The sequence below is a fragment of the Pedobacter jejuensis genome (genome assembly GCF_003725795.1).
In the GTDB taxonomy this organism is placed as follows: Bacteria; Bacteroidota; Bacteroidia; order Sphingobacteriales; family Sphingobacteriaceae; genus Pedobacter; species Pedobacter jejuensis.
The window spans coordinates 1-57,671 of the sequence record NZ_RBEE01000012.1; the positions used below are offsets into that span (position 1 = coordinate 1).

47 protein-coding genes, 1 tRNA gene and 1 pseudogene (1 of these 49 running past the window's edge) are annotated in these 57,671 nt (G+C 37.1%); 7 read left to right on the forward strand and 42 right to left on the reverse strand.

The window, feature by feature from the left end; genetic code table 11:
- Together D7004_RS07540 and D7004_RS07545 are read left to right on the forward strand one after the other, a co-directional pair.
- A partial coding sequence (locus tag D7004_RS07540; RefSeq protein WP_167459436.1) for an ATP-binding protein occupies positions 1-187 on the forward strand: 187 nt, incomplete at its 5' end.
- Between the two features lie 126 nt (positions 188-313).
- On the forward strand, positions 314-877 hold the full coding sequence (locus tag D7004_RS07545) for a histidine kinase (RefSeq protein ID WP_167459437.1): 564 nt from the start codon (positions 314-316) through the stop codon (positions 875-877).
- A gap of 305 nt (positions 878-1,182) precedes the next feature.
- On the opposite strand, the gene D7004_RS07550 is transcribed toward D7004_RS07545, so the two are convergent.
- Positions 1,183-1,539, reverse strand: a complete 357-nt coding sequence (locus D7004_RS07550; RefSeq protein WP_123205270.1) for a winged helix-turn-helix transcriptional regulator — start codon at positions 1,537-1,539, stop codon at positions 1,183-1,185.
- A 78-nt stretch (positions 1,540-1,617) separates the two neighbouring features.
- Between D7004_RS07550 and D7004_RS07555 the strand changes: the two genes are divergently transcribed.
- Complete coding sequence (locus tag D7004_RS07555; protein ID WP_123205271.1) at positions 1,618-2,481, forward strand: SDR family NAD(P)-dependent oxidoreductase; 864 nt, start codon at positions 1,618-1,620, stop codon at positions 2,479-2,481.
- A 460-nt stretch (positions 2,482-2,941) separates the two neighbouring features.
- Here the strand turns inward: D7004_RS07555 and D7004_RS07560 are convergent, their stop codons facing one another.
- Both D7004_RS07560 and D7004_RS07565 read right to left on the reverse strand, forming a co-directional pair.
- On the reverse strand, positions 2,942-4,027 hold the full coding sequence (locus D7004_RS07560) for an acyltransferase family protein (RefSeq protein WP_123205272.1): 1,086 nt from the start codon (positions 4,025-4,027) through the stop codon (positions 2,942-2,944).
- A gap of 475 nt (positions 4,028-4,502) precedes the next feature.
- A complete protein-coding gene (locus D7004_RS07565; RefSeq protein WP_123205273.1) occupies positions 4,503-5,600 on the reverse strand; it encodes a hypothetical protein in 1,098 nt (365 codons plus the stop codon).
- 190 nt (positions 5,601-5,790) lie between these two features.
- Between D7004_RS07565 and D7004_RS07570 the strand changes: the two genes are divergently transcribed.
- On the forward strand, positions 5,791-6,423 hold the full coding sequence (locus tag D7004_RS07570) for a 4'-phosphopantetheinyl transferase family protein (protein ID WP_123205274.1): 633 nt from the start codon (positions 5,791-5,793) through the stop codon (positions 6,421-6,423).
- A gap of 9 nt (positions 6,424-6,432) precedes the next feature.
- Here D7004_RS07570 and D7004_RS07575 read toward each other — a convergent pair whose 3' ends face one another.
- The 32 genes from D7004_RS07575 to D7004_RS07720 form a co-directional block, all read right to left on the reverse strand.
- Positions 6,433-7,041, reverse strand: coding sequence for a class I SAM-dependent methyltransferase (locus D7004_RS07575; protein WP_123205275.1), 609 nt, complete (start codon positions 7,039-7,041; stop codon positions 6,433-6,435).
- A 67-nt stretch (positions 7,042-7,108) separates the two neighbouring features.
- Positions 7,109-8,242, reverse strand: a complete 1,134-nt coding sequence (locus tag D7004_RS07580) for a glycosyltransferase family 4 protein (protein WP_123205276.1) — start codon at positions 8,240-8,242, stop codon at positions 7,109-7,111.
- Positions 8,235-9,365: a glycosyltransferase family 4 protein gene (locus D7004_RS07585; protein WP_123205277.1), complete on the reverse strand. Its 1,131-nt coding sequence runs from the start codon at positions 9,363-9,365 to the stop codon at positions 8,235-8,237. The genes D7004_RS07580 and D7004_RS07585 overlap by 8 nt, the downstream gene beginning before the upstream one ends.
- Positions 9,366-9,374: 9 nt before the next feature.
- Entirely contained in the window at positions 9,375-10,532 is a 1,158-nt protein-coding gene (locus D7004_RS07590) for a glycosyltransferase (protein ID WP_123205278.1), read from the reverse strand.
- Entirely contained in the window at positions 10,516-11,736 is a 1,221-nt protein-coding gene (locus tag D7004_RS07595) for a glycosyltransferase family 4 protein (protein WP_123205279.1), read from the reverse strand. The genes D7004_RS07590 and D7004_RS07595 overlap by 17 nt, the downstream gene beginning before the upstream one ends.
- A gap of 7 nt (positions 11,737-11,743) precedes the next feature.
- A complete protein-coding gene (gene murJ / locus D7004_RS07600; protein WP_123205280.1) occupies positions 11,744-13,282 on the reverse strand; it encodes a murein biosynthesis integral membrane protein MurJ in 1,539 nt (512 codons plus the stop codon).
- 25 nt (positions 13,283-13,307) lie between these two features.
- Entirely contained in the window at positions 13,308-14,117 is an 810-nt protein-coding gene (locus tag D7004_RS07605) for an ABC transporter permease (protein ID WP_123205281.1), read from the reverse strand.
- Positions 14,107-14,895, reverse strand: coding sequence for an ABC transporter ATP-binding protein (locus D7004_RS07610; RefSeq protein ID WP_123205282.1), 789 nt, complete (start codon positions 14,893-14,895; stop codon positions 14,107-14,109). Before D7004_RS07610 ends, D7004_RS07605 begins: the two co-directional genes overlap by 11 nt.
- Entirely contained in the window at positions 14,882-15,742 is an 861-nt protein-coding gene (locus D7004_RS07615; RefSeq protein WP_123205283.1) for an alpha/beta fold hydrolase, read from the reverse strand. The genes D7004_RS07610 and D7004_RS07615 overlap by 14 nt, the downstream gene beginning before the upstream one ends.
- Positions 15,739-16,521 carry a serine aminopeptidase domain-containing protein gene (locus tag D7004_RS07620; protein ID WP_123205284.1) on the reverse strand — a complete coding sequence of 261 codons (783 nt, stop codon included), beginning with the start codon at positions 16,519-16,521 and terminating at the stop codon, positions 15,739-15,741. The genes D7004_RS07615 and D7004_RS07620 overlap by 4 nt, the downstream gene beginning before the upstream one ends.
- Positions 16,522-16,524: 3 nt before the next feature.
- The gene (locus D7004_RS07625; protein ID WP_167459439.1) at positions 16,525-22,821 is read right to left on the reverse strand and encodes a non-ribosomal peptide synthetase; all 6,297 of its coding nucleotides are present in this window, start codon (positions 22,819-22,821) and stop codon (positions 16,525-16,527) included.
- Between the two features lie 41 nt (positions 22,822-22,862).
- On the reverse strand, positions 22,863-25,283 hold the full coding sequence (locus D7004_RS07630) for an outer membrane beta-barrel family protein (RefSeq protein ID WP_123205286.1): 2,421 nt from the start codon (positions 25,281-25,283) through the stop codon (positions 22,863-22,865).
- A gap of 64 nt (positions 25,284-25,347) precedes the next feature.
- Positions 25,348-26,514: a radical SAM protein gene (locus tag D7004_RS07635; RefSeq protein WP_167459440.1), complete on the reverse strand. Its 1,167-nt coding sequence runs from the start codon at positions 26,512-26,514 to the stop codon at positions 25,348-25,350.
- Positions 26,504-27,610 carry a glycosyltransferase family protein gene (locus D7004_RS20610; protein ID WP_167459441.1) on the reverse strand — a complete coding sequence of 369 codons (1,107 nt, stop codon included), beginning with the start codon at positions 27,608-27,610 and terminating at the stop codon, positions 26,504-26,506. Before D7004_RS20610 ends, D7004_RS07635 begins: the two co-directional genes overlap by 11 nt.
- Positions 27,610-28,956, reverse strand: a complete 1,347-nt coding sequence (locus tag D7004_RS07640; protein ID WP_123205288.1) for a hypothetical protein — start codon at positions 28,954-28,956, stop codon at positions 27,610-27,612. Before D7004_RS07640 ends, D7004_RS20610 begins: the two co-directional genes overlap by 1 nt.
- A gap of 15 nt (positions 28,957-28,971) precedes the next feature.
- A complete protein-coding gene (locus tag D7004_RS07645; protein ID WP_123205289.1) occupies positions 28,972-29,217 on the reverse strand; it encodes an acyl carrier protein in 246 nt (81 codons plus the stop codon).
- 21 nt (positions 29,218-29,238) lie between these two features.
- Positions 29,239-30,327: a radical SAM protein gene (locus D7004_RS07650; RefSeq protein ID WP_148042771.1), complete on the reverse strand. Its 1,089-nt coding sequence runs from the start codon at positions 30,325-30,327 to the stop codon at positions 29,239-29,241.
- A 10-nt stretch (positions 30,328-30,337) separates the two neighbouring features.
- On the reverse strand, positions 30,338-31,123 hold the full coding sequence (locus D7004_RS07655) for a class I SAM-dependent methyltransferase (protein ID WP_123205291.1): 786 nt from the start codon (positions 31,121-31,123) through the stop codon (positions 30,338-30,340).
- Positions 31,124-31,126: 3 nt separating this feature from the next.
- Entirely contained in the window at positions 31,127-32,212 is a 1,086-nt protein-coding gene (locus D7004_RS07660; protein ID WP_123205292.1) for a radical SAM protein, read from the reverse strand.
- A gap of 417 nt (positions 32,213-32,629) precedes the next feature.
- A complete protein-coding gene (locus tag D7004_RS07670) occupies positions 32,630-33,574 on the reverse strand; it encodes a GDP-mannose 4,6-dehydratase (protein WP_123205294.1) in 945 nt (314 codons plus the stop codon).
- Positions 33,575-33,789: 215 nt separating this feature from the next.
- A complete protein-coding gene (locus D7004_RS20615; protein WP_167459442.1) occupies positions 33,790-33,984 on the reverse strand; it encodes a hypothetical protein in 195 nt (64 codons plus the stop codon).
- A gap of 271 nt (positions 33,985-34,255) precedes the next feature.
- Positions 34,256-36,952, reverse strand: a complete 2,697-nt coding sequence (locus tag D7004_RS07675; RefSeq protein ID WP_167459443.1) for an outer membrane beta-barrel protein — start codon at positions 36,950-36,952, stop codon at positions 34,256-34,258.
- A 10-nt stretch (positions 36,953-36,962) separates the two neighbouring features.
- Entirely contained in the window at positions 36,963-37,988 is a 1,026-nt protein-coding gene (locus D7004_RS07680; RefSeq protein WP_123205296.1) for a FecR family protein, read from the reverse strand.
- A 92-nt stretch (positions 37,989-38,080) separates the two neighbouring features.
- On the reverse strand, positions 38,081-38,695 hold the full coding sequence (locus tag D7004_RS07685; protein ID WP_167459444.1) for an RNA polymerase sigma factor: 615 nt from the start codon (positions 38,693-38,695) through the stop codon (positions 38,081-38,083).
- A 672-nt stretch (positions 38,696-39,367) separates the two neighbouring features.
- Positions 39,368-40,540: an alpha/beta fold hydrolase gene (locus tag D7004_RS07690; protein ID WP_123205298.1), complete on the reverse strand. Its 1,173-nt coding sequence runs from the start codon at positions 40,538-40,540 to the stop codon at positions 39,368-39,370.
- 308 nt (positions 40,541-40,848) lie between these two features.
- Complete coding sequence (locus D7004_RS07695) at positions 40,849-41,547, reverse strand: hypothetical protein (protein ID WP_148042772.1); 699 nt, start codon at positions 41,545-41,547, stop codon at positions 40,849-40,851.
- Between the two features lie 347 nt (positions 41,548-41,894).
- Positions 41,895-42,581: a LytR/AlgR family response regulator transcription factor gene (locus D7004_RS07700; protein WP_123205300.1), complete on the reverse strand. Its 687-nt coding sequence runs from the start codon at positions 42,579-42,581 to the stop codon at positions 41,895-41,897.
- 63 nt (positions 42,582-42,644) lie between these two features.
- Positions 42,645-43,682, reverse strand: a complete 1,038-nt coding sequence (locus tag D7004_RS07705) for a sensor histidine kinase (protein ID WP_123205301.1) — start codon at positions 43,680-43,682, stop codon at positions 42,645-42,647.
- Between the two features lie 621 nt (positions 43,683-44,303).
- Positions 44,304-45,722, reverse strand: coding sequence for a DUF4932 domain-containing protein (locus tag D7004_RS07710; protein ID WP_123205302.1), 1,419 nt, complete (start codon positions 45,720-45,722; stop codon positions 44,304-44,306).
- Between the two features lie 180 nt (positions 45,723-45,902).
- A complete protein-coding gene (locus D7004_RS21235) occupies positions 45,903-45,971 on the reverse strand; it encodes an alpha family phenol-soluble modulin (protein WP_407946537.1) in 69 nt (22 codons plus the stop codon).
- A 211-nt stretch (positions 45,972-46,182) separates the two neighbouring features.
- The gene (locus D7004_RS07715; protein WP_123205303.1) at positions 46,183-47,409 is read right to left on the reverse strand and encodes a S41 family peptidase; all 1,227 of its coding nucleotides are present in this window, start codon (positions 47,407-47,409) and stop codon (positions 46,183-46,185) included.
- A complete protein-coding gene (locus tag D7004_RS07720; protein ID WP_123205304.1) occupies positions 47,406-47,990 on the reverse strand; it encodes a hypothetical protein in 585 nt (194 codons plus the stop codon). Before D7004_RS07720 ends, D7004_RS07715 begins: the two co-directional genes overlap by 4 nt.
- A gap of 206 nt (positions 47,991-48,196) precedes the next feature.
- Here D7004_RS07720 and D7004_RS07725 point away from each other — a divergent pair, with 206 nt between their 5' ends.
- Together D7004_RS07725 and D7004_RS07730 are read left to right on the forward strand one after the other, a co-directional pair.
- Positions 48,197-49,240 (forward strand): sensor histidine kinase, encoded by a 1,044-nt coding sequence (locus D7004_RS07725; RefSeq protein ID WP_123205305.1) that lies wholly within the window; start codon positions 48,197-48,199, stop codon positions 49,238-49,240.
- On the forward strand, positions 49,233-49,952 hold the full coding sequence (locus D7004_RS07730) for a LytR/AlgR family response regulator transcription factor (RefSeq protein WP_123205306.1): 720 nt from the start codon (positions 49,233-49,235) through the stop codon (positions 49,950-49,952). The genes D7004_RS07725 and D7004_RS07730 overlap by 8 nt, the downstream gene beginning before the upstream one ends.
- A 535-nt stretch (positions 49,953-50,487) precedes the next feature.
- On the opposite strand, the gene D7004_RS07735 is transcribed toward D7004_RS07730, so the two are convergent.
- The 5 genes from D7004_RS07735 to D7004_RS07755 form a co-directional block, all read right to left on the reverse strand.
- Positions 50,488-51,258 carry a S41 family peptidase gene (locus D7004_RS07735; protein ID WP_123205307.1) on the reverse strand — a complete coding sequence of 257 codons (771 nt, stop codon included), beginning with the start codon at positions 51,256-51,258 and terminating at the stop codon, positions 50,488-50,490.
- Between the two features lie 78 nt (positions 51,259-51,336).
- A complete protein-coding gene (locus D7004_RS07740; protein ID WP_123205308.1) occupies positions 51,337-51,669 on the reverse strand; it encodes a hypothetical protein in 333 nt (110 codons plus the stop codon).
- Between the two features lie 493 nt (positions 51,670-52,162).
- The gene (locus D7004_RS07745; protein ID WP_123205309.1) at positions 52,163-52,591 is read right to left on the reverse strand and encodes a CPBP family intramembrane glutamic endopeptidase; all 429 of its coding nucleotides are present in this window, start codon (positions 52,589-52,591) and stop codon (positions 52,163-52,165) included.
- A gap of 39 nt (positions 52,592-52,630) precedes the next feature.
- Positions 52,631-53,485 carry a nucleotidyl transferase AbiEii/AbiGii toxin family protein gene (locus D7004_RS07750; protein WP_123205310.1) on the reverse strand — a complete coding sequence of 285 codons (855 nt, stop codon included), beginning with the start codon at positions 53,483-53,485 and terminating at the stop codon, positions 52,631-52,633.
- Positions 53,482-54,120 carry a type IV toxin-antitoxin system AbiEi family antitoxin domain-containing protein gene (locus tag D7004_RS07755; protein ID WP_123205311.1) on the reverse strand — a complete coding sequence of 213 codons (639 nt, stop codon included), beginning with the start codon at positions 54,118-54,120 and terminating at the stop codon, positions 53,482-53,484. Before D7004_RS07755 ends, D7004_RS07750 begins: the two co-directional genes overlap by 4 nt.
- 741 nt (positions 54,121-54,861) lie before the next feature.
- Between D7004_RS07755 and D7004_RS21240 the strand changes: the two are divergent.
- A pseudogene (locus tag D7004_RS21240) lies at positions 54,862-55,776 on the forward strand (recombinase family protein); the annotation flags it as partial.
- A gap of 575 nt (positions 55,777-56,351) precedes the next feature.
- Here the strand turns inward: D7004_RS21240 and D7004_RS07770 are convergent.
- Positions 56,352-56,431 (reverse strand) — tRNA-Leu (locus D7004_RS07770).
- Positions 56,432-56,544: 113 nt separating this feature from the next.
- Positions 56,545-57,671: the 3' portion of a sensor histidine kinase gene (locus D7004_RS07775; RefSeq protein ID WP_123205313.1), read on the reverse strand. The gene runs 226 nt beyond the window's last position; only the last 1,127 of its 1,353 coding nucleotides appear in the window; the start codon falls outside the window, past its right edge; its stop codon occupies positions 56,545-56,547.

The following is a 57,671-nucleotide window of genomic DNA, read 5'->3' on the forward strand; positions in this document are numbered from 1 at the left end:
TAGGCAACCGAAGCGTTCAACAAAAATTAACTCAAAAATACCAGTGAAGGAATGGTATGATATAATTGGTGAGAAAACAATAGCAGATGCGGTTCTTGATCGTATCGTTCATCACTCAATAAGAGTTGAATTATTTGGTGAATCTATGAGAAGGAGAAACTCTAAGATTGAAAACGTATTTTTGTAAAATAACAGTTGTTAAACAGGACTTAAAAGATCGATTCTAAAAAGCCTTTTTCCACAACAACTTCTGCTTTTTTCAAGCAACAACTCTGGGGGTCAATTTAAAATTGGCGAAAGGGGGTCAAATTTATTGGTATATGCACTTACCTTTATAAAAAATGCGACCCGGCATAATCCTGAGCAAGCTGATGATGCAATATTGCGTCTTTCGGATATTATGAGTTATGCAATGGAGCGAGATATTGAAGGTCTGGCTCCGTTGAGCAAAGAACTCTTTCAGATGGAAAATATTATTCAGCTGAACCAGCTTAGATATGCAAACAGATTACATATCCGAAAGCAAATAAATATCCACGTTGAAGCGGTTTTAACACTGCCAATCATTTTACTTACCATGATTGAAAATATTTTTAAGCATGGTAACTTGTTGGTTGAAGAACATCCTGCAATAATTGAAATAATTACTAATAAGGATAAAATAAGCTACTACACCCGTAATCTAATTGGGAACCAGGCGCCACCTCAAAGAAACGCTGAAGGATGTGGACTGACGAATGTTAAACAACGGCTGGAAAGCCAATTTCCTGAACATGTTTTCGAGCACAATTCAGATGGATTATTTTTCGAATTAAAAATCGAATTTCCCACTCCATTAGCTGAACAAAGGTATGAATTTGAGAATTATAATTCATAAACAGGACGAGTCAGATTACTGTGGCTGGAATAGCGACTAATGTTGCTATTTCTTATTTTATTTTTCTGATGTGGGGTTTTGGCGAAGGAGTACACTATTTTCCTTCTTTCAACATTCTCGCTTGAGGCGGATTTGGTGAAGTGGCAAAAAAAAATTACTATCAAAAATCAAACAATTGCATTCGCTACTAATATATGGTCACCAGCGGCAGCCAGCTAAAATACGATGCATTTCCTGATATTGTGAAAGGCATTGATACCCCTCTGCTAGATTTAGCAAGAAGCCTACAACCTTTTATTAACCTACTAAGTCTTTTTTTCTGTTATCATCGCTTTATGGTTCCGGCCCCAGTTTTTCATCTCTTCGATTAAAGGCGCTAATGTTTGACTATACGCAGTAAGCTTATACGTTATAAGGATTGATGAATCTTCAGAAACAGTGCGGGTAATAAGCTTGTTTATTTCCAGTTCTTTTAACTCTTTAGAAAGCATTCTTAAAGTAATTTTAGGAATACTGCGGGAAATTTCTCTAAAACGGTTATTCCCATTATTAATCGACATGATAATGGGAAGCTTCCATTTACCGCTTATCACATACAATGTATCTTGAATATGCCGCATATCCCGTAAACATTCTTCGTCACTTAGTTTTTTATCATTCATCTTTATTGATATACTTTAGTATACTGATTGTAAAAGTATATCAATATAATGATAGTTTTGGAAAATAAATAAATAGAAATGGAAAACGAATTTACATTAAAGGATACGATTGTATTAGTAACCGGCGGTAGCAGAGGGATTGGGAGGGGTATTGCGATTGCGCTGGGTAAATTTGGTGCTACGGTTTATATTACCGGCAGACCCCAAAACGCTCCAAATAAATTATCGGGTTCAATTGAAGAGACCGCTAAGGCGGTCACAAATGCCGGAGGAATCGGACACGCTATTTATTGTGATCATGCTATTGACGATGATGTAGCAGCTGTTTTCGAAAGAATAGAGCAAGAAGTGGGTCATATTGATATTCTCGTTAATAACGTCACTAGTTTAGCCAGTGATATTCTTTCGCCGCCGCCGTTTTGGACCAAAAGCATCCAGCTGGCTGACCAAATTACAGTGGGCTTACGTTCCGCCTATATAAGCAGCTTCTATGCAGCCCCATTATTGCTGAAATCAAAAAAGGCTTTGATTGCAAATATATCTTACTATGGAGCGGTATCCTATCATCTTGACCCAGCTTATGGAGCTACAAAAGCTGGTTTAGATAAAATGACCTGGGATATGGCTATTGATTTTAAGCCTTATGGTGTTTCAGTAATTTCTATCTGGCCCGGCCCTACTGCTACTGAATTTGCAGTATCTTTACTTTCTCAAATTGAAGGCGGCGAAAAGATAATGAAAAATTTTGAAACGCCGGAGTTTACTGGCTTGGTGATTAAGCACGTTTATTTGGACCCAGATGTATTAGCGAAATCAGGCTCCGTACTTATTGGTGCTGAAGCCGCTATCAAATATGGATTTAAAGATATCAACGGTAAGTTACCACAAGTATTGAAGTTAGGATTGGGATCTCCGGTAGTTTATTTTGAAGTGAACCATTGACCTAGGGCACAACCATTTGCGGCACCATTAAACCTGAAAATTAGAATTCATTTAAAACTTAGTGACGTAGGTCTAAAGGTTGGTTTTGCTGATTTATTTCATTTTTCATTAGTTTTTAAGAACAAGTTTGGAAAAAGACCAAGTGAAGTGATGGGACTTCACTTGCTGTTAGTTTTTCAAACATTGTAGTCCCCAGATGCTAACAATACTCCTGAAGTATTCTCTTTGAAACCAATAGCATCACAAAAGCTGGGTGTGTTTAAGACATCCATTTTTAACCAGATAATCTATTTCTTAAAGCCCTCTGAATTTTCACATATTAATCTATCAATTGCTACCATGTTGCGATATAGATATACGTAATGCTAGGTTCTAGGTACATAATGTATATTATCTTGATACCACTAGCTAGCATAAGGAAAACGAAGTGAAAATCCAATAATGTGATCAGATGCCCTGATTATAAAAATCTTCTCTTTAACCAATTTCTCAACGGGATATCATAAATAATCAAAACTAAATAGGAGAACGCTATTAAAATAATCACGCCAAGTATTATAATGAGATTAATATATGCAACGGGTTTATTTTGGTTATAAAAATTTAAAAATATCCAGATAACAGAATAGTGCGCCATGTACAGCGGATAAGAGATTTTTCCGGAAAAGTTACATAGCTTTTTTAAATTGGGTGCCAATGATGCCCCCGCACCCAATGCCACCAGTAACGGAAAATAAAACAAAACTACGATCGGTTCAGAAATCCAGTTCCATTCAGAGAATGGCATTATAAAAGCTAAAACAAGTAATGCTGTAATGCCAATAAATCCTAATTTGTTTTTTATGATCCAATTGAAGCGATAGACTAAAATTCCTGCCAGAAAGGAATAGCTGACCCGTATTCCGCCATCCCAAAACGTTTTATTATTCCATCCGCCTGTCAATGAGCCAGATTTATATATCAGCCATCCAATTAAAACTGCTGAAATACCGACCATTGCAATCAAAACGTTCCGTTTGAGCCTGTAAAATATTAATGCATAAAAAAAATTAGCAACGTACTCCCAGAAGAGGGACCATGCAGGTGCATTGAGCGCAAAAAGAGCGAATCCCCTTTCGGCAAGCACCGGAAAAGGAATGAGCAAAATTGAACTAATCACCATGGGTATAATTTCGCCATAGCCTGGCAATTTCCCATGAGCGGTAAATGGGTCAAGCAGCATCCCCAACAATCCCAATAAAGTACCCAAAACGACCAACGGATGCAACCTTATTAACCTTAATTTAAAAAATTGCACCCTACCCAGCTTCTTGATACGTCCGTCATAGCTATAAGCGATTACAAATCCCGATAAACAGAAAAAAAAGTCTACTGCAAGAAAACTATGCCCAATCAGAATTTTACTGTAATCCGAAATCGTCATCTCTATAAAATGAAATGCGACCACAAATACTGCAGCTATACCTCTCAATCCATCCAGGATTTCAAAATGCTGCTTAGAACCTTCATTATTCATTACCATTGATTGTTTAGTGTGCTGATCCATTCTTTATGTTGATATTAAAGATATTGTGTGTACAACTGGATGTCTAATGTTATTGAGTTTACAAATCAATTGATAAAAGATTGTTAGGGTATTTCCATTGATGTGAAAGCTTTCGCATCAGTTTTAGATTTCTGCTTGCGATGCCAGAGAATGGTCCGAGCCTCCTCATAAGCATTATCAATCTTTTAAAAAAAAGGTCATTTGAATCCACGCAATTATTATTTGGTTAGTAATAGCCGACTTGGCCGCCTATTAATATAAAATTAGAAAATCTATTGTTCCGGAAAATGTACAATTTGACAAATCTGATATACTTTATGACTTTTCTACATTAAATTCTAAATTATGTAAAATCAATTCTGTTAATTTTTACCTTAAATCCTGTATAAGTATTAACCGTCTCGAAAGCATTTGGAGGCATGCGTAACCGGGTAATGGTATTTTTAAATTTAATTCCATTTTTTAAGTTATAGATCTATTTTTTTTCTATATCCACGCTATCCCTAATGCTTTTAAATAATGCATCTGCAAACGCCTTATGTCCCTGTTGGCTGGCATGCCCATCAAGTGTCCCGAAATCAAATTCTGTTTTAAAGGCTATTTGCGGCTCAAAATAGGTAAGGTGATTGGCCTCAAATATTTTCTTTATCCTGCCGTCCGTGGGCGCATACTCAAAGGAGTAATAATAAATCTTTGCTTTGTGCGCTGCAAGGCTGTTGGTCAAATCCTTCAACATTTTTATCGTTTCTTCTTCGGTATATTGTACTGGCTGAATATTACAGTCGACATTTCCCTTACACCAGAAAATCTGTTTTCGGGCGTAACCTTGTGCTTTATTTCTGCTTTTGACAATTGGGGTTCCAATTATATCCAGCCAACGCTGGGATTGGTATTTTTTAATGTAATAGTTAACAAAGTATCTGTAGAGGTAAGAGTGATTAAATAAAAAATTACGAAAATCTGTTTTCAAAAGTTCCTGATCTATAAATTTCTTCGCCTGGCTCAGGTCAAGTCTATAATCCTCAAAGTAATTAATCTGAATGTCTTTATAAGTGGTCCGGAACTTTTTCCCATCACTAAAAGGGAACTCTGAGCGGAAAAGAATCAGATCAGGATTTAAACGAAGACATTCGGTATTAATCAATCTTACATTTCTGATTCCGAAGTTCTTCCCGTCAATAGCCATATTGATGACTTCTACAGCGCGCCCCTCGTCTCTGAACTTTTTTTCCAGCAGGCCAACATAATTGAGCGGACCATTGGTGTTTATCCCATTCTCATCTGATGCCCCTACCACAATAATCCGGAAGGTGCCGGGCCGCTTGATGACTTGAAACGGTTTGCCGGTAAACCCGAATCCGTTAATTTGATACCTGTTGCTGAACCCCGCTGTCCTTAGAATACCACTTGAATTGGGTTTATAACGGTAACCTAATATGGAATCGGCCTGGTAGTTACACTGGGACCATATTTGAAGTTTTTCGGTACCCCGTAATCTGATAACAGACTCTCCTATTAATAAAAGAGCTGCAATAACTAGTAATGTCTTAAGTGTTATTTTAAAAATTTTCATATAAATTATTGATGTGGAATTTGTTAAAAATGCTTATCGGTTTTACAAATTAATTAGCTGATAGATAGTGGAGGTTATTACAAATACCACTATTTTCAGGGGCTAAAACTTTATTGTTAAGGTAACGTGTCTGTCGGTTAAAAAAGTTTCATAAAATTAGCACATAGGCTTTCATAAACTTCGTATTACAATGATCAAAATTTACTACTCCTGCTTCACAAAGCAATTTACAGATGAAAAGCTACATCATCTGCTCAGTCTTTTGCCCGTAGAAATCACGGAAAGAATCCTCAAGTTCCGAAAGTGGCAAGATATCCAACGCGCACTTTTGGGTAAACTACTGCTAAAAAAAGCCCTACTTGATTTTCAATCTAACAGTATATTGTCTGCTATAACCTATAATGCCTATGGCCGGCCAAACCTTACGGATCTGGATTTCAACATTAGCCACTCTGGCAATTACGCCATTTGTGCTGTATCTACTCAAGGACAGGTGGGTATCGACCTAGAGATGGTCAGGCCAATTGACCTGGCACATTTTAAATCACAGTTTTCCCTTATCGAATGGCAGGATATAATTAAAGCAGAAGATGCCATTTCAAAATTTTTTTTCTACTGGACCTTAAAGGAGGCAGTGATCAAAGCGGATGGCCGTGGCCTTTCCCTGCCTTTGGATTCTTTCCGCATCAAAGCAACCCATGTAAACATACTGAACGATACCTGGTATTATAAATCCCTGAACTTCTTGGATGGCTACCAGGCCCATATTGCTTTCTCGTCTCCACCTCCAGATGGTATTCTAATAGAACTTGAAACATTTTAGGATCTAAATCTATACTATAATCCCAAGGCCAAGAAACTTTTCGTAATTATAAAATTTCTTATGGGTTTCTTCTGCAAGATGATAACACGCCTTGTTTACTTCCGGATAGCTTTGTGTATCATGAAACACTGTACATTGGCTATGTTTGGATGCCCATATATCACAATCGTAAGTATCGGTGAAATTGTGCACAATATCTATGTAGATCAAGTCGTATTCAGAATCGTTACCAGCTATTAAATACCGGAAATCTGATTTAATAAGCTGAATATTTTCCCAGACGGAAAGGCCTTCCGCGAGCTCATTATAGTTATTGGTGTGTTTACCAGCGTTAACATCACGCTCAAAAGTATCTACGCAGGTTACGCTATAGAAATAATTGGAAAGCGCTACTGCCGAATACCCATATTCAGTCCCGAATTCGAGGCAGTTGTTTCGCGGCACTTCGAAGCGGATCAAAATATTAAGTATGATGGATTCCAGCCCACCCCAGTGTGAATCATAACGAAGTAGGTTCTTAGGATAATTAAGCTGAGCGAGCTGATATGGAAGAGCAGGATATCTCCTGTTTATTTTCTCCTCTACGGATTTGTAATAAATGTTTAAAATATCTCTCATATATATTAATTTAAATGCTATTTATTTCGATTGAGTGCTTGTGGATCCATTTCTATTCATTAGGTGATTATTCTCTAGAAATTGACTGATATATATTCAAAGTTTTTGTTGCAGCAAGCGCCCAGGTAAATTGCCCGCTCCACTTCAATCCATTAGCGATAAGCATATCTCTTACCTGTCCATTAGATAGGATATTTGTCATGGATTCGGCCAATTCGCTAATATCTGAAGGGTCTACTATTAGACAGTTTTTACCTGTAATTTCGGGGAGTGCTCCCCTATTGGAAATAATTACCGGACAACCGCATGCCATTGCTTCAAGAGCTGGCATTCCAAACCCTTCATACCAAGAGGGAAACAGAAAGACCTCACTCATGGAATATAATGCGGGGATGTCGGCATCTCTGACGTAACCAGTAAATATAATATCATCCTTGTGGCTGGTTTTATCTAAAAAATCAAAAACCTCTGAATATTTCCATCCTTTCTTGCCGGCAATAACCAGTTTACAGGGAATGGAAGAACGATTTTTGAAGACATCAAATGCCCGAAAAATTGAGATCAGATTTTTTCTGGGCTCGATATTACCCAAAAAAAGCATATACTTCTCAGGCAGGTGGTATCTTTCCCTAACATTTTCAAGAGTTTCTATATTGGATACCCTCAAAAATTTGCTATGGATTCCATGGTGGACGACGTGAATCTTACTTGCCAAAATATCTGGAAATTTTCTCATGATATCATCTTTTACACAATTGGAAACTGCAATTATTCCGGATGCGGCCTTCAATGAACTGCGGAGGAATAGCTTGTAATATATCACTGTTTCATCCTTACTAAACCTAGGAAAATCAAGCGGGATGATATCATGAACGGTTACAATCGCCGGGATTTTTAGAAGCGGAAGCACATAACCAGGAGAATGGTAAAAACGAAACCCACCTCTTCTGAAATAAATTGGAAGGAACACGTTTTCATAAAAAATTCTTTTCATCCTGCCTGAAGTGTTAAATGAGATTCTTTTCAATGTTAGGTTAGTCCTTTCTTTCAGGCTTCCGGAATAATTATGAGACAATAAAACTGTAAAATGATAGTTCTTTGAATTCTGCGCGCCTAGTGCTTCTATAAAATATTCTATTGAATATTGTACACCGGAGTAATCCTGGTTGAGCAATAGCCCATTTATCAGTACCTTAGTCATTTAATGAAAAAATTATGTCCCGGATTTTCTCCAGGCTGTTCAAATTAAACTTGTCTTCTACCAACCTTCGCGCTTCTTTTCCGAACTTTTCGCGTAAAGAAGGACTGTTCAGCAATAAGCAGATTTTTTTTGCTATATCCTGCGGTTTACTATTGTCCATCAAAAATCCAGATTGCCCTTCAATGACAACTTCTGCAGGGCCGCCACTATTCATCGCAACTATTGGTATTTCCAATGACATGGCTTCAACCAGAATTCTGCCAAAGGGTTCCTGCTCCGCAAGATGCACCAGAACATCAACATCTGCCAGCTTGCACAGGATATTTTCCCGGTGATTCATCATCGTGAGGTGGTTAGTTAAATCAAGTGACTTTATTTTTTTGACCAGTAAAGCCTTATAGCTGGTAGAATCATTAAAGAGATCACTACCAATAATGACACAATGCACATTTGAATTGTGATTGAGAATCTTGCTTGCTACTTCTATAAACAATTCATGCCGTTTCCAAGGAATGAGCTGTCCGATGTGGGCAATAATCAATTTTTTTCTGTCCAGCCCTAATTCTGTTCTAAGTCCTCCTTCAGACCGGACAGGCCTACGCCAGTTCCGGGTATCTATTCCATTATAAACGAGGTAGGCTTTATCCTTGTGGGGAAGTTGCTGCAGGAGATGATCGGATACACATATGATTTTGTCGGCAAAAAAACTTAAAAGCCATGTGAGCCTTGCTCCCGGCAGATTATCCCTCAAGTGCCAGATTAAAGGCCTTCCGGTAATTAGTTTAACAGGTAGAGCATATAAATATGCCTGTGTCGTATTGGCATATATGCATCCAACTTTTTCAGAAACTACAATCCTAGAAATCCGGATGACACCTTTAAAAAGTTGCCACAGTTGAGGTGCAAGGCCAAAAGCCCCATTTCTTTTGAAACGGATTAGTTTTACAAAATACAGTGCTGCCATCATTTGCAGCTTCTGCGCTAATCTTCCATTTCCAGGAAGCGCAACAATGGCCTGAAATGAACCAGTGAGTATACTGACAACATCCAGCAGGCTACTTTCAGCTCCCCCCAAATGTGCTGTATTACTGATGAATAATATTTTGCTGTCTTTAGTCAACATAATTTTAATTTAATACTGTTTTTTTCTACTTGCCGTAACTCCGCTATAAATTGCGGTGTGTTTTTCGATAAAAATATTAAATGAGGCATGCGATGATAAAAATGAATGGCCGTGGGCGCCCATTTTCAGGCTTAAGCATGGATCCGATCGAAGCAGTTTAATTTTTTTGGCTATTAGGCGGTGATCCTTTACGGGAACCAGAAAGGCATTAGCATTTTCGAACAGGAATTCATATCCCAGGTTAGTCGCTATAATGGGTTTTTCAAACCTCAGTGCTTCTAAAATAACATAAGGAAGGCCTTCCCAAAGGGAAGTACTGATGTATATATCGGTTATAGAATAAATTTGCTCTATGCAATGATGCTGACCAACAAATATAATTTTGTGTTGTAAATTGAGCTGTGCCACAAGTTGCTGAAGCTCGGTTGAGAGCTCACCTTCTCCAACGATAAGAAACTGTATTTCTGTGTCTGTTTTAAGGATTTCATTGGCTGCAAAAATATAGGTTAACCAGTCTTTTTGTGCCGTAAGCCTTCCAATCGAAACAACCACTGTGGAATTTTCTGCTATTCCCAGTCTTGCTTTGGCGGGTGCTTTATCTACAGTGTTGTACTCGTGGTATTTAATGGCATTATTGATGTGCAACAGCTTTTTCGATGGAACGATTTCATTCATTAAGGCATTAATTTTTTCAATATTAGAGACGATTATTTGAGAAGTGATCCTACCCATTATCTTCTCAATGAAAACAAAGAATGACTTTTTAATGCCAGATTTTCCCTGGAAATAAAAACAGTGTGGGGTATAAAGAATGAGGGGTACAGTCCAGATCCAGGCCGCAATCCGGAACAGCACACCGGCTTTGGAACTATGCGCATGCACAACATGGTATGGTAAATTATTTCTGAGATGCTTACATATGTGATAAAGAGCAATCCCATCATACCAGGGATTGATCTCTCTTCTCATAGGTATATCTATAACCTCGACGCCCGCTTGCTTCATTTTGATCACGGCATTATTTGCATCCCGGGAACGCTGGGTTGAAAGAATTACTGTAATATCAAAAAGTTCTTTATTAAGGTCTGTGACCAGATATAACAGGTGTTTTAGCGTACCTGAACCTGCCGCTTCCAGCCCAAATAATATTCTAATTCTTTTGTCCATAACTTTTAAAGAGCGCAACGATTTGATCCGTGCTTCTTGCGATATTAAATTCCTTGATTTTATTGAGTCCGTTAGTTATTAGTTGCTCGCAGCAAACCGGATCATTAATCAACCTTTCTACAGCAGCAACGATGCCCATCGTGCTTCTTTCATCGACCAACAATCCTGTTTTTTCATGGTTTATGAGTTCAGGAATTGCAGAAACTGGCGTAGCAATTACCGGAACTCCTGCCGCAAGCGCTTCCAGAAGCACATTAGGCAAACCATCCCTATCCCCATCAGAACATATTACAGAAGGCAGAACGAAAAGATCTGCATTGAGTAAAAAGCCTTTAACCATTTTGCTTTCCATTGCTCCATGTAAACGGATTTCATCATTTAAGTGATAGTCGGTTATATATCTGGCATATTTATCATAATATGGTCCGTCTCCAATGATGTCACAACAAATCCTATAGCCCTTTTGCTTAAGAAAGTACATGGCCTCCAGCAGGTAATAAATACCCTTTTTTTCGACAAGACGCCCAATTGTCAATATTTTAGTAATTTCTGTTATTTTTTTGTGGGCCGTGGGCTTTACTGTCCATTTTTCTAGTTCTATACCGTGGTAAATCTGTACGATTTTAGCTGTTCGATGTCCTTTATACAGATTCCGCAGGAAAGTTTCATTATATTTTGTACAGGTGATCACAAATGTTGCCTGATTAAGCTTTTCTTTTAGTTCCAGAGGTTGTGTCGTATAAATATCATTTGCATGGGCAGTGCAGCTGAACCTCAGGCTTGAGAGTGCTGACATGATAGAGGCGATGGTGCACGGATGGGAAATAAAGTGGGCATGTATGTAATCGGGTGAAAAGCTTCTTAGCCTGTAAAGAAAATATACAGCAGTCGAAAAGTTTTTCAACTGCCTGAGCAGTTGCCATGGAGCAAATAAGGAAACTTTCAAATTTTCCAGAAGCACCTGCAGGTACCTATTTCCATCCTTTTTGATGAGGTAACAGTGCGCATTCAATTTTCCGAATGATAAGGGAGGGCTATCATAAATATCCGCGGTCTCACCGGTGTATGCTCCATTGGTTTGAGTTACGTTTATGAGGGATAGGATTACAATCTTAAAACCCACTTTTCTCAAGTTCTCTATTTCGTTGGAGATAAATGTTTCAGAATAAGAAGGAAACTGACCGAGTATATAGGCTATAATCATAGACAGGCTATAGGATTAAGAGATTATTTTTTCTGATGCCCAATAACCTTAAAATCAAAATATAGGTGATCGCACCAGTTAAGAAAGTTACTGCTATAAATGTTATACGTTGGAAAAAAGTAGGATCGCAAATGTTATTGAAAGCGGATCTTGAAAGGAAGATAACTGCTGCGGTCAATACACAGGCCAGAGATACCTTACTGATGAATGATAAAATCGGCTTATATGGGAAGGTAAATTTTCTTTTAAGCAATAGCAGTAGGATGATTGTCTTGGTCGCTTTTGAAATGCTCAGGGCTAGAGCAATACCTGTGTATCCCATGACTTTGATGAGCATAAATGTCAGGAAAATATTTTCTACAGCACAGATTATTCCGATAAAAATCGGCGTTTTGGTATCAGAATCTGCAAAATAGAAAATAACGAGAATGGTTTCAATTGCAAAAAATACCATTCCAAACCCGTAAAGCTTTAAAGGGGCAGAAGTAAGCATAGTGGAATTATGATCAAAGGCGCCTCTTTGAAATACCAGTGCGACAATATCGAATGAACACATATAGTAAAAAAGTGCCAGCGGTAAAAACAGCAGAAAGATCCAGGATAATGAGTTAAAAAGTAAAGATTTTAGTTCCTCCGTTTTTTTTGCAATCGAAAATTCGGTAAAGTAAGGGAATAGGATTACGCTTATGATATAGGGACAAATGGCAATGGGAAATTCAATAAGTTTTTTAGCATAGCCCAGAGCAGAGAGCGAACCATCTGGTAAATAAGATGCGAGCGCATTATCGATCAAGCTGCTAAGCTGGGAAAAAAGCATACCAATCATTAGCGGCCAGGTCAGTTTCCAGATTTGTGAAGTATAAGGAGATCTAAGCGTAACTTTTCCGAATGAGACATGCCTAATCAGAATTATCCCATGCGACAACAGTTTCAAAAATGAGCCGAGGATAATTCCTGCCGCTATCGCATAGATACCTAATGAGCTGAAGAAAAAAACAATCGATAGCATGATTGAGACCTTATAAAATAACTCTCCCACGGTTGAAACCGCAAATTTCTTCATTCCATTCAGTGCTATCCCAGTTAATGCAGACAAAGCCAGAAATATGATTGCGGGAAATGTAAACCGCAGTAGCTGGGTGGAAAGCATTTTTTTATAGGTGGAGAATCCAGGTGCGAAAAGATCCGCAAGTAGTCCAGGTTTTATGTAAATCAGGGCAACCAACAGTAGCATTACAAAAAAAATTAACCTGGCAAATAGATTAAAAAGGTTCCATGCTCCTTTACTATCCTTCAGGTGCATAGCGCTTAAGAAGCCGCTTAAAAACCCAGGCTCGATGATTTCCCTCACCAGGACAAAGATACTCAGCAAAATACCCACAACGACATTATAAATATCGGTCATACCACTGGTTCCCCAATAATAAGCTACAAGAATCTTTTCAAGGTATCCAAATAGCTTTATTGCCATCGATATGGCAAACACAGCGAATGATGACCGGATAACGGGATTACTCCACGACTGTTTCAGATATTGTGTTAACATTTATCGTTTTCTCAAATATTCATGGTTAATATTGCATAAGGGTACCATCTTGCTTTCCCTTTTCAATTGCCCATTTGAATACCCAAAGGCTTACAGGGAAAAGTGCAAATGCGATGGTTGATATAATAACGAGCTGCCTTGATATCATCAGTATGGACTGATCCTTAAGTAGTGCCAATCTAAGTGCATCCAGAGAATAAGTAAGCGGAAACACTGCGGCGATATCTTTAAGCCAGTCTGGCATAACCGACACGGGAAACATTGCCCCACTAAGAAGTGCGCTAACCACTCCAAACATCCAGCCGATGGGTTCGCCCTGTTTAAAGATAACTGTTCCCGCCGCAGAGAGGATGCCCAAGCTGATAAACATTATGAGCGAAACCAATAGAGTGACCAAAGTGGCAGGGACATTGGTATTAGAGAACTCAAATCCAAGAAAAAGAAAAGCAACTACGAACATTACGATTAACTGGAAACCCGCAGAAATAAAGCTGTAAAATGAGGACATCACCACCATGGATCTTGGGTCGGTCTGTGAACTTAAAATTGCTTCGAGGCAACCTGCCATCTGTGCCCGCTTGATACTACCGGAAAAGGTGTCGACTGCAAGTTGAAAATACCTGACAAAAGCAATCCCGATCAATGCAAATGGAAAATACTTACCACCGTAGTTATCAAGGGCGACAGAGCTGGTTCCTTCTAAGAGTTTACCGATAAAAAAGAAGGAGATAATGGGAAATATGGAGGTGAGCATGGATTGGACGAAACTTAACTTATAGCTCGATTCGATGATAAAGTCTTTTTTTATAAAAATAAATATCTTCCTAAAATTCATCTTGTTCCTCCTTCTTTATAATATGATGATAATATTCCTGTATGGTTCGGTATTCAGATCGTAACTCCACAATAGATCTGTAATCTATCACGCTTCCGTTTTTGACGATACACACTTTATTACACAGTTCTTCTACCTCGTCAAATCTGTGGGTGGCAATGAGCAGGGTTCTTTTCGTTTGGTCATGTATTTTCCCAGATATGAGTGTTTTGATTTCCTCAACTGCTTTTGGATCCAAAGCCCTAGTGGGCTCATCTAAGATTAGTATACGGGGATCGGCTAACAGGCCACGCGCTATAGCGAGCCTTTGCTTCATTCCCGAAGAATATCCGGCGACAAGCCTGTCTCCTGATTCGGTCAGGCCAACCAGTTTTATCAACTCTTTTATACGGTAATGTAGCGCATCGTTTTGCAAGTTGTCGAGGACACCGAAAAACTCCAGGTTTTGTATGCCTGTAAGCCGCCAGAAGAAACTGCGTTCCTCGTTAAGGACGAAGCCAACATCCCTTCTGGCCTTCAGATTTTGCATGCATGTATGGAACCCGTTTACATAAATCGCTCCTTCGCTGGGATATAACAATCCTCCAATAAGTTTCAATAACGTGGTTTTACCCGCTCCATTTACGCCAAGAAAGCCCACACGATCACCCTCATTTATGGACATATTAACCTGTTTCAGAACTGGATAGTATTTTCGTGTTTTTAAGGGCCACATCATATAATCGATATACCGTCTGGGAACAGGGAATTGCATGGATACATTACTAAGTTCTATCATGTTGCATATGAGTTAGGTTTTTTGGTTTGAATATATTGCTAAGCCAAGCTGTAATGTGAATTTTTAATTCTTCCTGGGCCCATAGAGGCGTTATGGTGTGATCTACACCTTTAAGAAAAATATAGTCATTTTTCTTAAAATCGACCCCTGAAAGTGAAAGGATATCATGTACAATACTACCCTCTGAAATGATTAATAGTATTCTTACTTTGTTCTTTGAAAGTTCGGTAAATGGATCAGCGATTTCGGAACTTGGATCAGTTGCCACATGTTTATAAGATTTTACGAATAGCCTGGCTAGAATACCAACAATCTTTTTGAAACTCGGGGTTATTTGGCGCAAAGAAATAAGCTTCAGCCATTTTCGGGGTTGGTATATCGCATTCAGATAGTACCTGCGTCTAATCATATCTTCTGAATGCGGGTAAAGGCTTGATATTTTACCTTTGGAAAGACCAGCCCCGTTGATCATGACTATGCCCCGTATCCGGGTATCATTTAAGGCTGCCTTACAAGCCAGCTCGGCACCTGAGCACATGCCCAGAATAACAAATTCACTGTGCTGCAGTTTTTTCTCTAGATGATCCATCACCTTTTTCATGCACTCCATTTCTGTATCGGCCCCGGTTTTAGTACTGTCTCCGTTTGCTCCTGAATCATACCGGAAAACCCGAAATCCGCAAGATGCAAGTGAACGGGCAAGTTTTACGTATATTCTATTAGGGCCAATTCTATGAATCAGGCCAGCATTCACCATTACAATGGTGGGCAAAGTTTCATGTGGACCGTTGGAAGTTAAAATGCCCACAACTGAATGTTGACCAATGGTAATTATTTCTTCCCTCATTGGATTTTGATTAACCAGTCTATTATTTTATTAATGTCAATTATTGGAACCAATAGTTTATTTTCATCTTCTTCCTGCTTAAGGAAGAATTTCGAGATACGGTTCACATTGAGTTGTGGCGTTTTACCCGAAAATAGCTCAGCAATTTTTTTGTTATTTTTTTCCAGCCAGGATTCATCTGCTGATATTAAGATATCTATAGCTTCTTGAGATCCCATGGGTTGAGGCTGACACTCAGATACTGACTTTACAAACTGGGTAGCGTAAGAAAAGCCAAGACTTTCGAAGCGCGTGGAATGACGTTTTAAGGCAAATGAACCTGACAAAAATGATTCATGTAATTGCGCTATTTCGAGAATATACTCTTTACCGCACAAAACCGGATTCCAGAGAACAAGCGCACTTGGTTTTATTTTATCAAAGGCAGCCAGGCTCAAAAAACTACCATATCTAACACCCAGTAAACAGATCTTTTCAATCTCTGTTCCTTCTCTCATCTCATTTATTACGAGCTGCAGGTCTTCTGTTGTCGAATCCATGTTGAGTTCATCTTCATCCCCGAAAGAATCCCCGGATCCCCAATAATCAAAACGGAATGTCGGAAATCCCATTTTTGATAATTCTGTGGCCAACACTGCCAGAGCCTTGTAAAACCTTACATATTCCTGCCCCAGAGGATTACATATGACGACACCCATTTTTTTTAGGCAGGCTTCATTACCGGGGTAAAAAATGGACAACAGTTTTCGATCGGGCGTACCTATATGAAAAATCTCCATGCTTTAAGGGTTGTTTAAGGAAATTATTTGATTGCATTCTGCGGCAATATCTGCCAGGTTCTTTGTAAAAAAATCGGCAATAGCCACGTGCACACCGATTTCCTGACGCATCTGCGCGATAACTCTGATTACCAGGAGCGAACTGCCTCCGATATTGAAAAAAAGATCTGTCGAACTTATCCTATCGATAGATAGGAATTCTTTCCAAATGGCGGCAATTTTTATCTCAAGCTCCGTACTGGGTTCTCGGTATTCATCTCCCACCAGGGCATGCATTGAAAGTTGTGCCAGGTAGTTTCGGTCGATCTTACCTGAACTTGTTAGTGGAATTTCTGGCAGGTTTATAAATGCAGAAGGCATGTAATATGCAGGTAAGCATTTACTGATGACCTTTCTCAATTTTAAAGTCGATACCGCATCAGCAGCCGTAAAGTAGGCAATGAGCTTATTTCCATAAACGTCTTCACGAACGATTACTACAACTTCGTTGACCAGTTTGCTTTCTATTAGCACACTCTCAATTTCTCCGGTTTCGATGCGGTATCCCCGTATCTTGACCTGATTATCGTTTCTGCCTAAATATTCTATACTGCCATCCGGCAACCATTTGCCGATGTCTCCAGACTTATACATTTTACTTCCTGGGCCCGGTCTGAAAGGATCCGCTAAGAATTTACTGTCTGTCATTTCAGGAAGGTTTAGATATCCTCTGGCCAAACCAGAACCTATGATATAAAGTTCGCCTGGCACTCCGATTGGAACAGGTAGCTGATGTTGGTCCAGGATATATACCCCCAAAGTCGGGATTGGTTTACCTATTATACTTTTTGAACTATTAAGATGAGTAATGGAAATCTCCTGAAAAGTTACGTGTACAGTCGTCTCAGTAATCCCATACATATTTATGAGCCTTGCATAACCAATTGTCTGATGTAATGGTTTTAATTTTACTGGGTTAAGTGCCTCTCCTCCAAAGATTACGTATCTTAATGAAAGCTGCTCAACAATTTCGCCAAGGAAATCCTGTAATAAATAAAAAGCTGAAGGTGTCTGATTCAGAACTGTTACACCCTGCTGAACCAATAATGCAGAAAATCGCGAAACATCTTTCACTATCTCCTCTTCAACGATAACCAACTTGGAACCATTAAACAATGCACCATACATTTCCCACACAGAAAAATCGAACCAAAAAGAATGGAACAGCGTCCAGACATCCTGACCGTTGAAATTAAATAATGATTTATCGTTGCAGAACAGTCCTACAACATTAAAATGTTCAATCATCACGCCTTTTGGTTTCCCGGTTGAACCTGAGGTATAGATCACATAGGCTAGATCAGCTGGCGTGCATTCCGAGGTTAATTTTGAATCTGGTTCCAAACTGATTTCAGCCCAGTCAACATCTAGTTCTATTCGTAATAGATCTTTTCTGGCAGCACATACTTCACGAGAGTTTGAGTGGGTCAATAGCATATTTCCCTGAGCATCCTCGATAAGGTAATCGATCCGCTCTTTAGGATATTGCGGATCAATTGGTAAATAGGCTGCTCCTGCTTTAAGTATCCCGATCATGCCCACAACCATCTCACAACAGCGGGGCATACAGATTGGAATGATTGCTCCTCTTTTTACACCTTTTTTACGGAGGTAATTACCCAACCTGTTTGAGCGCTCGTTAAGTACTTTATAGCTGAGCCGGGTTTCGCCGCATATGAGCGCAATAGCATCAGCAGAGCGGATCACTTGCTGCTCAAAAATATCTACGATGGTTTTTTCTGAGGCGTAAGGAACTTCTACATTATTGATTAATTTAAGTTGCTCCTCATCTGTTAATAATGGAAAACTATTGATCGAACCTGACGGGTTTTTTAACAGATTAGCGATAATACTTTTGTAATGGCCAGCCATTCGGCTGATGGATTCTTGCTGAAAAAGCGCAGTGCTATATTCGATGTTTACTTCGAGTCCCGTTTTGGTTTCTTCTACAAAAAAAGAAAGGTCGAACTTGCAAGTAGGCTGAAAAGTCCTTTCAAATGAAACATCAAGATCTGCCATACTGAGCAATAGGTTGCTGTCTTCCTTGTAGACCATCGAAAACATCACCTGGAAAAGAGGGTTCGTCCCACGCTGACGGTCTTTGCTTAAGGATTCAACAACCTTGTCGAAAGGAACTTCTTCGTTTTCGGAGGCCTCTAATACGGTGTTTTTTATCTGCTGTAAAAGAGTATCAAAAGATGGATCCTGCTCTAGGTTACTGCGGATAACCACTGTATTGACAAAAAAACCGATTAGCCCCTCGGTATCAGCAGGAATTCTGCCTGCAACCGGGGTACCCACGCTAATATCTTCCTGACCGCTGTAACGTGATAACAGTACGTTAAATGCAGTGAGCAATGTAATATATAAGGTTGTTTGCCGATTCATGCAATATGACTGCAAATCTTCATATACCTTTCCGCTTATTGGGAATAGAAACGTTGCTCCGGCCCTACTATGAACTTTAGGTTTATTAAAATCGAAAGGCATATTTAATTGGGCTGAGCCTGAAAGTCTTCCTTTCCAATATTCAAGCTTACCTGATAACCTTTCGGGGGTTAAATATTTCCGCTGCCAGATGGCATAATCAGCATATTGGGCAGCCAGTGTTTCCAGCATCGAACCAACTCCAGAATGATGGCTATTGTACAGAGAACCGATTTCCCTGAGCAGAATGGGGATTGACCACCCATCAAAACCAATATGGTGGAAATTCATGATTAGAATGGACTCATGCTCCCCAACCAGCATAAGTTCAGCCCTAAGGTTATAATCAGATAATAGGTTAAAGGGCTTGTTGATGAACTGGTTTATAACCGAACGGACCTCATCTTCGGTTTCATTGCCTGAAAATACAATCTTGGTGAGTTTCCAAAGTGAGGATGGCAAAATGGACTGAAACCCCTGTCCGTTTTCATAATCTATCACCGTGCGCAATATTTCATGACGCTCAACTAAAAATTGAAGTGCTGAATAGAGAGCTTGCTGATCGAGCAAACCTTTTATACGTAAAACAACGGATATGTGGTAGGCGATACTGCCTTCTGACTGGTCAATGAACCACATCCGTTCCTGCCCAAAAGATAAAGGTATCTTAGTCGGCCTTTCTATAGCGGTTATTTTTCCCTGGCTGCCTACTTTATCGGCACTTTCCAAATACATGGCCAAATCATGCAAAACTGGATAGCTGAAAATATCCTTGGGAAATAAATTTAGCCCTATGGTTCTGCGAATTTGGGAACAGAGCCTGATGGCAGATAGAGAATGGCCACCCAGATGAAAAAAATTATCCTTTACACTAATCCGATCTATATTAAGTACAGCTTTCCAGATTTCCGCCAAATTTATTTCCATACTGCTACAGGGCATCATAAAATCACGGTCTTCTATGTAAGTTTCTGCAAAACCAAGAAGTGTTTTTTTATCTATCTTGCCATTAGAAGTCAAAGGGATTTCTGGTACTTCAATCAATAGCCCTGGAATCATATAGTGAGGCAATACATTGTTGAGATATGATAAAATACCATATCTGTCAAATCGTTTGCTTGGCACGACATAAGCCGCGATTCTGAGTTCATTGGACTTATTTCCGGTTACCAATACAACTGTTTTTTTGACCAGCGGGCATTTTGCGATTACCATTTCTATTTCAGCTGGCTCTATCCTGTACCCCCGTATTTTGACCTGATCATCATTTCGACCTAAATATTCAATATTCCCGTCAGGCAACCATTTACCTATATCTCCGGTTTTATACATCCTCTCTCCTGGATGCTGGCTAAATGGGTCGTTCAAAAATCTAGTTTTAGTTAGCTCGGGAAGATTTAAATATCCTCTGGCCAAACCAGGACCTGAAACATAAATTTCACCAGGTTTACCAATTGGAACCAAATGCTGGTGCTGGTCAAGTATATAAACATTCAGCGTAGGAATTGCCTTGCCAATCATGCTTCTTGAACTGGACAAATCTGAATTTGAAACTTGGTAGAAGGTTACGTGAACTGTGGTTTCAGTTATTCCGTACATATTAATTACCCTAGCTGCACCGACAGTTTGGTCAAACGACCTTAACTTCACTGGATTTAGTACTTCCCCGCCAAATATTAGATATTTCAGTGACAGATGATGAACATTATCTACAAGAAAATCCTGGAGGACATAAAAAGAAGAGGGCGTTTGATTCAGTATCGTTACGTCTTGCTGAACTAAAAAATCAGCAAATCGTTCGCTATCCTTTGCTACCTCATCTTTAACAATAATTAAACGCCCCCCGTAAAACAATGCCCCATACATTTCCCATACCGAAAAATCAAAGCAAAAGGAATGAAACAGCGGCCATACATCTTCAGCGCTGAAATCAAACAACGGATTTTCATGATAAAATAGTCTCACTACATTGATATTTTCTACCATTACCCCCTTTGGTCTTCCTGTTGAGCCAGAGGTATAAATGACATATGCAAGGCTGGATGACTGATATTGAACAGTGGGGTTAAGGTCTGACTGCAGATTTATTTCCTGCCAATCTGCATCAATTATTATCCAAAGAAGCGCTTCGCTATAGATTACGTTTGCAAAGCAATCCGAACTGGTCAATGCAATATGAGCATTGGCGTCAGCTATCATAAAATCTATCCTCTCCTGAGGGTATTGCGGGTCCATTGGAAGATAAGCCCCGCCTGCCTTTAATATACCCAATACACATACGATCATCTCCCAGCTGCGGTACATCAAGATGGGTACTATAGTTTCGGGTTTTACCCCCTTGGATTTAAGATAGTACCCCAGCTTGTTTGATCGTTCATTTAGTTCCCGATAGGTAAGAATGGTTGCTCCGTCTATCAGGGCAACAGCATTAGGTGATTTAACAACTTGCTCCTGGAACAAATCAATTATGGTTTTATCTTTAGGATATTGAACTTCTTGCCTAAAACTTTCTATCACCAGGCGCTCATCTGAACTGAGCACTGAAATATTTTCAAGGGATTGTTCAGGTTTTTTTAAAACAGCATCAAGTATTAGATTTATATAAGAGATAAACCGGTCTATAGATTCTTCCTGAAATAATTCTGTTCTGTAGCGTAGGCTCAAATTAAGTTCATCCTGATCGACAATTGCCTCGAAAGTAAGATCAAACTGGCAGGTTTTCGATTCAAACTCACAATAATCAACCTTCAAATCTCCAAACTGGAAGGAGCGCAGGTTCTCATGAAGTACCATGATGACGTTAAATAGCTGATTTACATAAAAATCAGTTTTGATTTCAGGACTATCAAACAGCTGATCAAGAGAAAAATACTGATTTTTATAGCCTTGGATTACATTTCTAGTTAAAACTCTTAAATACTGCCTAAACGTATCCGTTTCCTGAACTATACTTTTTATCGCAACCGTATTTACAAACATTCCGATATGATCATTCGTAGAATTGTTACGACCTGAAAATGGAACACCAACAACAATATCCTGTTGTTGTGTGATCTTGTAAAGAAAAACTTTAAAAACACCAAGTAAAAAAACAAGCATTGTTGTTTTTTCAGAAGCGACAAACTGCACTATCTCGGTAGTTCTTTCTTTTGAAAGTTTAAAAACTTTACTCCTCCCCTTAAAATCCTGAGCATTAGGTTTACGGAAATCATATGGCAGATTTAAAACAGATGGCTTTGTACCGAGATGCTGAAGCCAAAAATTCTTTTTTTCCAGTAGATATTCGTTGGAATACATCAATTGGGAATCTTCCACAAACTTTTTAAATGACAATTCAGGTAAAATGCGCTTTTGACTATAGCAAGCAAAAAGATCTTTAATGAATATCCCAAATGAATACCCATCGGCCGCTACGTGATGGGCAACAACAACCAATCTTAATTCGTTATCTGTTATACTTATTATTTTCGTTCTAATTAAAACGCCACTGCTTAGATCAAATTCCTTTAAACAGGCGCTATCAATTAAACTTTCCATAACAGCTGCCTGGTTATCAACATTTTTAATATCAATATATTCGTAGTCAGTAGATGTTTCCTTGATAGGCATGATCTGCTGTTTCAGCTCATCTAGATCGAAGGAAAATGTCAATCTTAAACTTTGGTGCCTATCAATAACCTGTTTGATCGCAGATTTCAACAGCTCAATTTCCATATACCCTTTAATTGAATATACTCCGGTGATATTATAGGCTATAGATCTTTCCTGCGTTTGACTGGCCAGCCAAATGCCTCTTTGTGATGGTAATAAACTAAATTTTTGGTGATAATCCATTGACCTCATGAGTTACATTTAAAATAAAAAAATCAAAAGATTCAGAGTTCACTAGGGTCTCCTTTTTTCTTTTCCTGATCATCATTCTTTACGTTCCGCTTATTTTTAACCACTTTTTCTTTCAACTGACCGATATTATAATAAATGTTGAGGTAAAACCCCCTTGCCAGTTTTTTGGTTCTGACATCCTGATAAAAATCTGGCGTAATCAGCGTAGATGTTCTTATCCTGTAAGCGGGAAAAATGCTATAGGCATTGAAGATGATGCCCAGCTTATTTTTGAAAAACTCTTTATTCAGACGGAAGGTTGAATTTACAAAGCTATTGGTCTTTCCCTGAAGGGTAATTACTGGGCCATAATTCTTTACAACTAATCCCAGCTGCCAATCATTTTTCAGGTTATAGGAAAGGTCTGCATTGGTATTATACTGCAATCCACTGTTGCTGCTATTATTTCCATTCACTGTACCTTTGAGCCATACCTGCTGTACCAGTCCGTTTACATTTATCCTAAGGCGTTTAACGATGGGGTAATTGATGCTGATGTTGGCTCCAAGTATATTGCTGCTACCAGTATTTTCATAGTTAAACCGTGTAATTTGGTCATTACCCAATAGCGATACCTCTTGGATAGTATTATTGGATCTGGCATAACTCAGGCTAATATTGAGATTACCTTTCGACGACCGATTGTAGGCGAGGTCAAAATTATGACTGATTACTGGTTGAAGCCTGGGGTTACCAGAAGTATAGATAAGTGGATTAGAACGGTTTTCAAATGGGTTTAACTGTAAGATTCCAGGACGCAATACCCGCTGGGTATATCCTATGTTTATACCTGAGGCACCGTTAAGTCTTCTCTGCACTGAAAGCGATGGAACTAAATTAGCATATTTAACATTTAGATCGGCGTTGGCTGTTATAAATGTTGCATTTACCAGCGTACTCTCCAGCCGGATACCTGCTTTTACAGTCCAGTTTTCCTGCTTCAGTTGATAGGAGTTATAGATACTATAAACATCCTGATCGTAATTAAACTCATCGGAACTTAAAAACGAAATACTTCCCAAATTTCTTTCTGTATTAAAGTCACTGTAGCTGCTTCGGGCAATCAGTTTTATCCCACCCTCGATACTAAGTTTTTTTGAAGGTTTAATATAATCCAATTGCGCAGTTTGCTCAACCAAGCCAGAGTTGTTTCGCTGATTAACTATGTCAGCGGAATAATTGAATACCTGGCCAGTAGAGTTGGTGTTATCATAATCCGAGCTGGTTTTGGAATATCGGTATGATGCTGTCAGCAGCATATCTTTATGCTTCTTGAAACCCAATTGGTAATTCAGCCCAAAATCATCTACTTTATCGTCTGTAAGTGTCGTATTTTGAACGTTATAAGCATAGCTGAGGTTACCTGTTTCAGCGTAGCTTCTTAAAAACTGTTCTCCATCATATTTCCGTTTTTCAAGCGAGAGTAATACCGAACCTGTTAGGAGGTTAAGCGAATCGATCTCATAACTTAGGTCAGCGTTGAAAGGGGTGGAAGTTCCAGTGGGTTTCGAATCTGCATCCTGTTCCACCCTTGACATGGAGCCTAGCATAGGAGCCCTGTAACTGGTGGTCATTGTATTGGGATAATCCCTGAACCAACGACCTATATAACCCGTAGCGCCAAGTTTGTTCTTTTTTACTGTAAATGCGGCACCGACACCTGAAGCGATTATTGTATTATCAAAGGCTTCTAAAATCAGGTTATACCCTTCCAGGTCAGTATTGGTGATAATGTTGATAATTCCTGCAGTTCCTTCACTATCATATTTAGCCGAGGGAGTGGTAATAACCTCGATCTTCTTCACATTTTTCGCCCTCATTGCACGCAGCGCCATTGTGGGATTCTTAGCCATAACGCCAGAGGGTCTTCCATTTACAAATATCTTGAAGTCAGTGCCACCCTTTAATTTAACATTATCCTCATCATCCAGCGATAAAAGGGGAACCTTGCGGAGCACCTCGAGCATATTTTCACGTTTGCTATCTGGGTCGGCCGTCAAATCATAGCTAATACGATCTACCTCCTGGGTAACTAACGGCCTGTTTCCTGAAATCACTACTTCCTGAAGCTGGTTATCTTTGGTACTAAAAGGAATATTTCCAAGGTCAGTCACAGTTTTTGAAACATCGGTTAAAGCTATTGCGACCGTTTTCAGATGATATCCTAAAGCCAGAATGTTGAGCGAGTAATTGTCATTTTTTATATTTACCAACTCGAAACTGCCATCTTCTTTGGTGAGGGTACTTTTGATCGCGGTTCCGCTATGGCTTTTTAAGGCTACAGTCACGAAACTGACAGGTAGTTTAGATGCCGAATCTATAACCTTGCCCTTAACCGTAACCAGTTTCTGCGCAGAAGCATATGAGGAAAATAGGCAAAGCGCAACTATTGAGAGGTAAAATTTGTAGATCATTAAATATTTAATATGTTTTAGATAGGGAGTAGTTATTTATATTCAGTTTGAGAAAATTATAGGATTATATTCCATTACGGTATAATAAAACGCATTTGGAACATACTGGCATCAGGCCTTTGCTTAAAATATTTCGCAGGTAATTAAACTTACCACTGTTCCAGATTTCGAGTAAGCTATGCGAATTTAGATCCCCGATAGAAAGTTCCGGGAAAAATTTACTACATGTTCCAACCTTTCCATCAGCAAGGACTTCAATCCGGTTGGAAAGTGCATAACATTTCTTTTTGGGAACATAGGTGTCTAGTATGAAATCATTAATTTCATTTGCTTCGAGTTGTTGCTGAAATCTAACCCGCAATTTCCAAACCCTGGAGTTTAGCTTGAAGATTTGTTCATTTAAAACTTCAGCTGATTGAGGACTAAGTTTAAAAGAATATGAATGCCAACTGGCAACGCTGTGGGATGGGGTACTGTCGTGGTGGGCAAAATTTTCAGCATAAAACCGGTCCATTAATTCCGCTCTTTCAGTTGAGATAAACCATGGATAATTAAAATAAATGGAATCAATTCCCAAATCTTCAAAATACTCGACAAACTCGTAAAGATGTGGAACTAATTCATCATTTAAAACAACATTTACAGAAACCGTACCTTTATAGTTCCCGTTCTTTTGCTCTTCAAGGACCAGTTTCACTTGTTTGATCAGTTTTTCAAAAGTTTTTTTCCCCCTTAATGCATCATTTACTTCGCCAAGCCCATCGATACTAACCAGTAAGGCTAAGTTATCAGATATTTTCAGCAAAGACTCCATACGCTTCTCGAGCAGGATGCCATTGGTACACATTACGGTGTATCTTTTATCTTTTTCTAAGAGGTCAGCAATTTCATCCCATTTGGTATGGTATAGCGGCTCGCCTCCCCATAGGTAGAGCCTTGATTTTGCGGGATGGGTTTCCTGTAAAATTTTTTGGAAAATATCAACAGCAATTTCCTTGTTCTGAATTTCTTTGTTATAACTATGGAAATAGCCGTCATCATTCCACTGATAACACATTTTGCACCGCAGGTTACAAGCGTAGGTCAGTTGAATATCCACTTCGGTTGGAATGGGTGATGCATAAGTCGGATTTGTGAAAAGCGCCTTTTTGGTTGTGGATAAATCTTTGATTCTTTTTTGCAGCCGATCAAAGGTTTCCGGGTCAAATTTTACAGATGATTTAAGTTCCATAGATAAAGTTGTTGATATAGGTTTTGATGTAATCTTTGGCGGAGGCGCGCATTTCCACAAGGTTTTTGTGCATCTCGCTGAGTAGTTTTTCGGAAAAACCCGAGGCTTCCCAATTTTCGAATGAAGTCCCCAATCCGAAGTGCTCCCACAATAGCGCATTTTTATTTTCATAACCCCCAAATGGTTTAAGGGATACTAAAGGTGTAGCGGAGGACAAGGAATCCAAAAGCGTACCGGCGCCCGGTTTACTTATAATCGCCATACTATTTCGTATAATGTTATAAATCTCTGGATAATGAAAATTTTCTTTAAAGCTGACCTTTCCTGAAAAATCTGCCTGGCCAAATGGGGGGAACTGATGCAGACCGTTTTGATCAAGATCCCATGTATTCCACTGTGGATCTATCATATAATAATTATTTAACTCATGCCGCTGGTCGAGGTCACCATATTCATAGGCGATAACATCGAGCATTAGCTTAGATCGGTTCAGTTCATTCAGCTTTTCTTTATAAGTGCCCATGCCCCATCCTCCACCATGAATCACAAAAGATTTTCCACGTTTTTCATATGGGATCACCGGTGCGCCTGATACATCGATGTAATAGGAAACCTTTTTATTTTCCCAATTATTAAACCATACGTGGTTATACTCGGCCGAAGCGGTATCAAACAAGCTCCATGAGGTTGAAGGAGCAGAATCAACATGGCACAAATCGATAAACAATTCCGCTATACCAACACGATCGCCATAGCGTCGTAAAAGGGGAATCCAAAAGCCGGAAAATACCATAAAATGCCTGCGCTCTTCCTTCTGCCAAAGCGATAACAATTGTTCGACCTGGTATTCATCCAGGTGTGAGCTGGGATCTTTCGCGAGATTCTGACCCATCAGCGCAAAAGAAAAATTTCTGTGAAAATTAATTTTCGCTTTTGGAACATTTTGCTTTTTGTGCTCAACCAAAAAATCTTCGAAAACATGGACAACAGCAGCTAAGCCAGCTTGATTTAATTGCCTGTGAGCAAGGATGCCGGGAATATAGAACCCCAGTCCAGGACCTGCGCATAGAATTGAAATCGGGCTAGTTTTCGACATTATAACAATCTTAGATTCAAGTTTTCAAACAGATTTAAGAGCCTGGTGTAGAGTTCGTCCATTTGCTTATGGTTTTTATAGATTAGACATGCATAAAGCCTCCCCTTTACCATTCCTTTCACCATTTCACGACTTAGTTTGCTGTTGATGTCAAAAGTATTGGCAGATAAGGGAAGCAAGCCAGAAAGGTTATTCAAGTTAAACAAAAGATTATTTTCTTCAAGATTACGATACAGTTCCTCAAACGTTACCTCACCCGATGAACTAAAAGAAAATGTAATAAGGTTATTAAAGACTTGATAAGGAGCTAGATACTGGGTAACCCGAAGATTTAAGAAACTCATTGATTTGCGGGCATTGATTTCTACTATAGGCACCATAGCGCCGTCTTCCAGGATCATAGAATCAAGACATACCGGACCAAAATATCCTTCATTAAATAATTTGCCGGCTACCTTTTCTACTATACCGAAGTATCCTTTTTTTTCCAGCATTTCATAGAAGGATGGCAATATGCCTTGGATTCCCGAGAAGCTAAAACCTTTATTGTTCATTTGCTGGACCGCCATCAAATCATAACTTCCGTCTTCATTAATGGTAAATTGTGAAGAAAAATCAACTTTTCTTGCGACAAACGGTTCGATTAAAAATTGGGTTTCCTTACCCGTTAGTTCTTGTTTATTTAAATATTTGCAGATGTGGTTTAACGTATGTTCTTTTTCAATCAGGATATTTCCCTTTCCAGATACGCCAAAAGGGTCTTTTATTAAGAAGGGCATCCGCTCCAGCAGCTCCAGCCCCAAAGTCCTTAAATCTTCGGAGGAATTAATGATGTGCCCACCCAAATCTGAATGACAATCCTGCGCAACAACTGTAGAAAAGATTTTGGAATTGACTTTTTTAGTTACCTCAAGAGATGGGATTCTTGTATTTACGGCAAAATGTCCACATAATTCTGCGGCAAAAGGAATAATTGCAAATGGGGAAAGGCAATCAACACTTTCAAGTAACCCATTAAAGTAAAACTTATCTCTATGGTTATATATCAACTCACACATCCCTTGAGAAAAATCAGGAATTTGTAAATCTATATTTTCCAGTGGTTGTTCATTATTTTTAAATTTGAAACCCAATTCCCAGAGATATTCCCGATGGAGCTTATTCATGGGATACCTTGTGCATACAACATCATCGGCATGATTCGAAAACAAAAACTGGGTTTCATCCATGGCTTCAATTATGGTATCGGCCTGTTTATCGACAAACGAGGGCAAATTACTCATGGAATCTTTCCGCCAGAAGCGCTCGGCATTAAATGATGCAAGATATAGGGTATTTTTTGCCATCGTTTATTAAAAAGACTAGTTGTTATTCTGATGGCTGGAAAGAAAAGCTGCAAATGACTTAATCGAATGCAGGTGTGAGATATCGATCTTATCAAAATCTAGTTCGATATCGAGCTCTTCTTCAATTTGTAGCATAAAATCTATCATCTGCAATGAGTCTAATCCCACCTCATTTATAATATCAGAATCTTCGGAGAGTGTTGAAACCAAAACTGGATCATCTGTTACCTTCGCGATAACTTTTTTTATTGTTTCTATCATTTTCTTATTTTTAGATTTATTTTAATTTGTACCTGAAGCCGGGTTATAATAATACCTGCAACATGCAGTACAGATTGGGAGAAGTTGCTTGCGCAGATAAGACCTTAATTTTTTTAATTTTTCACCATTCCAGATAGCATTGAATCCAGTTTCGTAGACATTGCCCAAAATATGATCATAAAATGTGTGACAGACTACAACATCTCCTTTGGCCGTTATTTCTGCGTAAGTTAAAGGAAAGGAACAATGGTGCTTTTTATCTCCCATTTCATTCCAATTTCCTTCGAAATAGCTCTTAAAGTTGCTTGGCTCCAATGTTTTCAGCGAACTATTAAAATTTATCCCCCTTTCAATGCACGCTTCTTTCAGGCGAACCAGCTGGCTTGTAATTAAAACAGTATCCATTTCTGAAAATATTGCCGGATCCTGAACAAGGCCTTTAGCGATCGGAGCTGTTGTATTGAGCTCAAATTCTTCATTCAGTATTTTTGCATACTCGGAATGCTCTTCGGCTGTAGCGAAATTCTGCAACTCGATGCTAATGCTGCCAATCTGCGATAAATCCAGGTTATCGAAAAACAGTTCGTTGATGTATGCATAGTTAAGTGGTGTCACGGTTAATGAAATACCAAGCTTAGGCGTTGTTACATTCCTCTGGTTTTTTAAATAAGAAATCCTGTCAATCCCTTTGATTACCCGTTTATATACACCATTGCCCCTCTGTCGGTCATTTATATCGGGTGGCCCATCTAGTGAAATCCATAGCAAATCCACCTTGCTATCAATTAATTTTTCCGCATTTTTTTCATTCAATGTTCCATTGGTATCTATGTAAGTCTTAATTTCTTTTTCTTTCAGAAATCTAAGAATTTCGAATATCTCCGGGTGCATTAAGGGTTCTCCTCCATAAAGACCGATATAGGGTTTAGTATCCCCGCAATCGTTAATTATATCTTTGATAACTTCAAAACTAAGAAGCTTTAAATTTTCCTTTCCAAAATCGAGGTAAGAGCCTGTTTCTCCCCATTGGTAGCACATTTTGCAGCGCAGGTTACATTTTTCGACAAGCTGAAGTACAATCCACTTTGGTGCTTTATTATCGTTGAACATGGCGTAGCGGTTAATTATTAAGTTTTTCAATTACAACCAATCCATCGGCATTTGGAAAAAACGAGTTATAGTTCGTGATGCATTTTTGACGAACTGCCTTTAGAGATTTAATTTTTAAATTATCGGGCAGGTTTTTTTCGAGGTGCGATTTTAGTCCTTTTTCGTTGTATCTCCAGATTACGCCATCTATATTTGAATTCATCATATAACTGTGGTCAGGAGAATTTGGCAATAAATCAATATGATCGCTAATGATAATTGTGCCATTATCAGCCAAGAGGCGTTCGCATTCTTTAAACACTTTTTTATGGTTTTTGATATGATGAAGGCATCTTGCAAAAACAATGGTTTTAAAGAAGCCATCCTCAAAAGGTGCGTTTTTAATATCTGAATGTATAAAGCTGGTAAAAGCTTTCCGTTTGATGCCGAAATTGATGCTATTTATATTGGTATCCAGATTGTATAGCTCTAGATTTTCAGCTTTTCCTTTCCTTTTAAGGTAGATATTTAATGCTCCTGTACCGCAGCCAACCTGGAGTACTTTTTCGGATAAGGGAGGAAGCACATTGTAAACGTTGTAAAATAAAGGAAAATTCATAACTAATATATAAGCCTCATAGGCTAAAGGATAGCGCTCATAAAGCCTTACTATATAACTTTTATAGAATGGATCCTTCTTTATCTGTCTTTTATGAACAACTGTATTTATAAAAAGAAGCGGAAATAAAATAATACAGAATATGATAAAAGAAAACCTTATCAGACCAATTTCGATGTTTTCGAGCGTTTTTTTCATATTTTAGTAGTTAGAACTTGGATTATAATAATAGCTACAGCAGGAAGTGCAAATGGAGAAAAGTTCTTTTCTTATAAATTTCCTCAGGTTCTGCCAGCGTTCTCCGTTCCATATATCCAAAAAGTCTGTGTTATAGATGTTACCCATTGGCAGGTCATAAAAAGTATGGCACCCTACTACATCACCCGTTGCGGTAACTTCTGCCTGAATAAATGGGAATACACAATGGCTCTTTCTATCCTCCATTTTATCCCATTGTGCAGAAAAATAGTTTTTATAGTTGTCGGTGCTTACCGTTTTGGGTGAGGTATTGAGAATAATTTGTTTCGAATCACACAAGATTTTAACCTTATGAATTTGTTCGGTAATGCGATCAATATCAAGCGAAGCAAAAATAGAAGGGTCTTGAACCAGCCCACTTGCAATCGGGGCCATGGTTTTTAACTTGAATTCGGAATTCAAGACCTCAATATAATCAAGATGGTTGTCAACGGTTGCGAAATTCTGCATTTCGATACTTACACCTGCAAAATCATCGAGATTGATATGGTTGAAGAAAAAATCCTCAATATGTTCAGCATTATTTGGTGTAACGATGTAGGTAATCCCCAATTCAGGATTTTTGCTACCAGTAGCCTTTTTTAGCTTGGTAAGCTTATCAATCCCCTTCATTACCCTCTTGTATACGCCGTTACCACGTTGAAGGTCATTTATTTCCTGCGGACCATCTATGGATACCCACAAACGGTTTATTTTTGAATCGACCAGTTCTTGTGCATACTTTTCAATTAGCGTTCCATTTGTGGCCGCATATAAGTAACACCCCTGGTCGATAATTAATTCTATGATTTCAAATACATTGGGATGCAGGAATGGTTCTCCCCCAAATAAACCAAAAGTTGGTTTTGTGCCTGCGCAATCTTTAATAATTTTCTTTACGTGCTTAAATGATAAGGTCGTTAATTTTTCTTTTTCATGATAAGATCCCGTATCACCCCATTGATAACACATTTTACATCGTAAATTGCATTTTTCAATAAGTTGAAAAACGATCCAATTTGGACTACTTAATTTGTCGGATATATTCATGAATTAAGAGCTATTTGGTTTTTAAATATTCATTATCAACTGTTATAATGATTTTAGTTCTTATTTAAGAAGTGGAACATTGCGAACCAATACTCCTTATCCATAAGAAACTAAACCAATCAGTTGATCTAATTTGCTTATCTGGTTAGTGAACAACCAAAGGTGTGGTTATTCAATACCTAAAATTAGTCATTAACAATTTTGAGAAAATATACAAAGTGACTATTCGAATACAAAATTTGACTTTCTTAAGATTTTTTTTTCAATCGAGTGACACTATCGAAGCTATTGAAAGTCTCTGCTTAAAATTTATGGTGGAATTGGCAGGCTTGGAATATTTGAATCCTGGACATGCTACAGTCATCAGGTGTGAAAAACTGTTCAAAAAATGAATTGTAAAATATTTTAGATGTTCATTTATTGTAATTTAAGCCAATCGTTATACTTTGTCAGCCCATCTAAAAGCGTATTTTTAGGATTATAATTTAGTAATTGTTTGGCTTTAGAAATAGCCGCACAAGTTATTCGAACATCCCCAGCCTGTCTTTCAGTAAATTTCAGGGTTATTTTTTTCCCAGATATTGATTCAGCAATCTTAATAACTTCATTTAGCCTGACAGCCTTTCCGCTCCCAACATTAATTATCTCAAAATTGGACTTTTGATAGAAAATGGCAGAGACAAAAGCGTCTGTTACGTCGTCTACATAAGTGTAATCTCTCGAGTCATTTCCATCACCATAAACACTGAATTCTTTATTGTGGTCTAATGCGTCAAATAATTTGCATATCGCCAAATCAGCTCGTTGTAAAGGGCCATACACGGTAAATAACCTTAAAGCAATAAACCTAATCCCGTAAAGGTGGCTATATACCCGGCCCAACGATTCTCCGGAAATCTTAGTTGAAGCATAGGGACTAATAGGCTTAAGTTCGTTATTTTCCATCCATGGCAATTCACTATTTTCACCATAAACGCTGCTGGAAGAGGCAAAAACAAACTGCGTTATATGTTGATTTTTAGCAAAAGCCAAGAGACGTTGTGTTCCTACAATGTTATTTTCAACATAGTGTTCAGGGATGTCCAGGCTCGAACGTACACCAGTCTCGGCAGCCAGATGTACAATAATGTCGATACCTTTAATATTTTCGAGAAGATGAGCATCTCTGATGTCCCCTTCTAAATATTGAAAATTCGGATTTTCGATATTTAGAACGTACTTCTTATTCCCGCTAACACCTTGCGGATTTTCTTTATTATAATTATCAAGGCATACGACGCTATTTTCGGGATGCCGAAGTAGTTTCAGAATTAAGTTGCTACCGATGAATCCTGCACCGCCGGTAACGAGTATTTTTTTCATATCGCTTTAAAATACATTAATGTCTTGTAATCTTATATACCTTGGTTTGATAGCTATATAGATTATTTCACCCTTTCCTGACAGGCGTTAAACGTTCACTAAACTCATGAAGTTTGTATCCTTTTACATACCCACAAGTGAAGTTGAAAACCAAAGTTTTATTATGAATGCATTACAAATATGCTCTATTTTTTTATTAGTGTACTGATAGGTCTTTAAAGATAATAATTATTAGCATCTTCTTTGTTTGGAGATGTTTCACAAAAATACCCAGGTAAAATCCCTTCACCTATTTTAACTTTTGGTCTCCTTCTACCCGTAAAATTTCCCTTAGAGGGTTTTCTTCTTCTACCCGTAATATTTATATTATACCAAACCAAATGTAAGTGATAAGGTGCGTCTATCGACATTCGCTTGCAACGAACACAAGAAATTTTATCTGTAGGAAATAGCAAGAAACTTTTGCATTTAGTTTGGTATAACATATGATAAATCAGAAAAATATAGGGCGGTGAACCACAGCTGCAAGTTTCTAAAATATAAAACTTTGCATGGTATGAATTTGTAAAGCACTACTTATTGACAGAAGATACTGCGATTCCGTGATACAAAATACATCTGTATTCTGTCTACAATCAGTTAGAAGAGGGTCAAATTAATTGGTTTATCCAGTCAACAATTTTATAATCTTTTCAACGCATCTTCATTACCCAGTTTAATATCCGATTTTTGTATTTTTGATTTACCAAATTTATAAGTGAACCCTACAAAAACACGTTTGCTATCGTTGCTAACACGTTCTGCCGAATTAAAAGTGCCATAACCACGTTCCACAAGGTAATCGTTACGCTTAAAAACCAGTTCATTTCCACCTACGCGGAGCTGTCCTTTACCTTCCCAAAGGCTAAGCAAAAAGGACACATCGATATTTTTATAACCACTATTTTTCGAAAGATCCTGCACATAGTTGGTCCAGTAATAGGCATCCACCTGTAGCTTCAGGTCTTTTGAAATTTTAAAAACCTGCGAACTTTTAAAGTCAGAATGAAAAGCAGCCAGTTTGTAGTTGTCACCTAAGACTTGCCCTTCTGCGGTATTATAGCCAATGGGTGTACCGCTATTGAGGGTTTCCCACCAATTGTTGATTTTGATTGGATAAAACAAATAAAGCGAAAAGTCCGATGCCCGGTTAAGATTCCGCCGCGTAAAATAAGTAACTTTTGTTGTAAGGTCCTGTTTGTAAGGGAATAGTCCGATAGTACCTTTTGTATGGGTGTAACTTAGCGAAAAATTAAGCTTATGTATATTCGTACTTAAAGTGTAGGTATAATCAAACTGTGGCGTAAGAGATGGGTTACCTTGCTCAATGGTATAGCGATTAAGCAGTACGGTGTAGGGTACAAGTTCGTAATAAGGCGCACGGTTTATGGTTGGCTTATAGGAAATGGAAATATTATTATCCTGGTTAAAATCATGCTTGTAAAGAAATGTCGGGAAGAAATTACTGTAATTCTGTTTAAAGTTGCCCACAAAATCAGCTCGGGTATTTTCAATCCTTAAACCAAGCTGTAACTTATCTTTCTTCCAATCTTTGCTCAATATTCCATAAACTGAAGCAATGGATTCTTTTAAGTTACTTTGGTTGGAAAATATTGGGTTGGGTTCAAACTTACCGTTGCGGTTGTCCTGATAATCTACGCTTGTATTGGAATTGGTGTACTGAAATTTAAATCCGGTTTCAAGCTTCCATTGCTTTTTCAACTCATGTGTGTAATCAGCCTGACCGATATAAACATCAATAGCAGCCTTATTCCTATTCTGGTAGTGGGTCGGAATCCTGATGATATTGCCTGCTCCATCATAGAGCACTGAAGGAAAATCCTGGAAGAGATTACGTTTCCATGGCGTAAAGGTCGCGAGTACCACAAGATCATTTTTTCCTGAATCGGACAAAAGATGATAGTTGAAGTTATAGGTATAAGAACTGGCACGTTGGTTAAAGATAGCATCAGTATACGATACCGAATCGATACGGATGTTTTTCCGGCCAAAATCATTCGTTGTTGCCCATGGTCCTTGAAAATAAAAGATGCCCCCATTTGCAAAAAGTCCGATGCTTTGATGTTTATCGAGCTGGAGTTCGGTGCTTGCCTGGAAATTATAAAGATTATCGTGCGATATCCGTGACCAGTTATTGGTTAAATAGTATAAAGGATCGGCAGGATCCTGGAACCTTTCCGAACTTATACTAAAAATATTGGTTCCTTTGGTAATACCGCCACTAGCATTGAGGGTAAGACTTTTGCGTTTGTAAGTAGCGGAGGTGTTCAAGTTAGCACTAGCATATTTTCCCATTGAGCCATCAGCACGGACATCGCCCGTGAAACCTTCAATCTGACTTTTTTTCGTGATGATATTAATCACAGCGCCAAAGGAGGCATCATATTTAGCAGAAGGTTGTGTAATTAATTCAATTTTAAGGATGTTTCCTGCCGGCAAGGTTTGCAGGATATTTTCCAATGCCGCATCCGGCACAGGTTTACCGTCAATTAAAATCATGGTCCGTTTTCCCTGTAAACTCACCGAGTTATCTGCAGAGATCCGCACAAAAGGTGCCGATTTTAATACCTGCAGCGAATTGCCAACTGCCATGGCGCTATTGTCTACGTTAAAAACCAACCTATCACTTTTAGCTTCTACCAGGGGTTTGCTGGCCGTAATTTTAACTTCCTTTAAATTTTCTCCTGAAGACTGCATCGCAATTGGAGCAATACTAACCGATGCATCACCGCCAACTTTAAACGGCTTAGTGGTATGAGGACTATAGCCTATGGGAGAAATTTTAATTTTGTAAACGCCCGGTTTAACCGACGGAAAGGTAAACTTCCCATCAGGATCCGTTAACGTGTTAACGACAAAAGAGGAGTCGGAGGCTACAAGCAAAGTAACGGTGGTATAGTCCAATGGTTTGGCATATTCATCCAGCAAACGGCCGCTTACCTGTTCTTTTGAAATAGAATCTGCGGTATCAGGGGTTATCTTCTGCTCCACAGGTGCTGCGATTTTAGAGACCGTGGGAAAAACAGAATAGTTTTTATCATCTACCTTATACCACGATAAATTAAGGGGTAAAACAACGGCATCTAAAATCTTTTTTAAAGGTTTGCCAGTAAAATTACTAGCCTGATAACCAATCTGTTTTTGCTTAAGCTGACTTTCCTCGTATAAAAAATTGACTTTAAATTGTAGGCTCAAATTAAGGAGAATCTGCGTTAAAGCCTGTTTCTCATCCTGTTTTGACTGTTGGCCAAATGTAAATTGATTAAAAAATAGTGTACACATCAAGGCAATGAAGCTAACTTTTAAGTTCTTTCTCATGATCTCTGCCTTATTTAGATGTAACAAACAGTTCATTCGTATCCGCTTTCGGGATAATACTGATGTTCAGGGTAACGCCAATGGCCTTAAACAACACATCACGATCCCTGGCACTTAAGTTACCCGATAATCTTTTCTCCAGAATCTTCGGATCGTCTACCACCACCTTATATCCGTAAATATCTTCGAAATAATCGAATATCTTAGCCACCCGAACATTGCGGAAATATAGTTTTCCATCTTTCCAAGATGCATATTCTGCTACGTTAATCGGTTTTTTGAGCAGTTTACCGTTTGTATATTCGGCGATATCACCGGGCGCCAGAATAAGTGGTTTTATTCCACCGGTTTTTAAATCCAGACTGATTTTACCTTCTAAAAGGGCAACTTCAGTGCGGCCCCTTCTGTCGTTTACGTTGAAGGAAGTTCCCAAAACTTCTACATTAACCGCTCCGGTATGCACAATGAAACGTTCGTAATTTTTTATTTTCCCTGTCTGATGCAGGTGATTTACTTTTAAAAACGCTTCGCCCGAGATCCAAACCTCACGTATATCATTCTTACTCCAGGTTTTATCGTATTTAATCCTCGAGTTGGCATTCAGGGTTACTATTGATCCATCAGGTAAAGTGATATCCTTCAATTGGCCAAAAGGTGTTTCGATATCTACCTTATAGTTAACAGAATATAAAATGCCAATGCAGAACAGGATACCAACCACAACCGCTGCTGCTGCATACCGATACCACATTTTGAAGATTCTGCCTGTTTTTTCTACTAAAACAGTACTGGCAGCAATGTTTTGCCAAAGTTGTTTTTGCTCAGCTATATCGAAAGCATCGGTCTCGAAGTGCATCGACAATACGATTTCCCTTGCATGCGCAAATGTCGGGCGCAGGATAGGATAAGTATCCAAAACATCCTGCCAAAATATTTCAGCTGTTCTATCAGGCTGAAGTACCCATAGGATAAAGCTTTCATCATTGATCAGGTCTGCTAAAGTATAAGCTTTGTAATCACTTAGCTGTTTCTTCATTGTTCTTTATTTTGACCTTATTAGCAACAGCAGCCGTTTTTTACCCCACAGAAATCATTAAAAAAATAAAATTTGTTATATCTATATGATTATCAGTTAATTAATTTTAAATGAAGTAGGAGGTAAAGCAACAATAAATCATCTTTAGAAAGGTTATTACGTAGATAATCTAAGGAACGGGCCATGATTTTATACCCCGCCTTTACCGAAATCCCCATTATTTGGGAGATTTCTTCGTAACTCAATTGCTCATGAAATTTAAGAAAAATAGCTTCTCTTTGCCTCGCTGTAAGTTTAGCCATTGCATTTTGAAGCTGCTCATTCACCTGTAACTGCCGTTCATTATCGATGATGGTTTCCTCTATATTTAAAACCGCATGAAACTGATAGTTTTCCGTTTCCTCGTAAGTTTCATTTTTGCTTAGCTGAAAGATTTTTTTGAAAATGGCATGCCTAAAGGATTTATAGAGATAATTTTTTATATGCCCGGGATTTCCAACCGAATGTCTCCTCGTCCAAAGTCCGACGAAAAGGTCCTGTATACATTCTTTGATGAGGTCTTTATCTTTGGTAAACTTCGAGCCATAATTATACAAACCTGCCGAATGGGTTTTGTAGAGGTATTCGAAAGCAGCTGCGTTACCATTCTTGAAATTTTTCCATTGTATGAATTCATTATCTGGATTATGGCTTTTTTTAATCTGCAAAATATCGGTCTGAATAGGTTTAAGATCTAAGAATCAACAATTTTCCCATGCACCACAAATTGCTGACAGCCAAACATAAGTAAATTCTTTTAAACGTATATTCTAGTGAAATAATCTTTGTTAGATTTACAAACCTTTTTTATCAATCTGTTCCTTAACCAATAAACCTCGCTCAATCAACCCTATTTTGCGGAAAATATATTTTTAATATGCTATTGATAAATGACTTGCAGATAATTAAAAATTAACAAAACGGGCTCAAATTAATTTGGTTTGTACATTATGAGAGAAAATCAAATAAATCCCAGACTATAAGATTATCAATTATTGATTACTATTAAGACAGCAAACTCTGGAACAAATCTCATCATCACTCAAATCGATAGTACTTGCCAAGATTATGTCTCCTTAGTCGCTCACGCTATAATCCTCACAAATACATATCTAGCGAAGCATTTTACAATTATTTCCTAGGATCAAATTTTTATTTCGTTACTTGCGTGTTAAGGCTTACCGTATCCTTTACAATCGAATTTTAATCCAATCATACATTTTAAATGCTTGATACAGCTATGCGTATTAAACAGTCTCACAAAACGAATAAATAAAGATAATTCATCCTGCTATTCAGTCAGAAGGTTTGAGGTTGTTTAATTCTTTTTGCTCCAAAATTTATTGGTTTTTTAGTTTTCTAATTTTTTCAGTGTATTTATCTATTGAAGATTTAGACTGCGCCTTCTCCAAACATATAATTGCACTTTTTATATCCCCTTTCTTAGTTAGCACTTCTGCCATTAGGCTGTAAACGCCTTCATCATCAGGATACAGATTAAGAAGCTGTCTGGTCAATTCTTCAGCCTCGATAACTTTTCCATTTGTTAAATAATAGTCCGCAAACTGGTAGTATGAATTATACGGTAGTGCGATATCAGTACCAAAAGATTTGATTATAGCTTTTGTTTTTGACTTTAAAACTTTCAATGGATCATTTTTATGATACAGTAATACATCCATCGCTAAACTATCCGAAAAATGCCAGTCGTTAAATATGAATGTCAAACCTGATGGAAGACTTGTTAGCGGAGTAGTCATATGATTTAATCCCTTAAAGAAGTCGAAACGCCAGTTTTTCGAATTTGGTTTGTTCGCCTTGAGTAAACTATCTACTTTTAATGCACCTAACTTAAAGCCACTTTCCTGAAACCCATCGTCTCCTGTCGAAAAATAATACTTTTGTCGAGAAAACATACTATCTGGTGTATTGGCTATATAATCGTTTAGTTTGCTGATTATTTTTGAATTAACCAGGTTATCTTTATTCGGATAATTTAATGCACCACTAATGCTAATTACAGATTTGAAGGTTTCTGGATAGGTTAACATCGCATTGGTTACAAATTGCCCACCTAAAGAATGGCCTATGAGCGTGTAGAATCCGTTTAATAGGTATTTTTCGCTCAAATAATTAATCAGATCATTTTTTATAAAATCCAAAAATCGCAAAGACGATGTTTCATTTTTCTCAAAATTCAGTTCTTTACTTCTGTCATCCTGAACTATACCAATGAAAATTGCTTCAGGAATATCATTAGTCCATGTCAGCCTATCGATTGTGGAGGAAGTATAGTTATAAAGGCTTTGATCCTGCGCATCAAATAAAATTATTAGGGGATAATGTTTATTCACTCTCCCATAATCCTTTGGCAATTGAATATAGATTGTGTGATCTAAATTTTCAGATTTTGAATAGATAGTAAACTTATTTTTATCACCCAGCTTAATCTGTTGGGCCGATAACGTTCCATAGATGAATACTAATAATAAGGCAGTAAAAAATTTTCTCATTTTAATTTTGATAAAGATTATGAAGATAAAATTAGCTCCAAAAAAATGTATCTTTTGAAAAATGTGACGGAGAGGCTGAAAAATGTGGTGAAAGATGGATTTGTGTAAATCAGACTAATCTGTAGTTGACTATCCAATTAAGTCTAATTTTTCATTGGACAAAAAAATTTTCTTATAAGATCATCCCAAATAAGGAAAGTATTCATCCCCTAATGTATATCTTGCTTTCATCTGTAAGTTTACTTGCACCAATTACGGCAAAGAGATAAAATGTTTCACAAAACTAAGGGATTATCAAAGCTATTAACCTATGAGCTATATACGTTGTTTTTGTTAGGGGGGGGGTATGCCACTATTTTTTTATTCTTTTTAAATTTTCTGATGTAAAATACAATGAATCCAATTTGTAAAACCGTTCCAAAAACTGAGGGCAAAAATTGGCTGTATGGTTGGTAATTGTATAAAACAGTTCCTGAAAAAGCAGATAATAAAGCCGTAAAAGCTCCAATCATTTTAAAAATGTGTTCGTAGATCCACATATTTCGATAAGCCTTTTCTGGAATTAAATACCTTACGAAATCATAGGTGATTATAAACAACAAAGCTCCAACTGTACTATAAATTATGATTGGCGACCAATACATTCCCATTGATTTGAAGTAGTATAAAAAATAGGAAACCGATGTTAGTGAGATGATAGCAACCAAGATATCAATAAATTTCGGTTTATTAGTTTTGGTTTTTAAAATTCTATATCCTGAAAAACCATAATAAGCACTCAAAACTGTGATTATTAACAGGAAGGTATTGCGTTTGAAGATAAATACTCCGATTAATCCTGTCAGAACTACAATTACCAAAAGGATTAGAAAATAATTTCCACTTTTCTTATGCCACTTCCCACCTTTTATCGAAGTCAAGGCTAATATTCCGAGTAATAGAGCGATTGAACCAGCAATTACATGAATTAAGATATTTGAGTTATGTAGAAAGGAATAATTGGTCATCTTTTAATTCACTTGCTCTTAATATTCTCATTTTTTTTAAATGCATACAACATTTATAAAGGTATGATTAAATAAGTTTGATTATAAATCTAAAAATAAATCTTTTAAAATTAACAGGAGAAGCTTTTCCCCTCTTAAACAAAAGATTGAAGATAGATTAAAGGGTGCATCTTATTATAAACTGTAATTCTCAAAAAACAAAAATTTTTTTAAATTTAAGATCGCTTTTGCGAGGGCATGGTATAGTATCGCCAATTTTGCAATATGTTGACAGACTGTATCTTTTATTCGTACCTTATCTTGCCAGATAGGGGCAATCTTTATCGGTTTATCCAAGTAATATTTTTTTATTTATTTAGCACATTTATTAATGATTCACGATAGGAAGGAGAAAGAGGTATCTTTATTCCTGCAATAAATAATTGGTGCCTTTCTATTTTATCGATTTTCGAAATCGCGACTACATAAGATTTATGAACCCGCACAAATTCTTCAGCGGGCAATTTGGAAAAAAACTCACTAAGTGTACTGCGGGTCATGGTATGCTTTTGGCTTTCATAAAGACTAACATAATTGTCCTGACCTTCCACATACAATAACTCATCAATGCTGATTCGAACCCATTGATAGCCATCTTTTACAAACAATTCATTATTACGTATTGGTGTTTCGTTCAAGGGCTTAGTCAATCTGTTGTTTGCGAGGTTACAAGCTTGAAGAAAACGGTTAAAATTAATCGGCTTTAGTAAATAATCTGTGGCAGCAAGCTCAAACCCGCTTATTGCATGTTCGGAATAGGCAGTAGTAAAAACAATTTGTACACGATGATCAACTAATTTCGCAAATTCCAACCCTGATAAGTCTGGCATCTCAATATCCAGAAAAACAAGCTGTATTTGCTCATCAACTACATACTTTAAGGCCTCACTCGCACTAAGAAACGTGCCCTTAAATTCAACAAATGGGATTTTTTTAGCATGATTACTTATAATTTCTAGAGCGACCGGCTCGTCATCAACTGCAATTGTCTTCATTTTTGCTAAGAATTTTCCGGACTAATAAATTTGTTATCAATCGCCTCAAGTAGTAAATAAAATCTAATTTAATTTGATATTTAGGTTTACTTCATATATATCATTGTTTTGTGCACACACTAATGAATATTTACCTTCATAAAGCAAATCTAAGCGCCTTTTAGCATTAGCAATACCTGTATTATTTCCTTTAATTTCCAAATTTTCTTTTCTGATTGTGTTTTTAACTGACATCTTCAATTCATCACCAATAATTTTAATAAGGATTTTAATGGAATAAGAATTATCTACGCTGATTCCATATTTAAATGCATTCTCTATAAAAGGCAGAATTAATAGAGGTGGTATTTTATAATAATTTTCTGTATTGCCGGTTTCTATATCCATCTCAATAGCATTCATTTCGGGCAGTCTTACCTGCTGAAGATAAGTATAGTTTTTTATGAACTTGAGCTCATTTTTTAATTCAACAAAATTTTCTTTCGCAGATGATATTGTATAGCGCATCATTTCCGAAAGTATCTCAACCGACTTGGAGGTTTTCTCAGCTTTTTCAGAAATTGCTGTACCATAAAGATAATTAAGCGTGTTAAATAAAAAATGGGGATTAATTTGCGCTTTCAGGGCGCTGAGTTCACTTTCTGATTTGCCAAGTTGTATATCTTTTTTTAGAAGGCGTTTATATATATAAAGCCGTGCTGTCGAGTATATAATAAAATAGCATGCTACATAAAAAACAGATACTAAACCATTTATTGAATAATTGTAGAAGTCCCAACTTGGGGAAATTACTAACGCTAAAATAAAGGCAAATAGGAAGGACGCAACTATTGATAAAAGAAGTGAATATTTTCTAAAAACAAACCAATAGGTAAATTCAACAGCAGGAGCATAAACAAATACACAAATAATTATATGATAAATGTTTGGTACAGAGAAATTGAATCTAATAAAATTATTCCAGCCAGACATTAAAATGCCATTTACAACAGTAGTTTCTCCGTGATAGCTCATTAAATATGGCATCATGTGGTTTATATTCAAAATAAGCCACATCATAAACATGTGAATAAGTAATGGTGCAAATAGTTCTTTTCTCATTTTTTTTAAATTTATCAAATGAAACAATTAGCAACAATATGATAAATTAAAAGTGGTAAACATGCAGAACAGTGTGGCGAAATTTCCAATTTTAACTGTCTAGCAGTTTATTTAATACAAAAACAAAAAAATTCCAGAATTGCAGCATAGAAACTTTCAGGATTTTAAATCTGCTAAAGATATGCGCTTATGATGACTTGTTTGATCTACTGTAGGAAATTGGTTTATTTTTTATATATGCCCCGATCAGCATAAAAAGAGAAATATGTGTCTTAAAACGAAGGGAAATGGTTAAAGAGATACTCATACTACGATTCTCCAAATAACACTAAAAATGCTCCCAAAATAAACAAAATTGGCATATTTTGTTTTAAATTCTTTTTGATCAGTACTGCATTAATGATCCAGCCTATGAAAGCAATAAATATAAGGGAACAGCAAATAATAGCATAATTAAATTCAGTTTAATTGAAAATCCTCGATACTAAAGAATTTTAAATCTCTAAGTTACCAAGTGGAGCTTGTCTCAAAAAACGAATATTCCACTTGATGATCTTTATCAAAAACTCAGACAACCTTAGTTTAATACTAGATAGTTGCGAACACAAAATTAATTTTAACTTATTTTACTTTATTCTCTAATTGCGCTCTTGACCAATGAATCATTTCAGGATAGAGTTGAGATAGAAGCTTCGTTGGATTGTCTTTTTTGAATTTTAGCAAGGCATTGGTAAATTTATCAAACATAATAAATCCTCTTCTTTCACGATTCATTTTGACTCTTTCCTGGATAACAAATTCACTTGTCTTTTGATCAAAACTATCCTGAGCCCATACGCAAAATGCAGCATGGGTCATGTATTCATTAAAGACTGACATCGGATTCTTATAGAAGCTGTTTTTTTCATCAGTCCATATTTCGGAATTATAGATTTCGGATATTTCCTTGCTATATTTAGAGCTGACCGGATTTACATAGTTATGGTCGATTTCGGTGAATACTATACCGGACATCAGACCTTTTTTCTCTGTTTCGGATAATTCCTTTCTAATATCATATCGATTTGCATCACAGATAAACATGACGGTTTCACTGAACCATTTATTGGTTTTCTCGTTCATGCCATAATATTTTTGCGTGCTGTGTGAGCCGCCAATCAACGGTGAAAAGGTAATTTTATATGCATTATGCCTTGCCGGAAATTCTTTTTCAAGCCAGTTCCACATACTTCTAACTGGTAAAAGCTCTTCAACCCGCTTTAAATCATCATCATAAAACTTCTTATTTGAAACATAAAATTTTCTGAAATTAGATTGATCAGCAAAATCCTTTACCAAGGGTAGTAAATCCGTGAACAGATTGGTAAAGCCATCCCAATCAGATCCAAAAACATAGTTATGAACACCTCCGTTTACAATCGTATTGCCCTCAAATTTATAAATGAAGCTGTTTTCTCTGAACTCGTAGTACTTATTTGCAATTTCATTCTTCTGAAATTGAAGTTTTTTAAACACAGGATGGTCTAAATAAGGACTGAAGTATCTTTCTACTCTTTTATAATAATCGGTATTCTTCTGTAAATCGGTTGCGGTTTTTCCGCTCGGTGATAAAGTCCAAATGATATTAGCCAATTCATATACTTCAGGAATTTCATAGGAAATTTTCCCCTCATTCTCATCAATGTAATGCTGAGAGAAGCTGGCGGAAACTGCATTATACCTGAAAATGACTACGGTCTTTTTTCTTGGCGTCTGTACATTTACATATGTTCTCCTTCCGTAGGGAAAATTATCGCCATTGATCCGTAATGTATCCTTTCCTATAAAAGCAGTCATTATTATTCCTTTGGATACGTCCGTTCCGGGACTTGTGGTATCCACTTTCCCTATAGCTAGTTTAAAAGTGTCTGGATAAGCTGAATATTTGTATTTTATGGTATCGGAATCCGAGTGATAAATTTTGCTCAACTTTTCTTCGACTTTCTGTGCGAATGAGAAATAGCTTAAGCAAACAAACAGAGCGGATATAATGGTCTTCATGAGCGTCAATCTTAGTTTATTCAAACGTTAAGTTAAAGAATTAAATTTGAATGATAAAAATTAAAATATTATCAAAAACGGTGGCTTTGTGATAGGCCAAAAAATATTTAGCATAAATTTCGTCTCAGAAAACGAAGGTATTAAAATATCTTATTTATAATTCATTCGACATTAGGTAACTCAATGAACGAATTGAGAGACTAATGATTTGATTACCTTAAAAAGTGTTCCAACAACATCCCTAACCAATAGAATGAAAGATTTTTAGAATACCAAAATTTTAGTTTTTCTTAAGATTTTCAACGTCTTCTTGCAACTTATTTTCTCCAAAATCCTTTCTAACACCTCTAAAAAACCAGAAAGGTGCTCTAAGTATTAAACATTCTGTGTAGCGAAAGTAACGCGCTAGTGATACATACTTGAAGCAGCTTAATTTTACATAGACCGTCAAATTAAATGCTTATTTCCCTTCTCTGATGTACTTCAATGCTCTTTGTAGATGTGCATCTTCAACTCCACTCAAATCTTTGGCAGATACTTTAAAATAAATATCTGGTTTGATACCAACACGCTGAGTTTCTCGTCCATCGGGATAGAAGATACCATTACCAGTAAAACTGAAACGATAACCTCCAGGCAGGTTCAATCTTTTTACATCACCATCAGCACCCGCTGTTTGACTACCGATAATGGTGGCATTGGTATTGAACTGACGTAACATCATAGAAAACCACTCACCCATACTTTGGGCATTTTCATCGGTCAAAATTACGATTTTGCCTGTATACAATTCTCCCATGGGTTTTGTGCCGTCCTTAGACACATACATATAGTTTTCAATATCTTCCCTATGTATAAATGCGCCAGGGTCTTTTAGGTCTGCAGCATAATAACGGGCAAAAGCAAATGGTGCTTTACCTAATACCAATGGCAAATAGTAACCAAATAGACCCGGTGCCTGAGGATATTTTCTCATGTCAAAAACGAGGGCCTTTTTACTTTTCAGTTCAGTTGATAATTTTGCAAGGTCTTTGTCTTTTGGCAGATCCTTATCAAAGATATTACCAGCCCTGAACAAAGTAATATCGTCACCAATATATTCTATACCTTTGATTTTTTTCTCTTTAGCCCTTTTTTGCAGAATATCATCTTCAATAATTTTGACACTTTTTCTGTTATGACGATCTAGCATCACCAGCTTTAGATTTAGATAGGCTCTATCTCTTCTCACCTTTACATTTACAGTTTCACCCTTTAAATTGCTAAATGCAAAAGTATCGCCCCTGTCATTATTAGCTGTACTCAATTGCCTGTATTTAACGGCATTATTGGAGGCAGGGAGCAATGTTCCTCTTTCTTTAAGCCAATCCTCCATTTTTATTCCATTTATGGCGACAATCTCATCACCTGCTTTCAACGAGCTACTTTTTGCCAAAGAATCGTTTAAGAATTTTTTAACGATAATACCTTTGGCCTCTGCTTTATAATCAAAGGGTGGGTAATATCTAACTTTGAAAATATCACTGGTCATTTTCAAATTACCGTTTTCCATAAACTCTCCTCCATGGGTATCATTAATTGCAACCTCTAACATCAAAACACTCTTCTCATAGCTGGTCCTGTCCTTGATCTCCCTGAAGATAGGTATCATTGCCGTCAGAACCTTTTTCCAGTCCTTGTCCATCATATATATTTATAGGGGAAGAGATATTCAATGGCATTCCAAACCTTTGCCAGGGTCAGCAAATTCATTCTCTCTTCGTTAAAAGTATAATCGGTATAAGCAGCCTCATTTGGCAGATCACTTTCATACCAAACTGCAGGAATATATTGATGGTTGCCGCTCAGATTAACCTGGTTGGACAATGCAGTTAATTGTTTTCTTACAGCGATCGTATACTTCTTGTCTTTAATCCAATTGTAGTCAACATTTTTAAGCAAATGCTGGTAGCTGCTTAATGTATCATGGTCGTAGCTGTGGGCTTTTGCCGTGAACGCAGGATCAACTGGTCCTATCATCGTTGATACCAATTGGTTTAATTGCTTTTGATCAGCATTTTTAACCGACTCAATCAGTGATAGAAACACTTTATCTGCATCAAATTTACCAACAATGCTTTTTTGAGATTTGTACTTAACAAGCCCCCATATCTGGATGAATTGCTTTATATTCTGATTTTGAGTCATTATGTTTTTCCCTTGTGCCTGTACATTAACTATTTGGAACAATAAGGCAACTAATAGGAAGTAATATTTAATAGTTTTCATGTAATCTATTTTTTGGTTTGATTCCTCAAATGTTCATATCTGAGATTACAAGAAGAAAAGCGATTGACCAATGCCACATTTTTATTGACAAGCAAGGAATTATGAGCAAATCAATCTTGTGTATTTGTTGACCCATCTTGTCAATAAAATTGACCGTTTAGTGTATTTATTTTCCTGCCAATATTAATTTAACATACTTTTAAACCATGAACAAACGACTATTTTTCTACCTACATATCGGTTATTGGTTATTGGTACTGATGCAGGTGTTGTTGGTGGCCCTGGGTACCGGGGTTCTGGGTACACATTTCGATTGGCGGTTATTTCTCTCCATTGTACTTCCGGTTAAGGCTTTACAGATTGCATGTTCTGCTATGTTCTTTTATATAAACTACCTTTTTCTGATTCCATATGTACTAAAAAAAGGAACAATCCTTAAATATATACTTTCACTGGTAGGCGGTATCATTGTATTCAGCCCGCTATACTACTTAATGGAACAGATTGTGTATCCTTTAATCGGCTGGAAAAGCTATGACATGGATCTCGACTTGTTTTTCGCTTTCATCGTTGCCTTAGGTGCTAATTTTCTGAATATCTTTTTAGGTCTGCTGTTGAGTTACCTAATGGATTGGCGAACCATCCGTGCCGAAAAGGAAGTAGTAGAGAAGGAGCATCTAAAAACCGAACTGGCCTTTTTAAAATCACAGGTAAATCCACACTATCTGTTCAACACCATTAATGATATCTATTCGCTTACCCAACAACAATCTGAAGAAGCACCGGAAGCCCTACTTAAGCTTTCTGAGGTGTTGCGTTATATGTTGAGAGAAAGTGATGATCCTTATGTGCCATTGGCAAATGAAATAGATTACCTGAACAATGTGATCGACCTACAAAAAATTGGACAAAAAGGCAATTCACATATCGATTTCAAATTGGTGGGCAAAATAGAACATCAAAAGATTGCGCCAGTGATTCTAATCAATTTTATAGAGAATGCATTTAAACATGGAATTTTTAAAAATAGTGAAGAACCCATTCAAATTTTAGTTACTATTGATAAGCAGGCTTTTCATTTGCATCTTCGCAATAAGATAAATGTTGCCAAAAAAGACAGAACTGGCGGAATTGGTTTGGTCAATGTCCAAAGGCGCCTGGCATTGATCTATCCAAACCGCCATAAGCTTTTAATTAATCCACAAACTGATACTTTTGTTGTTGATTTAAAAATTGACCTTTATGATTAGATGCATTATTGTAGATGACAAACCCTTAGCCATTGATGTTTTAGAACATTATATTTCTAAAGTTCCATTTCTGAGTTTAACCTTTACTACTATCAACCCTTTAGATGCATTAAATAAGGTAATTGAAGGTGAAGTAGACCTGGTTTTTCTCGACATACAGATGCCCGAGCTCAGCGGACTACAGTTCATGAAGATCATAAAAGGGAAATGTTTGGTGATCTTAACTACCGCTTATGCCGAGTATGCCATGGAAGGTTTTGATAATGATGCTGTTGATTATTTATTAAAGCCCGTCTCATTTGAACGTTTTTATAAAGCTGTAGAAAAAGCCCAGCTTATCTTGAAAGGGTTGGAGAAGATAGCCAAACCAAGCACCTCATTCCTTGTAAAGGAAAAAGAAGCTAGCCAAATCTTTGTAAAAACCGAATACAAACTGGTTAGGGTTAATGTAGCTGATATTCTATATATTGAGGGTTTACAGAACTATGTAATGATTTATACTGCAAAAGAAAAGATCACCAGTCTGCAAACCATGAAAAAAACCGAAGAGCAGTTACCTGTCAGTCAGTTTATCCGGATTCATAAGTCATTTATTGTAGCCATTAATAAGATCACTAGTATCGAAAGAAACCGCATATGCATTGGCGAGAAAACAATTGCATTAGGCGAGGTTTATCGTGAAGCATTTTACAAAGCGATAGCGAATAATTAGCATTTGATAAATATTATTATTTACTCAGGCGGAATTAAAGAAATTCAATAAGACAAATCATGTTATAAATTGTATAGGGGTATTTCTAGTACTCCGAAATTCTATTGTCTTTATAGATTTCCCACCTATTCTTGCAACTTTTCTTTTCTCTAAAGTCCTTTCTACCCTTAAGAAACAAAATAGATATTTTAAGGACTCAACATTCCCCGTAGTGTGGAGATTTCGGAAACGTTGATCATTTAAGTATAAAATCTTAACTCAATGCATTTTGGACAAAATTGAACTACAATATTGGTTGCTAAGATATTCGAAGTCGGCAGCCCAATTTTAAAACTGGTCAACCCGCTACTACATGGACTTGGCGTGACGTCGTAATCTCCATGTAATATTCATTATTTTCATCCTGCGAGGTTTGCAAAGGACTTATTAGATTTATTGGATAAATTTATATAGTTCTCATTAAAAGTAGATTTAAGGTGTCAAAAGATTTTCCAATATATTTTGTGCCGAAAAATGAACATTTATTACAACAACTTCACTTGAAATCAACTGGATTAAACTTATCTTTAATATACTTTAAAGTCTGAGTTATCCAGTCATCTCCGAAAGGATCAAGGAGGATGTCTGGTTTTATCCCTATACCCTCGTAGGCTAAATCCTTTGACCGGCCTCTCATGTCGGTCGGGTAAAATATAAAACGTTTACTTGGCAAAATCATGGTTTTACCATAATTGCTACCATAGGTTATCGTTCCCCGGGTTGTCTCACCTAAAGTTGTTAAGCCGCTTTTATCCTTGATATCAAGGATAAATTGCTCAGCATTACTCATTGTGTTGTTGTTCTGCAAAAGGTAAATTCTGCCATGATATTTTTTCAAAAAAGTTAAAAACTGTTTTGAAGTTCGATATCCCCCTCCCAAGTTATTTCTTAAATCAACAATGAGACATTCAGGGATGATCTTCGCCCTTATAGTGTCAAAAGATGATTTGGCCATAGTGTGATTATCATTGCTCGAACTGAAACTACTCAGTCTAAGATATCCAACCTTATTTGTAAGTTCTCTATACTCGAACTTTTCCTTGCCAAACTTCATTGGAGCATACTTACCAGGCTGGAATTTCTGGAAGTTCATGTTACCAAGTTTGCCATTAACTAATCTAACATTTCTATAAAGAACGTAAGGAACAGGTGGCCCCACGAAACTTATAGCATCGAAACTTTTGTTTCTGGCATTATTTAAAATTACTTCAACTATCCCTGTCCGGAAATTCTGGAGATAATAGACATTTTCTCTTTCTCCAAACATTACATATTTAGCACCGTCAGCTCTGACGTATATCCCTTCGATACTATCCCTTGGATATAAGGTATATCTCGATTTAATCTAAATAGTATCTATTTCCAATTTCAAATATTTAAGCCTAAATGTAGAATCAGGCTTTCGCCATAAACCCAGGTGGTTATCTTTGATAGGATAAATTAGTTTTAGCAATTTCTGATAAATTTCAAATTCATCTGAGGATTTCAAATCTTCACGTAAGCCTTCGTAAAGTTTCTGATAAGATTTGTTGTCTTTTAGCTGATCTTTATAAGCGTGAAGTTCCTTAATCTTATTATATAGAAAATCAAGGTCTTCTATGTTCTGGGCTTCTTGTGCCACGAGGGTTGAAGAAAAAACTAAAGACAATAGAATAATCAGTAAATATTTGTTTATCATAGAATTACGGCATTTATTGCTGCATGAAAATAGTCATGGTAGTAAGTTATCATATATTAGGCTAAAGCTAAATATGTTGGTTCTAGGCCAAAACTCTATTATCCCAACCCCTGATAATTTTATCCTAACACGAATCTCGGATGGTGTAAAAAAAACTGTTTCAGTATACAAATGTTTTTTTTCCAAACTTATGTAATCTGCAAAAACCAATTTAATTGACCCCTCTTCGCCAAAACACTAAAACAAAGACAAGCAATAATTTAAAATAAATATATTTCTGGTGGAATGAGGTCAATCTATTCTGATTTATTCACAAGAGTGTAGGTTTGGCTAATAAGCATGCCCAGTTAATGGATAAAGGCATACGATAGTCCATTTCTACAGCAAATACTCTAGCGTTTATTAGCAGATGTTCCCATTATAAACCAAAGTCGCCAGAAGTCTAGATATTATTCATGGGATTAAAACAATTCCTTTTTGTTGTACTTATAACTTATTCATTAGAATTTTCGATCTTTATCCACCATGTACTTCTTTTTATTTCAAAAGAAATTTGCTTTTTCTTTTTGTAAATAATTGTCCCACCTATTGCCAGGAATATTGTTAAGAATCTGAACATATTTGCGTAAGTGACTCCCAAAGCATTTTTATCTACGTCAAAAATCAGCCAATACAAATTCATCAGACTATGTAGAGAAATGGCTGTCCAAAGGTTAAATTTCCACTCTGAATAAATCCATGCAAATATGATTGAGCCAACAAATGTGAGTAAAAATATTCCAATAACTTCATCGCTATCAGTACTTTGATATAAATGTGCCATACCAAATAACAAGGAACCAAAAAAAACGGATGGTAAAAATCCCAGTCTGGCATACCTGTAAAGCATCCCAAAAAGAATAGTTAAAGCTAATTCGCTCATCTAGATACATTCTGCTTTTTACAGATTTTAAGAGGATATCTACTGGAATTTTAATTTCTCCACCAGGTCATTAAAGTACTGTTCTCCCCAAATTTCAAGCACCGCATCATCTTTTATAAAGGGTATAACATCTTCCTTTACATTGTCAAAGGAAACAGCCTTAATTTTCTCGCGGAGTGAGTCAATGACATCATTTCGACTTAATTCTTCTTTGCTCCAATCCCCGGTATCTTTTGCTCTTAACTCAAAATGGTGCAGGTCAAGTGGTATCCCTTTTTTTATATACCATTCCAGGTCATACCAATCCCTTCCTTTGACCCGGTTTTTCCACTTTCTGAATAGCAATGCATGCATTTTTCCAGCAAAGAGACTAGGTTTGTCAAAACATTTTACATAAAAGGAAAAAGGACGTGTGAGCAGTTTCATTTCTGTTTTAAATCCCAGTGGTGGCCGGCGGTCCACTTCTATCTTAATTTTCATGGATCTGTTTGTCGATTTTATGCCGGCCTGCTTTACAATATCTTCCAGTACCAATTCTTTCCATTCGGTTTCGGATTTAAGGAAAGCTGAATAAATATTTGTTTTTTCTTTCTTCTCCTTCTCACGGATGCTAACTTTCATACCTATGGATTCAAATTCGGCCACAATAGCATCGAAGTAAGGGTCAAGAGAAAAATCAGGATCGGCTTTTACTAATGAAAAGTCCAGGTCTTCAGAGAATCGATCTAACCCATAAAATATACGCAAGGCAGTTCCACCATAAAAGGCTGCCTTTTCAAAGAAATTGGTTCTTGAAAGGCCGGCCAGTGCAACTTCCTGCATAATTTCTCTCAAAGCTGAGCGTACATCTTCTGTATTTTTTGGGTCATATTCCCCAATCCATTCTTTAATCATAATTTCTCAAGTGTTTTGACGAGCATTTTCAAACTGTCCTTTTTCGGTGCGTCCTCAATCCAGGAGCGCATCTCTTTAAGATTAAGCTTGTGAAGCCATTCCGGATCTATCCGCAGATCGTCCAGTAAAAAATTACGTGTTTGAACCGGACTTCTTAAGACAAGTCCGGCCGTGGCAATTATTTTATCACACAATGCTTTTTCAGGCATTGCCACAAGGGCAACCTGTCCTGGAGACAATTCTATACTTCTTATTCCAAAGCTGTAATAGGGTGATGGCATAAACCGGTAGCTAAACCTATCTTTTGGAGTTTTGAATTTTTTGGAAAGTTTTATTGTAATCGACTTAACTTCATAAACCCGTTCAGGAATTAAGCCCCAGTAAGACATGGCTGATTCTAGCGATACATAGCTCGGCCCCCATAAATGATTTGCGATCAGGAAAGTTTCGGGGCCGGTCAAATCTGTGTTTATACCGGGAATATAAATCCCTTTCTTTAATGAGATCAGCTCACCGCTTTTTATCAATTCACTTATCTTGTCATTTGGTCTTTTATAATCTTTGAGCATATAAAGAATGACCTGTCTTGTGATGGGGGCATTGTTGTACTGCTTGATTAGATGTTTAAAATCCATTCTGTCAAATTATTGTACTAAAATCGGAATATTTCCGATTAAAAGCAAATTTTATAGCATTATTTTAATGTACCTATATGAATCGATAATCGGATTATTTCCGATTTTTGTAACATATTCTCACATTATATCAATGTGTATCGCATTAAAAGTATTAGTATAATAAGGATTACATTGATCCGAGGCCATTTCTCCGCATACTGAAAAAACATATAACCTGAAATCACAATATGAACTTGGATTCCGGTTTTGTGGATAAGCTGCAGGCGATTGACCCCGTTTCGCCGAAAACTAAATTTATATTAATTATTTAATTACCATACCGTTATGAATTTGGCAATATGGGGTCACTTAGATAGGTTTTTGCATTCATTAACTATTAAAGAACAAGACTAATGTTTCACCTCTAAAATCCCAAAGATCTTTTAATTAATCGACTGTGATTGTTTTACTCCCAGACTTTTTTCTAGGTATTACGTTAAGTAGGTAGTCTTCAATATCATTATTGATAGTAAAATTGTTAATGAAATCTGAAAATACTAAGGATAAACATAACCTACTTAGGGTTAAGCCACTATTAATAGTTGACAACGTAGATAAGAATTTTGGTTCGAATTTCGATAACAGTTCTAATATAATTCACGAAAACATTTCCAATGAAGAAAAGATATTACTAACTTTAATAGCAAACATCATTGTAGAAATTGCTTTAAAGGAAACACTATGAATGCTATTGGTTACATGAGATTGAGTAGTAAGGACCAATCAAAATCCTTAGAATATCAGGAATCCTCAATAAAAGAATATTGTAAGAGGAATAATTTAAGCCTTATTGGTCTGTTTAAAGATAATGGTGAATCAAGCTTCACATTTGATAGGCCGGACTACAAAGCATTGGAACTCTATTTAAAAAACTATAAGGGACAATGTAATTATCTCATTGTTCTTGATCACGATAGATTTAGTAGGAATCTTCCTGAAGCACTGATGAAGATTGGGGAGTTGGAGTCCAAATATGGAGTAAAAGTCCTTTCTACCAATGAAAGAATTGATTTGGATACTTCAGATCCAGATGTATTTATAAAGAGGGCTTTTGAATATATGATGGCCAACAAAGAGCTTTTTAACATCAGAAAACGAACCAAGCAAGGAATACGGAATGCAAAGGAAAGTGGAAGATATTTAGGAAGAGCGCCATATGGATATCGGAATATCGTCGATGGCACGAAAAAAAACTTAATAGAAATCCATAAAGGAGAGGCCTTAATTGTTGAGCGCATCTTTCGTGAATTAATTATGGGTATCCCTCAATATATCATTTATAAAAATGTAAAAGCTTTAGGCTTTACCAGAACAAGTAAATCTGCAATTCAGGAAATACTTACGAATTGTGTATATGCAGGTTTAATAAGAGTACCTCCTCTCCAGGAACTCCCAGAAAAATTTGTTAAATCCATTCATTCGCCTATTATCTCAGATGCAGAATATTGGCTGGTGCAGAATATTCTGAACAAAACGAAAAAAAAAACACGTATTCAGCCTGCAGAGGATTTCCCTTTGAGGGGAATTTTGAAGTGTTGGTGTGGAAAAGGAATGACTGCAGGATATACTAAGGGACGTAAAAATTACTATCTATATTACCGCTGCACGGAACACACAAATTATAACATTCCCGGTAATACGCTACATGATGCACTTGAAGCTGTTCTTAGGGGCTTGAGTTTTACCTGCCATCAAGTGAAATTCATTAAGGAAACCGCTAAGGCTCTATTGATAGAGCCACTTAAATTGAAAAAAGAACAACACCAAATTAAAATTAAAGAACTCAATGAGCTAAATGAAAAAATTTTTAAGCTTGAAGAGCGGCTTATGAATAATGAGATAGAAAGCTCTACGTATCTAACTTGGTTCCAAAAATTTAAAGAAGAGAAGGCGATGTTGGAGTATTCCTTGAAAGGAAATCAGCCATCAAAAATTAGAAATGAAGATGACCTGATTGAACGAATTTTACCTGATTTAACAACCTTATATGAAATCTATGAAAAAGGGAACATTACTCAAAAGCATACGCTACTTAGAGGGGTGTTCAAAGATAATCTGGTATGGGGTGAGGGTATGTTTAGAACCGCTTTTATCGATCCGACTTTCAATGATAACATACTGAAAGTCAAGCAAAAAGGGTTGCTTTTCAATGAGCAACCCTTCAAGATTTTGGGCTTAACCCCGGTAAGTACCCAGCGCCGGAATCGAACCGGCACAGTTTCCTATCGGTGTTTGAGACCGACGCGTCTACCAATTCCGCCAGCTGGGCATTTGTATTAGGCGGGGCTGCAAATGTATGTAACGAAAGGCTAAATCACAAAATTATTTTAAAATAGATTTTAACCATTGATTTTCAATATATAACAATCTTCATCTTTCTTTTCAAGCAGGGATATACACATAAAAATTTGACCCATTCTCTAAATTGCTTTCAAATTCTATTTTACCACCCACTTTTTCTATAAATTCTTTGCATAACACAAGACCTAAGCCAACACCTTTTTCATTATTGGTGCCATAAGTAGATTCTGCATTAATAGAAAAGATTTTTTCTTGTTTGTCTGGTGCGATTCCTTTACCATTATCACTTATGGTAATTTTACATTCGTTTGGAACCAGCTCGGCATTTACTTGAATTTTTCCACCCTGCGGTGTAAATTTTATAGCATTGGTAATTATATTCCGTACCACTAGCTGTAAAACATCAATATCGGCTGTTACATTAATAGCTGGTGAAATATGATTAACAAACAAGATTTCTTTTTTTGATGCCAATAATTGGCCCATATCCAAGGTACTTTGCAAAGCCACTAATAAATTAATTTCTTGCAAGCTGATATCAAGCCCTTCCATTTGTGTTTTAGACCAATGCAATAAGTTAGATAGCATTTCTACCGCACCATTAGTAGATTGTAATAACGACGTTTCAAACATTAGTCTGTGCTTATCATCAATCTTCCTACTGTTTAACATCCCTAAGTAAGATTGGATATTTATTAAAGGTGATCTTAAATCATGAGAAATGATAGCCATTAACTTATCCTTTTCAATATTGCTTTGCTCCAACTGCTCCTTTTGTGCCAAAATCTGTACTTTACTCTCCTCCACAGCTAAAGCCTTTTCTGCTGCAGCTTGCCTTTCACTATCATAACTCCTTCTTATAAATCTGATGGTAATATAAATGACTAAAACTGGTAACGGAAAGGCCGTAATCCTATCTATGAACTGGCCTTGACCAGCTGTAAAAGGATTTTGCACAAGATTTGGATAATAAAACTCCAATAAATGAAGGAATAAAAAATAGGTGATATAGATAGCAAGCCACCTTAAATGTTCTTGGTATGGAGAAATGGCCAACAACAATAGCAGATAAGCTGGCCATATTAAATCAGTTGAACCGTTTATACCTGAGTTTGTGAAGTAATTGACTCCAAAAATTAAAATGCCGATAACAGCAAACAAAATGGTGCTATGCGGTTTTGCTTTAAATCTCGAGTAATAGTATTGTT

Coding starts and splice junctions, on each gene's coding strand:
- D7004_RS07625 (WP_167459439.1), bottom strand. CDS start 22,821: ATGGATTATCACCAAAAATTTAGTTTATTACCATCACAAAGAGGCATT.
- D7004_RS07620 (WP_123205284.1), bottom strand. CDS start 16,521: ATGGAGATTTTTCATATAGGTACGCCCGATCGAAAACTGTTGTCCATT.
- D7004_RS07675 (WP_167459443.1), bottom strand. CDS start 36,952: ATGAGAAAGAACTTAAAAGTTAGCTTCATTGCCTTGATGTGTACACTA.
- D7004_RS07745 (WP_123205309.1), bottom strand. CDS start 52,591: ATGAGCGAATTAGCTTTAACTATTCTTTTTGGGATGCTTTACAGGTAT.
- D7004_RS07575 (WP_123205275.1), bottom strand. CDS start 7,041: ATGAGAGATATTTTAAACATTTATTACAAATCCGTAGAGGAGAAAATA.
- D7004_RS07635 (WP_167459440.1), bottom strand. CDS start 26,514: ATGGAACTTAAATCATCTGTAAAATTTGACCCGGAAACCTTTGATCGG.
- D7004_RS07725 (WP_123205305.1), top strand. CDS start 48,197: ATGAACAAACGACTATTTTTCTACCTACATATCGGTTATTGGTTATTG.
- D7004_RS07560 (WP_123205272.1), bottom strand. CDS start 4,027: ATGGATCAGCACACTAAACAATCAATGGTAATGAATAATGAAGGTTCT.
- D7004_RS07655 (WP_123205291.1), bottom strand. CDS start 31,123: ATGAAAAAAACGCTCGAAAACATCGAAATTGGTCTGATAAGGTTTTCT.
- D7004_RS07670 (WP_123205294.1), bottom strand. CDS start 33,574: ATGAAAAAAATACTCGTTACCGGCGGTGCAGGATTCATCGGTAGCAAC.
- D7004_RS07720 (WP_123205304.1), bottom strand. CDS start 47,990: ATGAAAACTATTAAATATTACTTCCTATTAGTTGCCTTATTGTTCCAA.
- D7004_RS07565 (WP_123205273.1), bottom strand. CDS start 5,600: ATGAAAATTTTTAAAATAACACTTAAGACATTACTAGTTATTGCAGCT.
- D7004_RS07710 (WP_123205302.1), bottom strand. CDS start 45,722: ATGAAGACCATTATATCCGCTCTGTTTGTTTGCTTAAGCTATTTCTCA.
- D7004_RS07735 (WP_123205307.1), bottom strand. CDS start 51,258: ATGTTTGGAGAAAGAGAAAATGTCTATTATCTCCAGAATTTCCGGACA.
- D7004_RS07605 (WP_123205281.1), bottom strand. CDS start 14,117: ATGAATTTTAGGAAGATATTTATTTTTATAAAAAAAGACTTTATCATC.
- D7004_RS07650 (WP_148042771.1), bottom strand. CDS start 30,327: ATGTTCAACGATAATAAAGCACCAAAGTGGATTGTACTTCAGCTTGTC.
- D7004_RS07580 (WP_123205276.1), bottom strand. CDS start 8,242: ATGACTAAGGTACTGATAAATGGGCTATTGCTCAACCAGGATTACTCC.
- D7004_RS07660 (WP_123205292.1), bottom strand. CDS start 32,212: ATGAATATATCCGACAAATTAAGTAGTCCAAATTGGATCGTTTTTCAA.
- D7004_RS07680 (WP_123205296.1), bottom strand. CDS start 37,988: ATGAAGAAACAGCTAAGTGATTACAAAGCTTATACTTTAGCAGACCTG.
- D7004_RS07690 (WP_123205298.1), bottom strand. CDS start 40,540: ATGAGAAAATTTTTTACTGCCTTATTATTAGTATTCATCTATGGAACG.
- D7004_RS07740 (WP_123205308.1), bottom strand. CDS start 51,669: ATGATAAACAAATATTTACTGATTATTCTATTGTCTTTAGTTTTTTCT.
- D7004_RS07610 (WP_123205282.1), bottom strand. CDS start 14,895: ATGATAGAACTTAGTAATGTATCCATGCAATTCCCTGTTCCCAGACGG.
- D7004_RS07595 (WP_123205279.1), bottom strand. CDS start 11,736: ATGATTATAGCCTATATACTCGGTCAGTTTCCTTCTTATTCTGAAACA.
- D7004_RS07630 (WP_123205286.1), bottom strand. CDS start 25,283: ATGATCTACAAATTTTACCTCTCAATAGTTGCGCTTTGCCTATTTTCC.
- D7004_RS07695 (WP_148042772.1), bottom strand. CDS start 41,547: ATGACCAATTATTCCTTTCTACATAACTCAAATATCTTAATTCATGTA.
- D7004_RS07750 (WP_123205310.1), bottom strand. CDS start 53,485: ATGATTAAAGAATGGATTGGGGAATATGACCCAAAAAATACAGAAGAT.
- D7004_RS07715 (WP_123205303.1), bottom strand. CDS start 47,409: ATGATGGACAAGGACTGGAAAAAGGTTCTGACGGCAATGATACCTATC.
- D7004_RS07755 (WP_123205311.1), bottom strand. CDS start 54,120: ATGGATTTTAAACATCTAATCAAGCAGTACAACAATGCCCCCATCACA.
- D7004_RS07705 (WP_123205301.1), bottom strand. CDS start 43,682: ATGAGAAAAGAACTATTTGCACCATTACTTATTCACATGTTTATGATG.
- D7004_RS07615 (WP_123205283.1), bottom strand. CDS start 15,742: ATGAGGGAAGAAATAATTACCATTGGTCAACATTCAGTTGTGGGCATT.
- D7004_RS07550 (WP_123205270.1), bottom strand. CDS start 1,539: ATGAATGATAAAAAACTAAGTGACGAAGAATGTTTACGGGATATGCGG.
- murJ (WP_123205280.1), bottom strand. CDS start 13,282: ATGTTAACACAATATCTGAAACAGTCGTGGAGTAATCCCGTTATCCGG.
- D7004_RS07570 (WP_123205274.1), top strand. CDS start 5,791: ATGATCAAAATTTACTACTCCTGCTTCACAAAGCAATTTACAGATGAA.
- D7004_RS07645 (WP_123205289.1), bottom strand. CDS start 29,217: ATGATAGAAACAATAAAAAAAGTTATCGCGAAGGTAACAGATGATCCA.
- D7004_RS07640 (WP_123205288.1), bottom strand. CDS start 28,956: ATGGCAAAAAATACCCTATATCTTGCATCATTTAATGCCGAGCGCTTC.
- D7004_RS07585 (WP_123205277.1), bottom strand. CDS start 9,365: ATGTTGACTAAAGACAGCAAAATATTATTCATCAGTAATACAGCACAT.
- D7004_RS07700 (WP_123205300.1), bottom strand. CDS start 42,581: ATGAAGACAATTGCAGTTGATGACGAGCCGGTCGCTCTAGAAATTATA.
- D7004_RS07730 (WP_123205306.1), top strand. CDS start 49,233: ATGATTAGATGCATTATTGTAGATGACAAACCCTTAGCCATTGATGTT.
- D7004_RS07555 (WP_123205271.1), top strand. CDS start 1,618: ATGGAAAACGAATTTACATTAAAGGATACGATTGTATTAGTAACCGGC.
- D7004_RS07590 (WP_123205278.1), bottom strand. CDS start 10,532: ATGGACAAAAGAATTAGAATATTATTTGGGCTGGAAGCGGCAGGTTCA.
- D7004_RS20610 (WP_167459441.1), bottom strand. CDS start 27,610: ATGTCGAAAACTAGCCCGATTTCAATTCTATGCGCAGGTCCTGGACTG.
- D7004_RS20615 (WP_167459442.1), bottom strand. CDS start 33,984: ATGTCGATAGACGCACCTTATCACTTACATTTGGTTTGGTATAATATA.